This is a genomic window from Micromonospora profundi (genome assembly GCF_011927785.1).
Lineage (GTDB): Bacteria > Actinomycetota > Actinomycetes > Mycobacteriales > Micromonosporaceae > Micromonospora > Micromonospora profundi.
This window is the reverse complement of sequence record NZ_JAATJK010000001.1, coordinates 4,250,275-4,306,940: the sequence shown is the minus strand read 5'-3', so window position 1 is coordinate 4,306,940 and position 56,666 is coordinate 4,250,275. Positions and strand designations below refer to the sequence as shown.

At 72.1% G+C, this 56,666-nt stretch carries 54 protein-coding genes (2 of these 54 only partly in view); 26 read left to right on the top strand and 28 right to left on the bottom strand.

What is annotated here, in order from left to right; all coding sequences use genetic code 11:
- Nucleotides 1–1,540, bottom strand: the 5' portion of a protein-coding gene (locus tag F4558_RS18895) for a DUF6311 domain-containing protein (RefSeq protein WP_053657408.1). The gene continues 350 nt to the left of window position 1, outside the view; 1,540 of the gene's 1,890 nt are visible here — the first part of the coding sequence; its start codon is at nucleotides 1,538–1,540; its stop codon lies beyond the left edge, outside the window.
- Between the two features lie 109 nt (nucleotides 1,541–1,649).
- Between F4558_RS18895 and F4558_RS18890 the strand changes: the two genes are divergently transcribed.
- From F4558_RS18890 to F4558_RS18860, 7 genes are all read left to right on the top strand, one after another.
- Entirely contained in the window at nucleotides 1,650–2,924 is a 1,275-nt protein-coding gene (locus F4558_RS18890; protein WP_167945344.1) for an outer membrane protein assembly factor BamB family protein, read from the top strand.
- Nucleotides 2,921–4,210 carry an outer membrane protein assembly factor BamB family protein gene (locus F4558_RS18885; RefSeq protein WP_053657404.1) on the top strand — a complete coding sequence of 430 codons (1,290 nt, stop codon included), beginning with the start codon at nucleotides 2,921–2,923 and terminating at the stop codon, nucleotides 4,208–4,210. The genes F4558_RS18890 and F4558_RS18885 overlap by 4 nt, the downstream gene beginning before the upstream one ends.
- 196 nt (nucleotides 4,211–4,406) lie before the next feature.
- A complete protein-coding gene (locus F4558_RS18880; RefSeq protein WP_053657402.1) occupies nucleotides 4,407–5,687 on the top strand; it encodes an outer membrane protein assembly factor BamB family protein in 1,281 nt (426 codons plus the stop codon).
- A 124-nt stretch (nucleotides 5,688–5,811) separates the two neighbouring features.
- A complete protein-coding gene (locus F4558_RS18875) occupies nucleotides 5,812–6,480 on the top strand; it encodes a response regulator transcription factor (protein WP_053657400.1) in 669 nt (222 codons plus the stop codon).
- A gap of 46 nt (nucleotides 6,481–6,526) precedes the next feature.
- Nucleotides 6,527–7,702, top strand: a complete 1,176-nt coding sequence (locus tag F4558_RS18870; RefSeq protein WP_053657398.1) for a sensor histidine kinase — start codon at nucleotides 6,527–6,529, stop codon at nucleotides 7,700–7,702.
- 245 nt (nucleotides 7,703–7,947) lie between these two features.
- Nucleotides 7,948–8,358, top strand: coding sequence for a VOC family protein (locus F4558_RS18865; protein ID WP_053657396.1), 411 nt, complete (start codon nucleotides 7,948–7,950; stop codon nucleotides 8,356–8,358).
- A 200-nt stretch (nucleotides 8,359–8,558) separates the two neighbouring features.
- Nucleotides 8,559–9,068, top strand: coding sequence for a hypothetical protein (locus F4558_RS18860; RefSeq protein WP_053657395.1), 510 nt, complete (start codon nucleotides 8,559–8,561; stop codon nucleotides 9,066–9,068).
- 70 nt (nucleotides 9,069–9,138) lie between these two features.
- On the opposite strand, the gene F4558_RS18855 is transcribed toward F4558_RS18860, so the two are convergent.
- From F4558_RS18855 to F4558_RS18835, 5 genes are all read right to left on the bottom strand, one after another.
- On the bottom strand, nucleotides 9,139–9,975 hold the full coding sequence (locus F4558_RS18855) for a hypothetical protein (RefSeq protein ID WP_167945342.1): 837 nt from the start codon (nucleotides 9,973–9,975) through the stop codon (nucleotides 9,139–9,141).
- Nucleotides 9,976–10,066: 91 nt separating this feature from the next.
- Entirely contained in the window at nucleotides 10,067–11,116 is a 1,050-nt protein-coding gene (locus tag F4558_RS18850; protein WP_053657390.1) for a hypothetical protein, read from the bottom strand.
- Between the two features lie 163 nt (nucleotides 11,117–11,279).
- Nucleotides 11,280–13,340, bottom strand: a complete 2,061-nt coding sequence (locus tag F4558_RS18845; protein ID WP_167945340.1) for a 3-hydroxyacyl-CoA dehydrogenase NAD-binding domain-containing protein — start codon at nucleotides 13,338–13,340, stop codon at nucleotides 11,280–11,282.
- Nucleotides 13,337–14,533, bottom strand: coding sequence for a thiolase family protein (locus F4558_RS18840; protein ID WP_053657386.1), 1,197 nt, complete (start codon nucleotides 14,531–14,533; stop codon nucleotides 13,337–13,339). The genes F4558_RS18845 and F4558_RS18840 overlap by 4 nt, the downstream gene beginning before the upstream one ends.
- Nucleotides 14,534–14,732: 199 nt before the next feature.
- Nucleotides 14,733–16,052, bottom strand: a complete 1,320-nt coding sequence (locus F4558_RS18835; RefSeq protein WP_053657384.1) for a ribonuclease D — start codon at nucleotides 16,050–16,052, stop codon at nucleotides 14,733–14,735.
- Between the two features lie 210 nt (nucleotides 16,053–16,262).
- Between F4558_RS18835 and F4558_RS18830 the strand changes: the two genes are divergently transcribed.
- Together F4558_RS18830 and F4558_RS18825 are read left to right on the top strand one after the other, a co-directional pair.
- Nucleotides 16,263–17,417, top strand: a complete 1,155-nt coding sequence (locus F4558_RS18830; protein WP_376767542.1) for a trypsin-like peptidase domain-containing protein — start codon at nucleotides 16,263–16,265, stop codon at nucleotides 17,415–17,417.
- Between the two features lie 146 nt (nucleotides 17,418–17,563).
- A complete protein-coding gene (locus F4558_RS18825; RefSeq protein WP_053657380.1) occupies nucleotides 17,564–18,457 on the top strand; it encodes a hypothetical protein in 894 nt (297 codons plus the stop codon).
- Between the two features lie 46 nt (nucleotides 18,458–18,503).
- Here the strand turns inward: F4558_RS18825 and F4558_RS18820 are convergent, their stop codons facing one another.
- Nucleotides 18,504–19,076 carry a DUF3000 domain-containing protein gene (locus tag F4558_RS18820; RefSeq protein ID WP_167945337.1) on the bottom strand — a complete coding sequence of 191 codons (573 nt, stop codon included), beginning with the start codon at nucleotides 19,074–19,076 and terminating at the stop codon, nucleotides 18,504–18,506.
- Nucleotides 19,077–19,329: 253 nt separating this feature from the next.
- On the opposite strand from F4558_RS18820, the gene hemE reads away from it, so the two are divergent.
- The 3 genes from hemE to hemQ are packed head-to-tail and all read left to right on the top strand — an operon-like array spanning nucleotide 19,330 to nucleotide 22,595.
- Entirely contained in the window at nucleotides 19,330–20,481 is a 1,152-nt protein-coding gene (gene hemE, locus F4558_RS18815; protein ID WP_053657375.1) for a uroporphyrinogen decarboxylase, read from the top strand.
- A gap of 6 nt (nucleotides 20,482–20,487) precedes the next feature.
- Nucleotides 20,488–21,897 carry a protoporphyrinogen oxidase gene (gene hemG / locus F4558_RS18810; RefSeq protein ID WP_167945335.1) on the top strand — a complete coding sequence of 470 codons (1,410 nt, stop codon included), beginning with the start codon at nucleotides 20,488–20,490 and terminating at the stop codon, nucleotides 21,895–21,897.
- Nucleotides 21,894–22,595 carry a hydrogen peroxide-dependent heme synthase gene (hemQ, locus tag F4558_RS18805; protein WP_053657371.1) on the top strand — a complete coding sequence of 234 codons (702 nt, stop codon included), beginning with the start codon at nucleotides 21,894–21,896 and terminating at the stop codon, nucleotides 22,593–22,595. Before hemG ends, hemQ begins: the two co-directional genes overlap by 4 nt.
- Nucleotides 22,596–22,646: 51 nt before the next feature.
- On the opposite strand, the gene F4558_RS18800 is transcribed toward hemQ, so the two are convergent.
- From F4558_RS18800 to F4558_RS18785, 4 genes are all read right to left on the bottom strand, one after another.
- Nucleotides 22,647–23,762: a lytic polysaccharide monooxygenase auxiliary activity family 9 protein gene (locus F4558_RS18800; protein WP_167945333.1), complete on the bottom strand. Its 1,116-nt coding sequence runs from the start codon at nucleotides 23,760–23,762 to the stop codon at nucleotides 22,647–22,649.
- 122 nt (nucleotides 23,763–23,884) lie between these two features.
- A complete protein-coding gene (locus F4558_RS18795) occupies nucleotides 23,885–24,340 on the bottom strand; it encodes a GNAT family N-acetyltransferase (protein WP_053653493.1) in 456 nt (151 codons plus the stop codon).
- 34 nt (nucleotides 24,341–24,374) lie between these two features.
- Nucleotides 24,375–25,313, bottom strand: a complete 939-nt coding sequence (locus F4558_RS18790) for a DMT family transporter (RefSeq protein WP_053653494.1) — start codon at nucleotides 25,311–25,313, stop codon at nucleotides 24,375–24,377.
- Between the two features lie 213 nt (nucleotides 25,314–25,526).
- Complete coding sequence (locus tag F4558_RS18785) at nucleotides 25,527–25,787, bottom strand: metallothionein (protein ID WP_053653495.1); 261 nt, start codon at nucleotides 25,785–25,787, stop codon at nucleotides 25,527–25,529.
- 170 nt (nucleotides 25,788–25,957) lie between these two features.
- On the opposite strand from F4558_RS18785, the gene F4558_RS18780 reads away from it, so the two are divergent.
- The 3 genes from F4558_RS18780 (at nucleotide 25,958) to F4558_RS18770 (ending at nucleotide 27,760) form a co-directional block, all read left to right on the top strand.
- On the top strand, nucleotides 25,958–26,233 hold the full coding sequence (locus F4558_RS18780; protein WP_053653496.1) for an isoamylase early set domain-containing protein: 276 nt from the start codon (nucleotides 25,958–25,960) through the stop codon (nucleotides 26,231–26,233).
- Nucleotides 26,234–26,342: 109 nt separating this feature from the next.
- Entirely contained in the window at nucleotides 26,343–27,089 is a 747-nt protein-coding gene (locus tag F4558_RS18775; RefSeq protein WP_053653497.1) for a lytic polysaccharide monooxygenase, read from the top strand.
- A 62-nt stretch (nucleotides 27,090–27,151) separates the two neighbouring features.
- Nucleotides 27,152–27,760, top strand: a complete 609-nt coding sequence (locus F4558_RS18770; protein WP_167945331.1) for a DUF305 domain-containing protein — start codon at nucleotides 27,152–27,154, stop codon at nucleotides 27,758–27,760.
- On the opposite strand, the gene msrB is transcribed toward F4558_RS18770, so the two are convergent.
- Entirely contained in the window at nucleotides 27,726–28,130 is a 405-nt protein-coding gene (msrB, locus tag F4558_RS18765) for a peptide-methionine (R)-S-oxide reductase MsrB (RefSeq protein WP_053653499.1), read from the bottom strand. The two genes, F4558_RS18770 and msrB, sit on opposite strands and share 35 nt — an antisense overlap.
- Nucleotides 28,131–28,177: 47 nt before the next feature.
- Here msrB and ligD point away from each other — a divergent pair, with 47 nt between their 5' ends.
- On the top strand, nucleotides 28,178–29,212 hold the full coding sequence (gene ligD / locus F4558_RS18760; protein ID WP_167945329.1) for a non-homologous end-joining DNA ligase: 1,035 nt from the start codon (nucleotides 28,178–28,180) through the stop codon (nucleotides 29,210–29,212).
- Nucleotides 29,213–29,557: 345 nt separating this feature from the next.
- Here the strand turns inward: ligD and F4558_RS18755 are convergent, their stop codons facing one another.
- On the bottom strand, nucleotides 29,558–30,298 hold the full coding sequence (locus F4558_RS18755) for an SDR family oxidoreductase (protein WP_053653501.1): 741 nt from the start codon (nucleotides 30,296–30,298) through the stop codon (nucleotides 29,558–29,560).
- Nucleotides 30,299–30,357: 59 nt separating this feature from the next.
- On the opposite strand from F4558_RS18755, the gene F4558_RS18750 reads away from it, so the two are divergent.
- Entirely contained in the window at nucleotides 30,358–30,927 is a 570-nt protein-coding gene (locus tag F4558_RS18750; RefSeq protein WP_053653502.1) for a TetR/AcrR family transcriptional regulator, read from the top strand.
- Nucleotides 30,928–31,061: 134 nt separating this feature from the next.
- On the opposite strand, the gene F4558_RS18745 is transcribed toward F4558_RS18750, so the two are convergent.
- Nucleotides 31,062–32,144 carry a hypothetical protein gene (locus F4558_RS18745; protein WP_053653503.1) on the bottom strand — a complete coding sequence of 361 codons (1,083 nt, stop codon included), beginning with the start codon at nucleotides 32,142–32,144 and terminating at the stop codon, nucleotides 31,062–31,064.
- Nucleotides 32,144–32,707, bottom strand: coding sequence for an RNA polymerase sigma factor (locus tag F4558_RS18740; protein ID WP_053653504.1), 564 nt, complete (start codon nucleotides 32,705–32,707; stop codon nucleotides 32,144–32,146). Before F4558_RS18740 ends, F4558_RS18745 begins: the two co-directional genes overlap by 1 nt.
- A 133-nt stretch (nucleotides 32,708–32,840) precedes the next feature.
- Between F4558_RS18740 and F4558_RS18735 the strand changes: the two genes are divergently transcribed.
- The 7 genes from F4558_RS18735 (at nucleotide 32,841) to F4558_RS18705 (ending at nucleotide 41,451) form a co-directional block, all read left to right on the top strand.
- Nucleotides 32,841–33,320: a DUF2975 domain-containing protein gene (locus tag F4558_RS18735; RefSeq protein WP_167945327.1), complete on the top strand. Its 480-nt coding sequence runs from the start codon at nucleotides 32,841–32,843 to the stop codon at nucleotides 33,318–33,320.
- A complete protein-coding gene (locus F4558_RS18730) occupies nucleotides 33,320–33,526 on the top strand; it encodes a helix-turn-helix domain-containing protein (protein ID WP_053653506.1) in 207 nt (68 codons plus the stop codon). The genes F4558_RS18735 and F4558_RS18730 overlap by 1 nt, the downstream gene beginning before the upstream one ends.
- A complete protein-coding gene (locus tag F4558_RS18725) occupies nucleotides 33,523–33,699 on the top strand; it encodes a hypothetical protein (protein ID WP_167945325.1) in 177 nt (58 codons plus the stop codon). The genes F4558_RS18730 and F4558_RS18725 overlap by 4 nt, the downstream gene beginning before the upstream one ends.
- A 127-nt stretch (nucleotides 33,700–33,826) precedes the next feature.
- Nucleotides 33,827–37,012 (top strand): FtsX-like permease family protein, encoded by a 3,186-nt coding sequence (locus F4558_RS18720; RefSeq protein WP_167945323.1) that lies wholly within the window; start codon nucleotides 33,827–33,829, stop codon nucleotides 37,010–37,012.
- Nucleotides 37,009–39,717 (top strand): FtsX-like permease family protein, encoded by a 2,709-nt coding sequence (locus F4558_RS18715; RefSeq protein WP_053653509.1) that lies wholly within the window; start codon nucleotides 37,009–37,011, stop codon nucleotides 39,715–39,717. The genes F4558_RS18720 and F4558_RS18715 overlap by 4 nt, the downstream gene beginning before the upstream one ends.
- A 1-nt stretch (nucleotide 39,718) precedes the next feature.
- Nucleotides 39,719–40,714: an ABC transporter ATP-binding protein gene (locus tag F4558_RS18710; RefSeq protein ID WP_167945321.1), complete on the top strand. Its 996-nt coding sequence runs from the start codon at nucleotides 39,719–39,721 to the stop codon at nucleotides 40,712–40,714.
- A gap of 14 nt (nucleotides 40,715–40,728) precedes the next feature.
- Entirely contained in the window at nucleotides 40,729–41,451 is a 723-nt protein-coding gene (locus F4558_RS18705; RefSeq protein ID WP_157552369.1) for an ABC transporter ATP-binding protein, read from the top strand.
- Between the two features lie 27 nt (nucleotides 41,452–41,478).
- Here F4558_RS18705 and F4558_RS18700 read toward each other — a convergent pair whose 3' ends face one another.
- The 3 genes from F4558_RS18700 to F4558_RS18690 form a co-directional block, all read right to left on the bottom strand.
- A complete protein-coding gene (locus F4558_RS18700; RefSeq protein WP_053653511.1) occupies nucleotides 41,479–41,931 on the bottom strand; it encodes a GNAT family N-acetyltransferase in 453 nt (150 codons plus the stop codon).
- 22 nt (nucleotides 41,932–41,953) lie between these two features.
- On the bottom strand, nucleotides 41,954–43,480 hold the full coding sequence (locus tag F4558_RS18695; protein WP_167947557.1) for an alpha/beta hydrolase: 1,527 nt from the start codon (nucleotides 43,478–43,480) through the stop codon (nucleotides 41,954–41,956).
- Between the two features lie 103 nt (nucleotides 43,481–43,583).
- The gene (locus F4558_RS18690) at nucleotides 43,584–44,699 is read right to left on the bottom strand and encodes an ATP-dependent DNA ligase (protein ID WP_053653513.1); all 1,116 of its coding nucleotides are present in this window, start codon (nucleotides 44,697–44,699) and stop codon (nucleotides 43,584–43,586) included.
- Between the two features lie 135 nt (nucleotides 44,700–44,834).
- Between F4558_RS18690 and F4558_RS18685 the strand changes: the two genes are divergently transcribed.
- Together F4558_RS18685 and F4558_RS18680 are read left to right on the top strand one after the other, a co-directional pair.
- Nucleotides 44,835–45,047: a hypothetical protein gene (locus tag F4558_RS18685; RefSeq protein ID WP_053653514.1), complete on the top strand. Its 213-nt coding sequence runs from the start codon at nucleotides 44,835–44,837 to the stop codon at nucleotides 45,045–45,047.
- Nucleotides 45,048–45,159: 112 nt separating this feature from the next.
- The gene (locus tag F4558_RS18680; RefSeq protein ID WP_167945319.1) at nucleotides 45,160–45,582 is read left to right on the top strand and encodes an SRPBCC family protein; all 423 of its coding nucleotides are present in this window, start codon (nucleotides 45,160–45,162) and stop codon (nucleotides 45,580–45,582) included.
- A 25-nt stretch (nucleotides 45,583–45,607) separates the two neighbouring features.
- On the opposite strand, the gene F4558_RS18675 is transcribed toward F4558_RS18680, so the two are convergent.
- From F4558_RS18675 to F4558_RS18630, 10 genes are all read right to left on the bottom strand, one after another.
- Nucleotides 45,608–46,528, bottom strand: a complete 921-nt coding sequence (locus F4558_RS18675; protein WP_167945317.1) for a DNA-3-methyladenine glycosylase family protein — start codon at nucleotides 46,526–46,528, stop codon at nucleotides 45,608–45,610.
- Nucleotides 46,529–46,657: 129 nt separating this feature from the next.
- Complete coding sequence (locus F4558_RS18670) at nucleotides 46,658–47,305, bottom strand: hypothetical protein (RefSeq protein ID WP_053653517.1); 648 nt, start codon at nucleotides 47,303–47,305, stop codon at nucleotides 46,658–46,660.
- A 205-nt stretch (nucleotides 47,306–47,510) separates the two neighbouring features.
- On the bottom strand, nucleotides 47,511–48,293 hold the full coding sequence (locus F4558_RS18665; RefSeq protein WP_053653518.1) for an anti-sigma factor family protein: 783 nt from the start codon (nucleotides 48,291–48,293) through the stop codon (nucleotides 47,511–47,513).
- Complete coding sequence (locus tag F4558_RS18660) at nucleotides 48,290–48,982, bottom strand: sigma-70 family RNA polymerase sigma factor (protein ID WP_053653658.1); 693 nt, start codon at nucleotides 48,980–48,982, stop codon at nucleotides 48,290–48,292. Before F4558_RS18660 ends, F4558_RS18665 begins: the two co-directional genes overlap by 4 nt.
- Before the next feature lie 114 nt (nucleotides 48,983–49,096).
- Nucleotides 49,097–49,954, bottom strand: a complete 858-nt coding sequence (locus tag F4558_RS18655; RefSeq protein ID WP_167945315.1) for a spermidine synthase — start codon at nucleotides 49,952–49,954, stop codon at nucleotides 49,097–49,099.
- Between the two features lie 15 nt (nucleotides 49,955–49,969).
- Nucleotides 49,970–50,929 (bottom strand): hypothetical protein, encoded by a 960-nt coding sequence (locus F4558_RS18650; protein WP_053653520.1) that lies wholly within the window; start codon nucleotides 50,927–50,929, stop codon nucleotides 49,970–49,972.
- A gap of 55 nt (nucleotides 50,930–50,984) precedes the next feature.
- Nucleotides 50,985–53,459, bottom strand: a complete 2,475-nt coding sequence (locus F4558_RS18645) for an AAA family ATPase (protein WP_167945313.1) — start codon at nucleotides 53,457–53,459, stop codon at nucleotides 50,985–50,987.
- Nucleotides 53,459–54,607 (bottom strand): exonuclease SbcCD subunit D, encoded by a 1,149-nt coding sequence (locus F4558_RS18640; protein WP_053653522.1) that lies wholly within the window; start codon nucleotides 54,605–54,607, stop codon nucleotides 53,459–53,461. Before F4558_RS18640 ends, F4558_RS18645 begins: the two co-directional genes overlap by 1 nt.
- A gap of 17 nt (nucleotides 54,608–54,624) precedes the next feature.
- Entirely contained in the window at nucleotides 54,625–56,376 is a 1,752-nt protein-coding gene (locus tag F4558_RS18635; protein ID WP_053653523.1) for an ATP-binding protein, read from the bottom strand.
- Between the two features lie 164 nt (nucleotides 56,377–56,540).
- On the bottom strand, nucleotides 56,541–56,666 hold the 3' portion of the coding sequence (locus tag F4558_RS18630) for a pyrimidine reductase family protein (protein WP_167945311.1). It continues 621 nt past the right edge of the window; 126 of the gene's 747 nt are visible here — the last part of the coding sequence; its start codon lies off the right edge, out of view; it ends in the stop codon at nucleotides 56,541–56,543.

Below are 56,666 nucleotides of genomic sequence, written 5' to 3'. Positions count from 1 at the left end.
CGTTGCTCGGGATCGGCACCGGCACGAGGGTCCGGCCCTCCGGCACGTAGGGGCGCCAGCCGCCGGCGGTGATGAAGTTCGGCGGCGGGTCCACCGGCTGTGCCGGCAGCGGCCGGGGAAAGAGCGGCAGCACGGCGAGCGCGACCGCCGCGTACCCCACCGGGCGCAGCCAGCGTCGACGCGACAGCGCGGGCGTGGACGACTCGTCGGACGCCGCCGGTTCGCCGGTGCGCTGGGCCGGCACCCCGGGCCGGTCGGCCACCGGACGCCCCTGCCGGGCCGCCGCGTCCCAGGTCAGCGCCAGCAGTACGCCCAACGCGGCGGCCACCACAAGCGCCAACCGGGTCGGCATCATCATCTCGACAAGCGGCAGGTCGTCCGACACGTACGACCACGGGCCGCGCACCGTGGTCTCGACGCCGTCGAAGCGCACCCACGGCCCGATCGAGGCCACCGTGAAGACCACGACCAGCACCGCGATGATCCGGGCGGCCAACGAGCGGCGCACCAGCAGCACGAGCGCCACCACCGACAGCAGCACCAGTGGCCACCCGAACCAGGTGTTCTGCTCGGTCAGCCCGATCGTCTTCTCCACCTCCGGGTTACCGGCCCAGGTGTCCCGGGCGAAGGTGACGAACGCGACCAGGTCCTCGCCCCAGCTGTGGAAGACGCCGCCCTGCAGGCCGCGGTAGGACTGCGGGCCGTTGAACTGGAACCAGATCGGGTACGCCGTCAGCAGCAGCGCCAGGCCACCGGCGACACCGAGCCCGCCCAGGAACGGACCTGCCGCGCGACGTGCCGCCGCCGGCCGCTGCACGGCGTACGCCAGCACGACGACCAGGCAGGCCAGCGCGGTGAGGAGCAGCATCTCCTCGTTGATGAAGATCTGGTACGCCACAAGCGCACCGAGCACCAGCCCGTTGCGCCGCCACCGGCCCGGCTCGCCCAGCCGCAGCACCCGCACCACGATCAGCGGCAACAGGAAGTTGGACACGAAGTTGGGCTGGCCGTTCGCGTGGTGGACGACACCCGGCGCGAAACCGAGGAACGCGCCACCCACGAAGGCAGCAGCCCGGGACTTCACCAGGTGCCGGGAGAGCATCCAGTACGCGGTGCCCGCGGTGGCCGCCAGGGCTCCGCCCAGGTAGAGGGCGTACGTGACCTGCGGGCCGAACAGCATTGTCAGCGGCGACAGCGGCAGTGTCACACCGAGCAGCGAGGTGTTGGCCATCATGTTCACCCCGTCCGGGGCGTTCTGACGGGCCGTGAACAGCGGGTTCTCCAGGTGCCGGACCGAGTAGGCGCCGTGGGCGAACAGCCACTCGAACCAACTGTGGTCGGTCGGCAGGTGCGAGGAGACCCGGCCGGTCACGTCACCCCAGTAGTTGAGGCAGACGAAGACACCCAGCAGCACATAGGCTCCGAGGGCCAACAGGTCGGTTCGGGCCGGGCGGCGTCGAGGCCGCCGTGTCGGCTCGACCTCGGCCGGGTCGGCGTCGGTCACGGGATTCAGCGAGGGGTCTACCACCGGCACAGCCACGACGCGCCATCGTACAGGCGCGGTTGCGTCGCATTTGCCGGGCCGGTACGGCAGCGGCCGGTTTGCCGGGGAACCTGGTAGGCCGCACCCCGCCACGGAGGGACGGTCGTTGTCGATCATCGAGCTGGGCGAGGTCCGGGACGAGCCGACATCGATACCGCCGCCCCGCCGGCCGCGCGCCGCCGGCCGACCGCTGCGCAGCACCGGCGTACTGCTGCTGACCCTGCTCGTGCTCGCAGGCGGGGCACCGGTGCCCCGCCGGGCGGTGACGTCGGTGCCGACCGTGCCGGACGCTTCGGCGTACCTCACCGATGACGGCGTCGTCGTGGTCGACCCGACCACACCTGACGGCGAGCGGTACCTCACGGCGTACACACTGCCCTCGGCGACCGGCGAGCAGAGCGTGCGGCGCCGGTGGCGGGTGCCGCTGGCACGAAGCGGTGACTACCTGGCCGTGTGGGCGGAGCGCGGGTTGCTGCTGGCCGTCGGGGCCAACACCGCCGAGGTGCTGGAGACCACAGCCTTCGACGTCGCCACGGGGCAGCGGCGCTGGCACCATCCGGGGCTCGTCCAGTGGACTGTCGACGGCGGCCTGCTTCTCGTGGACGACGCGGACGACGCGCCGGGCACGGTGAGCCGGGTGGCGCCCGACACCGGCCGGGTGCTCTGGTCGGTGCCCGTCCCACCCGGCAGCCCCGACTACCACGAGCGCGACGGCCGGGTCGACCAGGTAGTGGTCGTCCAGCCGACCGGCGAACTACAGGTGTACGACGCCGGCACCGGCACCCTGCTGCGGAGCGTCGACACGCTGCCCGGTGACCGGTCGGCGTTCCAGCGGGTGCAGGTCGTAGGCGACCTGGTGTTGCTCGTCCCGCCCGGCAGCACCCGGCTTGTCGCCTACAGCCTTCCCGACATCGCACCGATGTGGACGTCCCCGGTGCCACTGGTGGCCTGGTTGGTGGCCTGCGCGGATCTGCTCTGCGCGGGCCAGCAGACCGGCGGCCTGCAGGCCATCGACGCCACCACCGGCGGCGTCCGATGGGCCTATCCCGGTCCGGACATGCTTGCCGACGTCCGGCAGGACCGGATGTTGATGATGGGGCGCGACCAGCGGTACGCGGTACGCGACGCGACGAGCGGGCAGGAGCGGACGGATCTGGGCCAGTGGGGGCTGGTGAGCCGCCTGCGCAGGGACGACGACCTGATCGGCATACGGTCGACTGTCGACGGTCGGCTCGTGGTCGCCGAACTGGACCTGGCCGCCGGCCGGGCGCGGACCCTGGACATCCTGCCGGGGGTGGCCGGCGGGTGCCAGGCGGCGCTGCCGGTGCTGCTCTGTCGGCGCCTCGACGGCTCGACGGCGCTGTGGCGGTTACACAGGTGACCGGCCCGCTGATCGACCTCGGCGAGCTGCGGCACGGGCCGGACGACGACCGGCTGCCCCGCCCGCCACTGGACAAGGGGCGACCCCTGCGCTGCGCAGTGGTCCTGCTGCTTCTGCTTGTCAGCCTGGCCGGCGCGGGGCCGCACCCCCGGCGTGAGGTGTTGGCGCTGCCGGGCCGCCTCGGCGCCGACGCCCTGGTCACCAGTGACCTCTTCGTGCTCGTCGAGCCGCTCAGCGGGCCGTCGGCGCAGCGGCGGTTGACCGCCATCCGGCTGCCCGGCGGCGAGCCGGCCTGGCAGGCTTCGCTGCCTGCGGAGGGCCGCTACTGGGGCATCGCCCAGCAGGGCGACATGCTGCTGGCCACCGGGCACGAGACCGGCCCGGACCGGCGGGGAACGCTCACCGTGGCGCTGGATCGCCGGACCGGGGCGTACCGCTGGCAGCAGCCCGGCAGCCCCAGCCTGCTCGCCGACGGCAACCTGCTGCTGCACTCCGTCGGCGACGATGGGGGCACCCTACGGGCTCTCGACCCGTGCTGCGGCACCGTGCGCTGGCAGGTGCCCATCGTCGCGGGCGGCGAGTTCAGCTTCCGCGACGGCGAGCACGGCGTGGACCGGGTGGTGCTCAGCCACGCGAACGGACCCATCGAGGTCCTCGACGGGACCACAGGCGCCGTGCTGGCCCGCACCGAGCTGGCGGCGACCGTCAGCGGGGCGCACACGGGTGTGCAGATCGTGGACGACCTGCTGCTCACCTTCGGTGGGTCCCCGACGATGATCACCGCGTACGGGCTGGACGGGCTGGACCAGCGCTGGCGCACACCCGCCGACGAGGCGCTGTACGCGTCGGACTGCGGCACCGCCGTCTGCCTCCAGAACCGCTCCGGTGGGCTGCGGGTCGTCGACGCCGCGACCGGTCGGCGGCTCTGGGGCAGCGACCGCTGGGCGTGGGTCTGGCCGTCGGCCGGCCGGTTGCTGGCCACCACTGTGAGCAGCGCCGGGCCGGGTGCGGAGCAGCTCTCAGTGCTCGACCCGCAGACCGGCCGGATGCTCGCCGATCTGGGCCGCTGGGAGCTGGCCCAGTTCCCGTGGGGCGGCCCGACCATCGGCGTACGCAGGCATCCCGACGGCGGTCTGCTCGTCGCTGACCTGGACGTCCGGGCGGGAACTGTCCGGTTGCTGGACGTACTGCCGGACACGGCCGGCGAGTGCCAGGCGGTGGTCACCGGACAGCTGCTCTGCCGTAGGCAGGATGCCTCCTTCGCGCTGTGGCGGTTGCCCGTCTGACAAGCGGCGAGCCGATCGACGGGGGACGATGGTTGTCGGCCGGCGACAGATTGCCGGCGGTCGGCGGCGAGGAGGGCGGGATGCGGTTACCGGTGGAGGACCGGCTGCCCGGCGTCGCCGGTAGTTGCCAGGCGTCCCTTCTGGCCCTGCGCTGCCGGCGACCCGACGGCTCGGCCGCGTTCTGGCGGTCTCGGCCGTGACCGGTCCGGTGATCGACCTCGGCGAGTTGCGGCACGGTCCGGACCCGGACCTGTTGCCCCGCCCACCCCGTGCCAACGACCGGCGGCTGCGCTGCGCGCTGGTCCTGTTGCTCGTGTTGGTCACCGTCGCCGCCGGTGCCGCGCTACCGCCTCGCCGGACCGTGGTGACCCTGCCGGCTCGGCTCGGCGCCGACGCGCTTGTCGACGGCGACCTCTTCCTGATCGTCGAGCCGGCAAACACATCGACGCGGCAGGGGCGGCTGGCCGCGTACCGGCTGCCCGGCGGCGCACCGGCCTGGCAGGCGCCGTTGTCGGCCGAGGCCCGGTCCTGGCGTATCACGCCGCTGGCCCGGATGCTGCTGGTCACCGGCTACGAGATCGGGCCGGTGGGCCGGGACACGCTCACCGTGGCGCTGGACCGGGCGACCGGGGCGTTCCGGTGGCAGCAGCCGGGCAGGGCCATCGCGTCGGCTGACGGCAACCTGCTGCTGCATTCCGGCGGCCAGACCGAGGTGAGCAGCCTGCGTGCTGTCGATCCCTGCTGCGGCACCGTGCGCTGGCGGTTGCCGCCCACAAGTGCCCAGATCAGCTTCCGCGACACCGGGCACGGGGTGGACCGGGTGGTGCTCAACCCGGTGAACGCGCCGGTCGAGGTACGCGAGGCGAGCACCGGCGCCGTGCTGGCCAGTGCCAGCCTGCTCCCACCCAACGATGGACCGCTCGGGCTTGAGGTGATGGAAGACCTGCTGCTGGCCGTCGACAGAGGCTCGGCCACTGTCACCGCGTACGGGCTGGACGGGCTGGACCGGCGCTGGACACGTACGACCGGCCCGGTCGAGTTCGCGGCGGACTGTGGCCCCGTTCTGTGTATACGCACAGGTGGGGGTGAACTACTGGCGATCGACCCCGAGACCGGTGGGTTGCGTTGGCGTAGCGACCGCTGGTCGTGGGGCTGGCCGTACGACGGCAGGCTGATGGTGAGCGTCAGCGGTTCCGGTCCGATGGTGCAGTACCTCGTTGTCGATGCGCTGACCGGCGAGGAGCTGGCCGACCTGGGTCGATGGGAGCTGTACCAGGTCGACGACGCCCGCCGGATGGTCGGTTTACGTGGGCATCCCGACGGCGGGCTGCTCGTCGGAGAGTTGGACGCCCGCGCCGGGGAGGTACGGGTCCTGGACGTCCTGCCGCACGCCACAGGGGAATGTCAGGCCATCACGGATCACGTGCTGTGCGCGATCGCGAACAGCTCGTACCAGTTGTGGAACCTGCCCGACTGATCACCGGTTGCCCGGGTGGGCGAGCAGCCCGTACCGCCGCAACGGTGACCGACGCGGGCGTCGAGGGACGATGGTTTGCCGGCCGGCACTAGGTTGTCGGTGGTCAGCAGCGAGGAGGCCGGGTATGCGGGTACTGGTGGTGGAGGACGAGCGCAACCTCGCCGACGCGATCGCGCGCGGGTTGCGCAAGCGGGGCATGGCGGTCGACGTGGCGTACGACGGTGACGCCGGCCAGGAGGCGGCGTTCGTGACCCGGTACGACGTGGTCGTGCTCGACCGCGACCTGCCCGGCGTGCACGGCGACCAGATCTGCGCCGAGCTGGCCGCCTCCGGCGCGCTGACCCGGGTGCTGATGCTGACGGCGAGCGGCACGGTGGCCGACCGGGTGGAGGGGTTGCAGCTCGGCGCGGACGACTACCTGCCGAAACCGTTCGCCTTCGACGAGCTGGTCGCCCGGGTGCAGGCGCTCGGCCGGCGGGCCACCCCCGCCGCGCCGCCGGTGCTCGAACTCGCCGACCTCGTGCTCGACCCGGCCCGCCGGGTCGCCACCCGGGCCGGCGTGCCGATCGACCTGACGAACAAGGAGTTCGGGGTGCTCAGCGAGCTGCTCAAGGCGCGCGGCGCGGTGGTCTCCAGCGAGGAGCTGCTGGAGCGGGTCTGGGACGCCAACACCGACCCGTTCACCACAATCGTCCGGGTCACTGTGATGACGCTGCGCAAGAAGCTCGGCGATCCGCCGCTCATCGAGACGGTCGTGGGCGCGGGTTACCGCACCTCGGAGGTGGGCGTGTGAGCGCGACGGGCGAGCCGGGTCCGCGGTCGCGGACCGAGGTCGTACGGTGAGTCGCCGGTTGCGGCCCACACTTCGGTTGCGGCTGACACTGCTCAACGGCGTGCTGCTTGTCGGCGCGGGCGCGATCCTGGTGCTGCTGGCCTGGCTGCTGGTCCGCGACGCGCTGCGACCCACCGACGAACTGCTGCCCGGCACGACTGTGCTGCTCTCCGACGGTCGGTCGATGGACGCCGCCCAGTGGCAGCGTCAACTTGTCGACGCCGCCTCGGGAGAACTGCTGGCCAAGGGCCTCGTCGCGCTGTTGGCGATCAGCGTCGTCGGGGTGGCCGGTGCGTACGCGGTGGCCGGCCGGGCTCTGCGCCCGCTGCACCAGGTCACCGCTACCGCGCAGCGGCTCGGCGAGGCCACCCTGGACCAGCGGATCGGCTACTCGGGTGCCGACGACGAGGTGGCCGAGCTGGCCAAGACCTTCGACGCCATGCTGGACCGGATCGCGTCGGCGTTCGAGGCGCAGAAGCGATTCGTGGCGAACGCCTCGCACGAGCTGCGTACCCCGCTTGCCGTCATGCGGACCGAGATCGACGTGACGCTCAGCGACGACGACGCGGACACCGCCGAATACCGCCGGATGGCGACAGTGGTGCGCGACGCCTCCGAGCGGGCCAACGGCCTTGTCGACGCGCTGCTGGTGCTGGCGCGCAGCGAGGCACAGGCCGGGCGGCGGCTCGGCCGACGCACCGAATGCGACCTCGCCACGGGCACCGCCAACGCGTTGTCCGCGGTGCGCCGTGAGGTGGAGCGGATCGGCCTGCGCGTGCAGACGTCGCTGGAGCCCGCGCCAGTGGTCGGAGACCCAGGGCTGCTCGACCGGCTCGCCGGCAACCTCATCGAGAACGCCGTCCGCTACAACCATCTGCACGGCCGGCTCTGGGTGCGTACCGGCACCGACGGCCAGCGCTCCTGGCTGGTGGTGGGCAACACCGGGTTCGAGGTGGACCAGGCCGACGTGCCGGGGCTGTTCGAGCCGTTCCGGCGCGGTGGGCGGGAACGCACCGGCGCGCGCGGCTCGGGTCTGGGACTGTCGATCGTGCGGGCGGTCTGCCAGGCGCACGGAGGCACCGTCAAGGTGATCGCCCAGCCCGGCGGCGGCCTGGAGGTGACGGTCACCCTCCCGACGGCGGACGCGCCTTCGGTGCCCTGCCCGGCACCCGGCGCTGGCTGAGCGGGGTTGCGCGGGGCGCGCGGCCGGTGCAAAGATCGCCGGGTCAGCTCGGATGCGAAGGGGGGTGCGTCGATGTCAACGAATGTCTGCTCCGCGCCCCGGGTCCGCGTCGGCTGAGGTCCCGGAGGCGGAGCGTCCCGCACTGGTCGGGCGCTGACCGCCCGTCCACACGGGGAAACCGGTTTCTGCGTGCTGCGCCGCGCCCGGAAACGGTGCCGCGCCACGCTCCACCATGGAGGACCACAGTGAGTTCGACGATCCACAACATCAGCATCGACTGTCGCGACACGTACGCCCTTGCCGGCTTCTGGTCGCAGGTCTTCGACTGCCCCCGGCAGCCGGACGACTTCCCCGGTGACCCGGAGGCGATGCTCCTGCCGCCGGGAGGCCCGGTGGTGCTGTTTCTCGCCGTACCCGAGGGCAAGACGGTGAAGAACCGGCTGCACCTTGACCTGCAACCCGCCGACCGGACCCGCGCCGAGGAGGTCGAGCGGCTGCTCGGCATCGGCGCGACGCTCGTCGACGACCAGACCCGGCCCGACGGCGCTGGGTGGGTGGTGCTCGCCGACCCGGAGGGCAACGAGTTCTGCGTGCTGCGCAGCGCGGCCGAACGGGCTGCGACATCAGCCGCACCGGGTGACACCGACACGGCATAGGCGCCGGCGGTACGGCCGCCTCGAACAGTCAAGATCCGCGCAACTACGCAGATGATGCCGCCTCCGGCTCGCTGGAGGCAGCAGCTTCGGTGAAGGTGCGCGGATCTTGCACTTCCACTCATGATCGGCAGGGGCAGCGGGATGGACTGCGGCGGTGTTAGATGAGCGGCCGTAACAGCCAGAGGAGAGGTGGGCGCCAGATGAACATCACGGGGACCGAGCAGGTGCAGGGGTACCTCACGGCGACCGGTGAACGGCTTCGGGCCGACGGCTGCGAGGTGCGGACCGAAGACTGGGGCGGCGTGGCGGTGCTGATCGGCTACCGGGCCGACTTCAAGCTGCAGTGGATGGCGACCAAACTGCACCTGTTCACGATCGCCGCGCCGGCGACGCTCGTCACTGCGGACGCCCTGCAAACGTTCACCGCCACGGCGACCGACTACGTGCTGGCCCGCAAGGGGCAGCTACGCGGCCTCCAGAACGGCGTGGCGGTGTTCCCCGCGCTGGTCGGTACCCAGATCGAGCCGGCCGCCTCGGAGTGGGCGCAGGAAGGGCAGCGCGTGAAGTTCGCGGCGGTAGCCCGACCGGTGACTGTGGATGTCGGCACCGGTACGGCAAGCGCCTACCGCGGTAATCCGATGCTCGGCTTCGTCTACGCGGCCCACCTGCGGAGCAAGCTGAACGCGTACTTCCCGGCGGTCCGGCACTGAGCCGTGCGTGCCGCACGGCACGGGGCCTCGGCTATCCCCGGGCGGCCGAGGCCCCGGTCATCGTCACGGCTCACGAACGCTGTTCGATCTGACCACGGATGCCGACGAACTCGGCGATCACCTGTTCGGCGGACCTGTAGTACATGAGCACCAGGCCCACGCTGCCCTCGTCCGCCCAGAGGCACACACCGATCGGTACGCCGTTGGTCCGGCCGTTGCCGCAGCGAGCGTCGCCGCCGAGCGGGCCGGGCTCGGTCGCCGTCAAGCCGGTGAGGGCCAGTTGGGGCAGCCAGCTCACCGCGTCGTCCAGTTTCCTCTGCGGGTCGGCCACCACCCCGGAGACAGCGGCGACCTGGATGAAATCCCGCAGGATCGGTTCGCCGTAGAATTCGCCGACCGCGCCTGTCTCGTTCTGCACCGACGGCCTGATCGAGTTGAGCGTCGCGTCGACGACGTTCCGCAGGTCCGGTTCGGTGTACCTCGGTCGTCCGGCGAGGGTGTCGGGCGCGACCACCTTGGTCCTGCTGGCCTCGACGACGTCGCCCGCGCCGTCCTTGACCACGAACCAGGTGACCGCCGCCCCGCCGAGGCAGAGCACCAGCACCGCCGCCAGCGCGATCACCGCGATCGTGCCGACGTTCGACTTCTTCGGCGGCGGGCCGACGGCCAGGTTCGGGTGGCCGTACGGCTGACCGGGCTGTGCAGGCCCGGAGCCCGGCTGCGCGGGCCCGAAGCCCTGCTGCTGCGGCGGTGGCCAGCCAGCGGGCTGCTGCGGCGGCTGGTACTGCGGCCCCGGCTGCTGCGGCGGCCCCGGCTGCTGCGGCGGCCCCGGCTGGTACTGCGGTCCCTGCGGCTGCGGCGGGGGATCGTGCGGCGGGCCGAAGGGGCTGGCCGGCGGCTGGGACATCAGTCAACTCCAGGATCGGACGGCGAGGACTCGAGCACGGCGTCGGTGGTGCCGTGTTTCGGGCAGGTTCGCCCACGCGCTGCCGTGGTGGTCAGGACTGCTGCTCGATCTCCCCCCGGATGGTGACGAACTCCGCCGCCGAGGCGGCCGCGGACGAGAAGAACATCACGATGATCCCGACGCTGCCGTGGTCGGCCCAGGCGCAGACACCCAACGACACCTCCGCGGACTTGCCGTCGCCGCACTTGGCCACCCCACCCAGTGGCCCTGGGGCGATGGTGGTCATCCCCGTCACGGCCATGCCCTTGGACATCGACCGCACCGTGTCGTCGAGCTCTTTCGTGGGGTTGAGCACGAACGTGGAGGCAGCGATCACCATGACCATGTTCCGGTCGCTGGGGCTGCCGTAGAAGGCGCCGACGACATCGTTCTCGCCGCGCACCGAGCCTCTCAGCTCTTGGACCATGTCCTCCGCCAGCTTCTTCAGCGTCGCGTCCGTGCTCTTCGGGCGCCCCGCGAGAGTCTCCGGTGTGACGACCCGGATCTGGGCAGCGGGACTGGACCCCGGCGACGGAGTGGCGGACGAGGAGGCGGTGGCGCTCGGCGTGGTGGCCGGCCCTGTGGTGGGGGCAGCGGTCGGGGTGGGTTTCGGGTCGGCACTCTGATCCCGCTCGTAGGCCACGTAGGCGACTCCGCCCCCGCCGAGGCAGAGCACCAGCAGCCCGACGATGCCCAGGATCAGGATCAGCTGCCGTGACTGCCCCTGTCCGCCGCCGGGATGGGGCGGCGGGTAGCCGGCGTACTGGCCGGCCGGATAGCCGGTCTGCGGCGTGCCGGGATATCCGACGTGCGCTGGGGTGGAGTACGGCGGGGTCGAATGCGGTGAGGTGGAGTACGGCGGGGTCGAGTGCGGCGGCGTGGAGTACGGCGGGGCGGGATAGGGCTGTGTGGGATACGGCTGCTGGGCCGCCGGTGGCGGAGCGGGCTGCGGCGCGCCGTGCCACTGGCCGTCGTACGGCGGCTGCGGCGCCCAACCCTCGGCGGGCGGCTGCTGGTAGCCCTCTGGGCGCGGCGGGTGGAAGTCGTAGCGCGCGTCGGGCTCCGTCTGCCCGGACCAGGGATCGACCGGCGGTGAGGACATTGATCAGCTCCAGGCGAGGGTGCGAACGGGTGATCGTAGCCAGCCACCAGAGGGTCCCACTGTCCCGACCCGACCGGAATCAGGCACAACGACATTCGCGGTGGCTGCCTCCATCCAAGCTGGACGGGGCAACCACCGCGAACGCAGGGTCGGTGTGCGTGGCTCAGGCGGGCAGGCTCGCCGCCCCGCGCGGCAGGAACCGCTGGCCGGTGACCCGCTCGCTGGTGCCGGTCCGGTCAAGGTACGGCGTGACGCCGCCCAGGTGGAACGGCCAGCCGGCACCGAGGATCATGCACAGGTCGATGTCCTGCGCCTCGGCGACGACACCCTCGTCCAGCATGAGCCGGATCTCCTGCGCGAGCGCGTCGAGCGCGTTCTGGCGGACCTGCTCGGCCGTCAGCGGCTGGTCGCCGACCACGAGCAGCTTCGCGACCTCGTCGTTGATCTGGTCGTCGACAACGATCGGCTGGCCGGAGTCGGCGATGCGCTTGAGGTTCTCGCTGACACCGAACCGGTCCGGGTACGCCTCGTGCAGTGTCCCGCCCACGTGGTACGCCACGGCAGGGCCGACCAGTTGGAGCAGGGCGAGCGGGCGCATCGGCAGGCCCAGTGGGTCCAGTGCACTGTTCGCCACGTCCAGCGGAGTGCCCTGGTCGACAGCGGCGAAGACGGTGCCCAGGAAGCGGGTCAGCAGCCGGTTGACAACGAACGCCGGGGCGTCCTTGACCAGCACGGAGGACTTCTTGAGCTGCTTGCTCACCGCGAACGCCGTCGCCAGGGTGGCGTCGTCGGTGCGCTCGCCCCGGACGATCTCCAGCAGCGGCAGCACCGCCACCGGGTTGAAGAAGTGGAAGCCGACCACCCGCTCCGGGTGCTCCAGCTCCGCGGCCATCTCGGTGATCGACAGCGAACTGGTGTTGGTGGCGAGCACCGCCTCCGGGGAGACGATCTTCTCCAGCTCGGCCCAGACCTGCTTCTTGACGCCCAGGTCCTCGAAGACCGCCTCGATGACGAAGTCGGCGTCGGCGAAGGCGCTCTTGTCGACTGTGCCGCTGACCAGGCCGTACAGCTTGGCGGCGGTGCCCTTGTCCATCCGGCCCTTGCTGACGGCCTTCTCGATCTGGGTGTGCACGTACCCGACGCCCTTGTCCACACGGGACTGGTCCAGGTCGGTCATCACGACCGGCACCTGGAGGCGGCGGGCGAACAGCAGCGCCAACTGGCTGGCCATCAGGCCCGCGCCGACGATGCCGACCTTGGTGACAGTGCGGGCCAGGCCCTTGTCCGGTGCGCCAGCGGGCCGCTTGGCCCGCCGCTGCACAAGGTCGAAGGCGTACAGGCCGCTGCGCAGCTCCTCGGAGAAGACAAGGTCCGCGAGGGCCTCGTCCTCGGCGGCGGTGCCGGCGGCGAAGTCGCCGTCCTTGGCCGTCTCCAGCAGGTCGAGCGCCTTGTACGCGGCCGGGACCGCGCCGTGCAGCCGCTGGTTCAGCGTCTCCCGGGCGAAGTAGAGCACGCCCCCCCACATGTCCTTGTCGACCTCGGGGCGGGTCACAGTGACCTGACCCCGGACGACGCCGGCGGCCCACTCCAGGGACCGCTCCAGGAAGTCGGCCGGCTCCAGCAGTACGTCCGCGATGCCCATCTCGGCGGCCTGCTTCGGCTTGAGCATCTTGTTCTGCATCAGCGGGTTCTGGATGATCACCTGGGTGGCGGCCGGGATGCCGATGAGGTTCGGCAGCAGCTGGGTGCCGCCCCAGCCCGGGACCAGGCCGAGGGAGACCTCGGGCAGGGCCAGCGCAGCCGCGCCACCGGACAGCGTCCGGTAGTGACAGTGCAGCGCCAGCTCCAGCCCGCCGCCCATCGCCGCGCCGTTGACGAACGCGAACGTGGGCACGGGGCTGTCCTTGAGCCGGGCGAAGACCCGGTGGCCGAGCCGGCCGATCTCCAGCGCCTGCGCGCGGTCGGCGAGCTGCGGCAGGCCGACGATGTCCGCGCCCACGCAGAAGATGTACGGCTTGCCGGTGACCGCGATGAACGCCGGATCGGCGGCCAGCGCAGCGGTGATCGCCTCGTCCAGGCTGGTCAGACCGGCCGGGCCGAAGGTGTTCGGCTTGGTGTGGTCGAAGCCGTTGTCGAGCGTGATCAGGGCGGCGGGTCGGTCCAGCCCCGGTACGGTCACCTGACGCAGCAGCGCCTTGGTGACTACCTCGTTGGGTGCCTTCACTTGTTGCCCTCCGTCCAGTGCGGGTTCTCCCAGATGACCGTGCCGCCCATGCCGATGCCGATGCACATGGCGGTCACGCCGTAACGGACCTCGGGGTGCTCGGCGAACTGGCGGGCCAGTTGGGTCATCAGCCGTACGCCGGACGAGGCGAGGGGGTGGCCGATGGCGATCGCGCCGCCCCACGGGTTGACCCGGGGGTCGTCGTCGGCGATGCCGAAGTGGTCGAGGAAGGCGAGCACCTGCACGGCGAACGCCTCGTTCAGCTCGAACAGGCCGATGTCGTCGATGCTCAGGCCGGCGATGCGCAGCGCCTTCTCGGTCGAGGGGATCGGGCCGACGCCCATCACCTCCGGCTCCACGCCGACGAAGCCGAACGACACGAGCCGCATGGCGACGGGCAGGCCCAGCTCGCGGGCGGTGGCCTCGTCGGCGATCAGGCTCGCGGTGGCGCCGTCGTTCAGGCCGGCCGCGTTACCCGCGGTGACCTTGCCGTGCGGGCGGAACGGCGTCTTCAGCGTGGCCAGCTTCTCCAGGGAGGTGTCCCGGGGAGCCTCGTCGGCGGTGGCCAGACCCCAGCCACCCTCGGCGTCGCGGATGGCCACCGGCACCAGGTCGTCCTGGAGCTTGCCGTTGGCGTACGCCTTCGCGGTCTTCTGCTGGGAGGCGAGCGCGAACGCGTCGGTGCGGGCCTTGGTGATGTGCGGGACCCGGTCGTGCAGGTTCTCGGCGGTGGCGCCCATGACCAGTGCGGACGGGTCGACAAGCTTCTCCGCGACGATCCGCGGGTTGGGGTCGACGCCCTCACCCATCGGGTGGCGGCCCATGTGCTCGACGCCGCCTGCGATGGCGATGTCGTACGCGCCCATGGCGATGCCACCGGCGACGGTGGTCACCGCGGTCATGGCGCCGGCGCACATCCGGTCGATGGCGAAGCCGGGAACGGTCTTGGGCAGCCCGGACAGCAGCGCGGCGGTGCGGCCGATGGTGAGGCCCTGGTCACCGATCTGGGTGGTGGCCGCGATGGCGACCTCCTCGACCCGCTCCGGCGGCAGCTGCGGGTTACGGCGCAGCAGTTCCCGGATACAGCGGATCACCAGGTCGTCGGCGCGGGTGTTGGCGTACATGCCACCCGCCTTGCCGAACGGGGTACGGACGCCGTCGACGAAGACGACATCTCGGACTTCACGGGGCACTTGAGCCTCCTATTCGACCATGTTCCGGCCTTGGCGCCGGCAGGCAGCACTCGGAACGAAGCAGGGTCGCCGACACGGGCACGTTTCCCCCGAATGCTACTCGTCAGTAACCAGCTCGTCCGCACGCCCCGCTGTGGCCCACCCCACACCGCCGGGCGTCGGGAAGCGGCACACCAGGGATGGGGCGGCACGCCAGCGATCAGGTCGAGGGGGACAGGGCCGCGGTCAGCTCAGCGGTCAGCAGGCCGATCTGCCACTCGCGGGCGTTGAAGCCACGCAGCGTGTCCGCCACCGTCTCCTCGGTGAGCTCCTCCGGCGGGGTCCACGCCAGCCGGCGTACCGAATCGGGGGTGATCAGATTCTCCGGGGGCAGGTTGTGCTCGCCCGCGATGCGGACCACCACCTCCCGGCAGCGGGCCAACCGGCCCGCCGCCACCGGGTCCCGTTCGGCCCACCGGTGCGGCGGAGGTGGACCCTCCACAGCAGGGGTGACCGGAAGCGCGTCGTCGGGCAGTTGACGGGCGTCGTCGAGCGCGGCCAGCCACGTGCGGGCCAGCCGGCGAACCGACCGGCCACCGAAGCCCGGCAGCGTCAACAGCGTCTTCTCGTCCTTCGGGTCCAACTCGGCGGCGGCGACGATCGCCGAGTCCGGCAGCACCCGACCGGGCGCGGCATCCCGCCGGGAAGCGATCTGGTCCCGGGCGTACCACAACGAGCGCACCCGGGCCTGAGCCCGCGCCCCCCGCACCCGGTGGATGCCGGACGTGCGTCGCCAGGGCTCCGCGCGGACCCGGGGCGGTTTGGCGCCGGTCCGCACCAGCGCGGCGAACTCCTCGGCGGCCCAGGCCGACTTCCCCTGCCGGGTCAACTCGGCGTCGAGCGCGTCCCGCAGATCGGTGAGCAGCTCCACGTCGAGGGCCGCGTAGGTCAACCACGACTCGGGCAGCGGACGACTTGACCAATCGGCTGCCGAGTGATGCTTCTCAAGGGTGAATCCGAGTAGCTGCTCGGTCAGCGCGGCCAAGCCGACCCGCTCGAACCCGGCCAGCCGAGCGGCCAGTTCCGTGTCGAAGAGCCGGCGCGGACGCAAACCGACCTCGGCCAGGCACGGCAGATCCTGACTCGCGGCATGCAGCACCCACTCGGCCTCGCCGATCACCGCGTCCAGCGTGCTGAGATCGGGCAGCGGAAGCGGGTCGATAAGCGCCGTGCCGGCACCCGCGCGGCGCAGCTGCACCAGGTAGGCGCGCTGGCTGTAGCGGTAGCCGGAGGCGCGTTCGGCGTCCAGGGCAACCGGGCCGGTGCCCGCCGCGAAGCGGGCCACGACCTCGGCAAGCTCCGCCGGGGCGGCCACCGGGTCGGGGGTGCCGTCACGCGGGGCGATCAGCGGAACTGGCCCACCGTCGGTCGGGTCGGGCCCCTCGCCTGCCTGCTGCGGCTGGGCCGACGGCGGGTGGTGGGGTGCGTGTCCCGGGAGTTCTTCGGTGGGCCGACGGCGCAGGGGTGGTTCGTCGGTCACCTGCCAACCCTAGTGCGCGCGCCGATATTGCGGGTGCAGCCGGTCCGGCGTGTGTCGATCGGCTGGCCACAAGATGTCCATTCGGATGCCGGACATCGGGGGAGACAAAGCCCGTTCACGCAGGTACGGTCCATCGAGCCGCGAGCCCGCGATCGGGTGACAATCAGATCGACGGGCGGCACAGGAAGATCACGGGAGGGCAAGGCGATCATGACGGCTGGCTTCGGCGCGCAGGACGGCCGACCGGAGGGGGCCGCGCCTCACGACATGAGCGGAGCAGGAGCCGGGCGACCGGGACCGCTGCCACCGCGCATCGAGCCGCACCCACCCGCAGGCGCCAGTTGGCCGGCGGCGCAGACCGGCGGCACAGTCCACCCGCAGGCCGTGCCGGCGCCCCGCACCGGCTGGGCACCCCCACCCAACGCCGCCCAGTGGAGTGCGGCGCCCCAGGCCAACCCGCCGGCCGCGCCGCGCGGCCCCGCACCACTTCCGTACGGCACGGCAACGCCCCAGGGTGGCCCGCCACCGACGCCGTACGGCTCGACGCCGGGCGGCCCGTACGCCCCGCCATCACCGGCCCAGCCCGGCCGTCGTCGCTTGCCGATGGTCCTCGCCACGGCACTTGTCGTGCTTCTGGCGGCCGTGACCGGAGTGCAGGCGTACCAACTCGACAGGCTCGGCGACCGGCTCGCCGCCACCGACAAGCGGCTGGCGCAGGGCCAGGAAGGCGACGCCCTCCGCCTCGACGGCCTGGAGACTCGCGCGGACGAGTTGGAGAAGCAGGCCGGCGCGGCGTTCAACCCGGAGGCGGTGGCCAGCGCCGTGCTGCCCAGCGTGTTCCGGGTGCGTGCAGGTCAGTTCACCGGCTCGGCGTTCGCGGTGGGCAAGCCGACCTCCGACGGTGGGACCAACCTGTTCACCAACTTCCACGTTGTCGAAGCGGTCTGGGAGGGCGGCGGGCGCCAGGTCTTCCTGGAACGCACCGACCAGCGCTTCCCGGCCACCATCGTCAAGGTCGACAAGACCAACGATGTGGCGCACCTGCGGACGACCAACAAGTTCACCGGCCTGGTCACCGCACCCACCGCAGTGAAATCCGGCCAGCAGATCATCGTCGTCGGCGCTCCACTCGGCCTGGAGGACAGCGTCACCACCGGCGTGGTGAGCGCCCTGCGTTCCGCCCAGGGTTCCTCCGGACCGACAATCCAGTTCGATGCCCCGATCAACCCCGGAAACTCCGGCGGGCCGGTGATCAACGGCAGCAAGCAGGTGGTCGGTATCGCCACCGCCAAGGCCCGCGACGCCGAGGGCATCGGCCTGGCCGTACCGATCAAGGTCGCCTGCGACGGCTTCAAGATCTGCTGATCGGACGGCTCCGCACGCCCGCACCATCCCCGGCCACCGCCGGCCTTTCCCCGATCCCGGCCGGGTCCTCGGACCCGCACAACCTCGCCGTACCCGGTCCGTCGCGCCTACCGGCGGACGACCCGCTCACCTGGAGGAACAACATCATGTCCCAGCCACCGTCCGGACCGGAGGGCTACCCGCCGGCCGCACCGACGCCGCCGGGCTCGCCGGCCGGACTGCCGAACCCACCGCAGCAGTACGCGCCGGGCCACGCCACGCCGCAGCAGCAGTACGCGCACGGCCAGGCCACCCCGCCGCAGCCCGGCCAGCCCACGCCGCAGCAGTACGCGTCGGGTCAGGCCGCCCCCCAGTACGGCACCGGCCAGCCGACGCCGTCGCAGTACGGCACCAGCCAGCCCACGCCGTCGCAGTACGGCACCGGCCAGCCGACGCCGGGCTACCCGGCCAGCGCCCCGCCGTACGGCGGTCAGGTCTCCGCGCCGCCGGTCTCCGGTGGGGCGTACGGGCAGCCGATGTCCGCCCCGCCGATGTCCGCGCCGCCGGTCTCCGGTCCGTCGTACGGGCAGCCGATGTCGGGCCCGCCCGGTGCGCCGCAGTACGGACCGGCCGCCGCGCAGCCGCCCCGCAAGGGTCGCGCGGTGCTGGTGCTGGCTCTGGTGGCCGGTCTGCTCTTCGTTGTCAGCGGGGTGATGACCGGGCTGTTCGTGACGAAGAACAACGAGCTGAACCGTACCGAGAAGCGCCTCACCAGCCAGGTCAGCGAGCGTGACGGCACCATCGCGGCCAACACCACCGAGATCTCCAAGCTCAAGACCGACCTGAAGACCATGCAGGACAAGCTCGACAACACCGAGCAGGACCTGACCGGCACCCGCAACGACCGCGACGAGCAGGCCCGGCAGAAGAAGGTGATCGCCAGCTGCCTGGACAAGCTGACCACCGCGCTCGGCGCGGCGGCGGCCGGCAACAGGAGCGCGTACGACGCGGCGATGAAGGGTCTCGACAAGGTCTGCGACGAGGCGGAGAACTACCTGTAAGCCCGACCGACGTCCGCCCCGACCCGTGTGAACGGGCGGGGCGGCGTCAGGCGGTGCCGGCTGCCCGGCGGTCGGAGAGGGCGGTGACCCCGGGCGGCGGGAGGCCGGCCGTGGAGGCGAGCAGCGTGCACCAGCCCAGCAGGTGCGGGGCGAGGTCGTCGGTCACCGGCGTCCAGGATGCGCGGATCTCGATGTCCCCGGCGGTCGGTGAGCCGGCCAGATCACCGAACCGGGTCGACATGGTCTGGGTGACAGTTCCGCCGATCGCGCGGTGGGCCGCCTCCTGGGTTTCCAGGGCGTCGGTCAGCCAGGTCCAGCCGACGCCGGGCAGCAGCGGGTCGGCGGCGAGGTCTACCTCCAGCTCGGCGGTCACGTAGGTGACAAGCCGCAGGGTGCCCTGCCACGCCTCGTGCCCGGCCGGGTCGTGCAGCAGGATCAGCCGCCCGGTGGCCACCTCGTCGCCGTCGCGCAGCACCGCCGCGGAGAGTGCGAACGTGTAGGGCGCCAGCCGCTGGGGGGCGCCGACCTCCTCCAGCGTGATCTCCGGCCGAGGCGCCGGCGACCGCAGTCCGGCGACCGCGCGGACGAAGGTCTCCGGGAGCGCGATCGGGGGGGCCATGTCGGCAGCCTATGCCGCCGTCGGCCCACCCGCTTCGACGGCGCGCCGAGGCCCCATCCGACGGCGCCCCGACGCCCTATCCGACGGCGGCGGCCGCGCCTGCGGGCGCGGCAGTGCATATCGCCCACCAGAGCCTGCCCGCACCGTGCTCCGATGTTAGGAGGGGGCCCCTGCTCTACCGGAGGCGTTAAGAAGGTGCCCTTCCTTTCACCCCAGGTGGGGTGGGGGTGCAGGGCGTGGAAGGATTGCGGCGATGACCACGGAAACCACGGGCACTGCCGCCCGAGACGGAGACCCGCGCCCAGGCGGCCCCGCCGACTCGCCCTTCATCAGGGCCTGCCGGCGTCGCCCTGGCCCGCACACACCGGTCTGGTTCATGCGCCAGGCCGGCCGCTCGCTCCCGGAGTACCGGGAGATCAGGGCGAGCGTGCCGATGCTGGAGTCCTGCCGCCGCGCCGATCTGGTAACCGAGATCACCCTTCAGCCGGTACGCCGGCACGGTGTCGACGCGGCCATCCTGTTCAGCGACATCGTGGTGCCCGTCGCCGCGGCCGGGATCGACCTGGACATCGTGCCGGGCACCGGCCCGGTGGTCGCCGAACCGATCCGTAGCGCCGCCGACGTGGAGCGCATCCGCCTGATCACCCGCGACGACGTCCCGTACGTCGACGAGGCCGTCCGGCAGTTGGTGGTCGAGCTGGGCGACACCCCGTTGATCGGTTTCGCGGGCGCCCCGTTCACACTTGCCAGCTACCTGGTCGAGGGCGGTCCGTCGCGGACCCACGCGAAGACCAAGGCGCTGATGTACGGCGACCCGGAGCTGTGGCACGCGCTCGCCGGCCGGCTGGCCGAGGTGACGCTCGCCTTCCTGCGGGTGCAGATCGAGGCCGGCGTGTCCGCGGTGCAGCTGTTCGACTCGTGGGCGGGCACCCTCTCCGAGGCCGACTACCGCCGCTACGTGCTGCCGCACTCGACCGCCGTGTTGAGCGGGCTGGCCGACGACTGCTCCGGGTCGGGGCGCGGCGATAGACGCGCCGAGCCGGAGCGGTCGCACGCCGGGGTACCGCGGATCCACTTCGGGGTGGGCACCGCCGAGCTGCTCGGCGCGATGGGCGAGGCCGGCGCGGACGTGGTCGGCGTGGACTGGCGTACCCCGCTGGACGTGGCCACCGGCCGCATCGGCCCGGACAAGGCGGTGCAGGGCAACCTGGACCCGTGCGTACTGCTCGCGCCGTGGCCGGTGGTGGAGGCCGAGGTGCGCCGCATCCTGGACCAGGGTCGGGCCGCACCCGGACACGTGTTCAACCTCGGTCACGGCGTGCTGCCCGAGACCGACCCGGAGGTGCTGACCCGGGTGGTCGCGCTTGTGCACGAGCTGTCCAGCCGCCGGGCTGACCAGGGCTGACACGCGATGGGGCAGCCCTGGCGGGTGGCGGTGGTCGGCGGCGGGATCGCCGGGTTGGCCGCCGCGGTCCGGTTGCGCGACCGTGCCCCGGCCGGCACCGAGATCACGGTGTACGAGCAGTCCGGTGTGCTGGGTGGCAAGCTGCGCACCGGGGAGCTTGCCGGTCAGCCGGTGGAGTTCGGGGCCGAGTCCTTCCTGCTGCGTGATCCGACCGGGGCCGAGAGCGGGGCTGTGGCGTTGGTCCGCAGGCTCGGGCTTGCCGACCAGATCGTGCACCCCACCGTCGGGCAGGCGGCCCTCGTCGTCGACGGCATGCTGCGCCCCATCCCGGGCGGCACGCTTGTGGGCGTACCCGGGGATCTGGAACGGGTGACCACCGTCGCCCGGCCGACCGCGGACGCCGACACCGACGGCGGCCGGCCGCTTGTCGAGCCCGGCATGGACGTCTCGGTGGGCGCGCTGGTTCGGGCTCGCTTCGGCGACGAGGTGGTCGACAGGCTTGTCGACCCGATGCTGGGCGGCGTGTACGCGGGCCGCGCCGACGACCTCTCCCTGGTCACCACGATGCCGGCGCTGGCGCGCACCGCCCGGGTCGAACACACGCTGGTCGGGGCGGTCCGTGCGGCGCAGGCCGCCGCGCCGCGTGCCCCCGGCGCCCCGGTCTTCGGCACCCTGGCTGGCGGGCTGAGCACTCTCGTGGACGCGGCGGCGACGGCGAGCGGCGCGACGGTACGACGTGACGCCGCCGTCCGTGAGGTGACGCCCACGGCCACGGGCTGGCGGCTCACCGTCGGCCCCACCCGGGAGCCCGAGCTGATCGACGTGGACGCCGTGGTGCTGGCGGTGCCGGCCCGGCCGGCGGCCCGACTGCTCAGCGGGCCGGCACCGGCAGCCGCCGCAGCCGTCGGAGAGCTGGACTACGCCAGCGTCGCCCTTGTCACACTGGCGCTGCCGCAACCTGAGTTGCCCGAGCTGTCCGGTTTTCTGGTGCCGAGCACCGAAGGACTGCTGATCAAGGCGTCGACGTTCTTCACCACGAAGTGGGGGCACCTGCGTCGGCCGGACGGGCTGGCGCTGGTCCGCGCGTCGGTGGGCCGGTACGGCGAGGAGGCGCAGCTCCAACGCCCGGACGAGGACCTGGCCGCGACAGTGCACCGGGAGTTGTCGGCGGTGCTCGGCGTGCCGCTTCCCGCACCTGTCGACGGGCACGTGCAGCGGTGGGGCGGTTCGCTGCCGCAGTACACCCCGGGGCACGCCGACCGGGTGGCCGCCGCGCGTACGGCGTTGCGGATCGCCCATCCCACACTGACCCTGGCCGGCGCCGGTTACGACGGTGTCGGCATTCCGGTCTGCGTCCGCTCCGGCGAGACGGCGGCCGACGAGATCATCACAGCACTGGGAGGACCGGCGAGATGACCGAGCAGACAAACGCGGCACGGCTGCGGGAGCTGAACGACAGCATCCGCTACACGATGTGGTCGGTGTTCCGGGCCAGCGCTCCGCTGCCGTCGTTGCGGGACAACGTCACAGGTGAGGTCGAGGCCCTCTTCGAGGAGCTGTCCGGCAAGGACGTGGTGATCCGGGGCGTGTACGACGTCGCCGGCCTGCGTGCCGACGCCGACGTGATGATCTGGTGGCACTCCGCGTCCAGCGACGCCCTCCAGGACGCGTACCTGCGATTCCGGCGCACCACCCTCGGGCGGGCGCTGACCCCGGTCTGGTCGCAGATGGCGCTGCACCGGCCGGCGGAGTTCAACAAGAGCCACATCCCGGCGTTCCTGGCCGGCGAGGAGGCCCGCCCGTACCTGTGCGTCTACCCGTTCGTCCGGTCCTACGAGTGGTATCTGCTGCCCGACGCCGAGCGGCGTGAGCTGCTGGCCGAGCACGGCAAGATGGCCCGTGGCTACCCGGACGTGCGGGCCAACACCGTCGCCTCGTTCGCCCTGGGCGACTACGAGTGGATGTTGGCGTTCGAGGCCGACGAGCTGCACCGCATCGTCGACCTGATGCGTGACCTGCGTGCCTCCGGCGCCCGCCGGCACGTCCGCGAGGAGGTCCCCTTCTACACGGGCCGCCGCCGGTCAGTCGCCGAGATCGTCAACTGCCTGGTCTGAGCCCCGCCGTCCGGCGCCGCACCCCCGCCCGGGTGCGGCGCCGGCCGGGGATCAACTGGTCGTCGTGCAGGAGACCAGCGGAACTGGGTTGCTGCCGTTCCACGAACCGAGGAAACCGAACGTGGCGCTCGCTCCGGCGGCAAGTGTGCCGTTGTGGTTGGCGTTACGTGCCGTTACCTGCGTGCCGCTCGTGCTGACTGTGGCGTTCCACGACGACGTGACCTGCTGGCCGTTGCCGTAGTTCCAACTCACCGACCAGCCTCGGGTCCCTGAACTGCCGGCGGTCACCTTCACCTCGCCCTGGAAGCCACCGGACCACTGGCCGGTGACCTGGTACGTCGCCGTGCAGGCTCCGGCCGGCGGAGGCGTGGTCGGCGGCGGGGTGGTCGGCGGGGGAGTGGTGGGCGGCGGGGTGGTCGGCGGCGGCGTCGTGGGGGGCGGGGTCGTGGGGGGCGGGGTGCCGTTGCCTCCGCCGAAGTCGACGTCACTGCACAGGTAGTACGACTGGTCCAGGTGGCTGGCCTGCCAGATGGTGTAGACGATGTGGCGACCCGTACGTCCCGGCGCGCTCACCGGAATCTGGATGGAGACGCCACCGGTGTCCGGATTCCACTGCGAGGCAGGGGTGTTGCCGATCTGGCCGGCCAACTCAAGGTCGCTCCAGCCGAGCGGCTGCGTGGACGAGTTGAAGCCCTGCTTGGTCACGTACACCCGGATGTAGTCGGCGCCGTGACTGGCCTGGTCGAAGAAGCGGAGCCGGAAGTTGTTCGCCACCGAGGTGGTCTTCCACGCGCCGACGGTGTCCATTGCGTTGTAGCGACCGCTCTGGGTACGCCCGCCGCTGCACAGTTGCCCGTTGGGGATGGCGCCCTGGTGGTTACCGGCCACGCCCTCGCGGAACAGGCCGTTCCAGTTCCACATGGCGTTCGGGTCGGCCTGCCAGGCCTGCCAGCACATCGGGTCCTCGGTGGCCATCCGTGGGTTCTGGAAGTCGCCGCCCCAGCGCTGCCAGCAGCTGTAGCTGCGGGAGGGCGGGTCGACGACCGAGCCGTGCGCGGAGGCGGACCGGACCAGCATCGTGGTCAGGGCGGTGGTCAACAGGAGCGTGCAGGCAGTCGCGATGGCGAACAACCAGAGCACACGTCGTGATCGGGTGAGAGTGGACATGGAGCCCCCGGGGGGATGAGGTCGGACGGACGACGACACCCGGACTGCCGGGAGTTGCCCACTCCCGTGCCTATTCGCTGGCTCCCGCGATGGCTCTACCCGGCACAATGCCAGGCAAATCGTCAGGCGTCAATGGCAGCGCGGCGCATCGGGGTGTGCGGGATGCCGTCCTCGAGGTACTCCGGGCCGTTGACCTCGAAGCCGTGCCGGGCGTAGAAACCCACAAGGTGTGACTGGGCTTCCAGCACGCACGGCTGGTTGCCCACCACCTCAAGCGCCGCGGTCATCAGCCGGCCGGCGTGCCCGCCGCCGCGCGCCGTCGGGGCCACCACCACCCGACCGATCCGCGCGAGGCCGCCCGGGTCGGCGAGGATCCGCAGGTACGCCAGGGGGGCGTCGCCGTCGGTGAGCCAGAGGTGCCGGGTGCCGGGCTCCACGTCCCGCCCGTCGATGTCCGGGTACGGGCAGTTCTGCTCCACCACGAACACGTCGACGCGGAGCTTGAGCAGGTCGTGGAGGGTCCGGGCGTCCAGGTCGGCGAAGGAGGCCGTCCGAAGTTCGGTGGTCTGCTGTGGCACGGCACCGATGGTAGGCCCTCCCGAGCCGGGCCGGTCAGCGTGTCTCCGGTGGGCGGAGGTAGGTGGCGGCCACGGCGGTGAGCAGCAGCGCGCCGCCGACGAGCACCGGCAGTGGAAGCGGCTCGTGCAGCAGCGCTACTGCCAGCGCCGCAGCGGTCAGCGGTTCGAGCAGGGTCAGCACGGCGGCGACGCTGCCGGGGGTGGTGCGCAGCCCGGCGTAGAACAGCGCGTACGCCACGGCGGTGGTGACGACGCCGAGGTGCAGCAGCAGCGCCACTGTGGAGACGCGGGCCGGTACGCCGATGCCGGCGACCAGCGCGAACGGGGCGAGGGTCAGCGCGCCGACGACTGTGGAGACGGTGGTCAGCGTCATGGGTTCGGTGTGCTGCGACACCTGCCGGCTGATCAGCGTCGTCACCGCGTACCCGAGGCCGGAGCCGGCGGCCGCGAGCAGGCCGAACAGTGGGGCCGGCGCCGCCGTCGTGGGCTGCGCGCTGGCCGTGGTGATCAGGGCGAGGCCGGCCACGGCGGCGACCAGCGTGCCGAGCCGCAGCGGGCCGGGGATCCGGCGGGCGCGCGCCGACTCCCAGGCCGCGGCGAGCACCGGGGCGAGGCCCAGGCTGACCACGGTGGCCACGCTGACCCCGGCCAGCGCCACGGCGGCGAAGTAGAGCGCCTGGTAGAGGCCGAGGCCGACGCCGGTGATCAGCAGCGGCACGGGCGCCGCGCGCAGGGCGCCCACAAGCGTGCCGAGCCGGCCGGCGGTGCACGCCAGCAGGACGAGCGCGGCGATCGCCAAGCGGTGGAAGCCGATGCTCACCGGGCTGAGGCCGGTGCTCTCGCGCAGGAGTTGAACCGCCACGCCGGTGGTGCCCCACAGCACTCCGGTGACGGTGATCTGGATCAGGCCGGTGCGGGCCGCAAGGGCGGCCGGGGCCGGGACAGCCGGCGACGCGGTACGGGACGTGGACACGGATGCGCTCCGAAAGGTGAGCCGTTGACGAGGACGACGTCGACGGAGCGCGTACGGCGAGATGGCCGAGCGGGTGGGTCACCCGGTCGGCGTGAGGCGCGGCGCTCCGTTCAGGAGCGCGGCGGGGAAAGAACGCCCAGCAAAGGCCGCATGCGACGACCGTACCGCAGCGGGCCGCGGGGCGGTCAGGGCCGTGCGGTCAGGGCCATGCGGTCAGGCTGGGCGGGCGCCGACGGCGTCGCGGATCTCGGCACCTTCGGTGCGTTCGACCGAGCGGGCGCAGTGCCCGCAGCAGAAGAACCGGCCGTTGACCTCGACGCCGTGACCGACGATCTTGATTTCGCAGTGCTCGCAGATGGGTGCCATGCGGTGGATCGCGCACTCGAACGAGTCGAAGGTGTGGACGTCGCCGCTGACGGTGCGTACCTCGAACGCCATCCAGTAGTCGTTGCCGCAGACCTCGCAGGTTGCCATTCTAAAACCCCCCGTATCAGGACATGTGTCATCAGACTGCCCTGATGCCTGGTGGCAGATGGGTCGAAATGCGGCCGGTCGACCGGTGGTGGCGGCGTGTCGGCTCCGGCGTGTCGTCCGTTATGCCGGATGAGACCGCCGTGACCCGCCGTACCGCTCGGAGGATCGCAATGATCAAGCGCAACAAGCTCTTCGGCAGCCTGACCCGGGTGACCTTCTGCCTGCCCCGGGACGTTCCGCCCGGCCCGGTCAGCGTGGTGGGCTGCTTCAACGAGTGGCAGCCCGGCCGGCACGAGTTGGTGGCCCGCCGCGACGGCACCCGGACGGTGACCATCAAGCTCGCGCCGGGGGAGTACCGCTTCCGCTACCTCGCCAGCGGCGGGGTCTGGCTCGACGACGAGTCGGCCGACCAGGTCGACGACAGCGGCGGTCTGCTCCGGCTCTGACCGAAGAATCGCCACCATCGATGGATTTATCGACAGGTCTCTTTACTGTTAACAAAGTTTAAATTACGTTGAGGGGCACCTCACCGCGCGTCACGAAGGAGCTGCCCCGATGCGTCGAAGAATCACCGTCCCGCTGGTGGCGGCGGGCGCTGTCGCCGCCACCCTCACCCTCGCCGCGCCCGCCCAGGCGCACGGCTACGTCTCCGCCCCACCGAGCCGGCAGGCGCTCTGCGCGCAGGGCCGGGTGCCCGACTGCGGGCAGATCAAGTACGAGCCGCAGAGCGTGGAGGGCCCCAAGGGCCTGCGTAGCTGCAACGCCGGGATCGCCCAGTTCGCCGTCCTCAACGACGACAACAGGGGCTGGCCGGCCACGTCGGTGGGCACCTCGCTGACCTTCACCTGGTTCAACACCGCCCGCCACTCCACAAGCAACTGGGAGTACTGGATCGGCAACAGCCGGGTCGCCGTGGTCAACGGCAACGGCCAGCAGCCCGGCGCCACCGTCTCGCACACCGTCAACCTCGGCGGATACTCGGGCCGGCAGAAGATCCTCGCGGTGTGGAACATCTCCGACACCGCAAACGCCTTCTACTCCTGCATCGACGTGCAGATCGGCGGCGGGGGAGGCGGCACCACGCCCACCCCCACTCCGACCGCCTCGCCCACGCCACGACCCACCCCCACCGCCACGCCGACGACCACGCCCGCACCGGGTGGCAGTTGGACGGCCGGACGGGCGTACCAGGTCGGCGACCAGGTCACCTACGGCGGCCGCACGTACCGCTGCCGGCAGGCGCACACGGCGATCCTCGGCTGGGAGCCGCCGAACGTACCGGCGCTCTGGCAACAGGTCTGACCGCACGGGCGCGGTCCCGGCCGCGCCCGTGTCGCCGCCCTCGCGTGATCGGAGCCCTCGCCATGCCTCGCGTGACCCCGCTGGCGTCCCTGGTCGCCGCGCTGCTGCTCGCCGCCGCCTGCGCCGGGCCGCCCGCGTCGACACCACCCGGGCCTGCGGCTGCCCCGTCCCCGGCGGGATCCTCCACCGGGGACGCCATGAGCGGCATCGACGTCGTCTTCCTGAGCACGATGATCGGGCACAGCGAACGCACCCTGCAGATCGTCAGGCTGGCCGGGAGCCGGTTGCGTGACAACTCGCTGCGTACCCTGGCCGCCGCCATCGAGGCGACCGAGGCCGACGAGTTGGCCGAGATGCGCGGCTGGCTGCCAACCGCCGGGCCGGGCGCCGGCACGGCCGGGCACGACCACGCCGGGCACGGCGACGACGACGCGCTGGACCGGCTGCGGGCCGCCACCGACGCCGACGTCGACCGGGTGCTGCGCGAGGTGCTCGCCGACCACCAGCGGGCGGCGGCCGACCTGGCCCGGGCCCAGGTCGGCGTCGGCCGCGACGAGCGGGTCCGCGACCTGGCCCGGCGCATCGAGCGGTCCCGGACCGCCGAGGTCGAGCTACTCCAGGGGTACGCGGCTCAGATCAGTTCGGCTCCAGCCGGACCGAGATCGAGTTGACGCAGTGCCTGGTGTCCTTCGGGGTGAAGCCCTCGCCGTGGAAGACGTGCCCGAGGTGGCTGTCGCAGCGGGCGCAGCGGATCTCCGTACGGGCCATGCCGAGGCTGCGGTCCTCGATCTCCTTGACCCGGCCCGGGATGGCGTCGTCGAAGCTCGGCCACCCGCAGTGCGAGTCGAACTTCGTGTCGCTGGAGAACAGTTCCAACCCGCAGGCGCGGCAGTGGTAGACGCCCTGGGTCTTCGTGTCCACGTACTCGCCGGTCCACGGGCGTTCGGTGCCGGCCTCCCGCAGGACGTGGAACTCCTCGGGGGTCAACCGGACGCGCCACTCGTCCTCGGTCTGGGGCAGCTCGTTGTCGTCAAGACTCACCCCTCAACGGTACGTCGAACGTCGGGGGTGTGGCATAAGGTCGCGGGATGGGTGGCACCAAGGCAGCGGTCACCGAGGTCGAGGTGGCCGGGCACAGCGTACGGCTGAGCAGTCCGGACCGGGTGATCTTCCCGCAGCGGGGTTTCACAAAGGCGGACGTCTTCCACTACTACCTCGCGGTCGGCGACGGCATCATGCGCGCCCTGCGGGACCGGCCCACCACGCTGCAACGCTTCCCCGAGGGCATCGAGGGTGAGGCGTTCTTCCAGAAGCGGGTGCCCACCCGGGGCGTCCCACCGTGGGTGACGACCGCGCAGATCACCTTTCCGAGCGGCCGGAGCGCGGCCGAGCTCTGCCCGGTCGACCTGGCGCACGTGGCCTGGGCCGCGCAGATGGGCACCATCGTGTTCCACCCGTGGCCGGTGCGCGCCGCCGACACCGACAGCCCCGACGAGCTGCGCATCGACCTGGACCCACAGCCCGGCACCGACTTCGCCGACGCGGCCCGCGCCGCCGGGGAGGTCCGCGCGGTCCTTGACGAACTGGGCGCCACCGGCTGGCCGAAAACCTCCGGTGGCCGGGGCGTGCACGTCTACCTGCGCATCCAGCCCCGGTGGACCTTCACCGAGGTACGCCGGGCCACCATCGCGCTGGCCCGGGAGGTGGAACGCCGTCAGCCCGACCTGATCACCACCGCCTGGTGGAAGGAAGAGCGCGGCAGCCGCGTCTTCGTCGACTACAACCAGATGGCGCGCGACCGGACGATCGCCTGCGCGTACTCGCTGCGAGCCACCGCACGGGCCACCGTCTCCACCCCGGTCACCTGGGACGAGCTGCCCGACGTCGACCCGGACGACTTCGACCTGCGCAGCGTCCCCGCCCGGTTGGCCGAGCGCGGCGACCCACACGCCGAAATCGACGACTCCCCGTACGACATCACCCCGCTACTAGAGTGGGCCGAACGAGACGCCGCCGCCGGCCAGGGCGACCTGCCGTACCCCCCGGACCACCCCAAGATGCCCGGCGAGCCCAAGCGGGTCCAGCCCAGCCGCGCCAAGCGCTCCCCGGAAGACGACGCCTGACCTGGCCTTGCCGTAAGCGGACGGCGCGCGTAACCCAGGCACCCGGTGGGTGAAGGCCTCGCGCTGCCCGCTCCGATCCGCGCCGTGGGCGTCAACGCGATGCGCAACGCCGAGGGCGTCGCGAGGATTGCTCGGTGGCCTCAGTGGCTTGGTGTGCGGGCAGTTGGCCGGGGCGCTCAGTGGCTCAACGGATCGATTGGTGTTAGGCCCCGTGGCGCGGCAGCGCCAGCGAGCCGGAGACATCCGGGGCCGCCGCGCCAGTTGGGCTACGACCGCTTCGATGGCTGCTTGGCAGTGTCTACCTCAATCCATCACCTGGCCGTTCCACAGTGGATTGTGTTTCGTTCAGCCCTGGCGAGTTGGTCGGATGGTCAGGTCTCCGATCTCGACGTCGTCGGGTTGATCGATCACGAAGGCGATCGCGCGGGCGACCGCTACGGGGTCGATGCCGAGATCGCTCATGTTCTGCCTGGCCTGCTCGCGTACGGCGGGATCGTCGACTGCGTTGTCGATGAGTTCGGTCTTGACGTAGCCGGGGGAGATCGACGTCGTCCGCAGAGCCCCGGTGGTGCTCTCCTGCCGCAGTCCCTCCAGCAGGGTGCGGACCGCGTTCTTCGTGCCGGCGTACACCGCCTGGGTGGGGACGATCTTCAGGCCGGAGGTCGAGACGACCGTGACGAGGTGACCGCTGCCCTGGCGGTTGAACACGGGCAGCGCGGCGGCGATCCCGTGCAGGATGCCCTTGAGGTTCACGTCGACCATCGCCGACCAGCCCTCGACGTCCAAGTCGGCCATCAGGCTGATCCTGCTGACCCCGGCGTTGCCCACCAGGACGTCCAGGCGACCGAAGCGTTCGACGGCGAGGGCGACCAGCGACTGCAGGTCCTCGGGCGTCGTGACGTCCACCCGGGTGGCGGCCGCCGTACCGCCGGTGCTTTCGATCTCGGCGACCAGGCGGTCGAGCCGGTCGGTTCGACGGGCGCCGAGGACGACGGACGCCCCGAGTGAAGCGAGGTGACGAGCTGTTGCCGCACCGATTCCGCTGCTGGCACCGGTGATCGCGACGACCTTGCCGTGGATGGTCATGGGGATCCTCACGCTAGACTGGACACATGTCCGGTTACGGTGGCGATGATAGCGGACACGTGTCCGCTTCTGTCAAAGGTGTCGGGGCGCCACGTGCCGACGCACGGCGCAACCGCGAACGGATCCTCCGCGCGGCCCGCGAGTTGGTGCACGAGCCGGGTGAGCTGAGGCTCAACGCCGTCGCGAAGGCGTGCGGCATCGGGCAGGGCACGCTGTACCGGCACTTCCCGACCCGGGAGGACCTTCTCGCCGAGGTGTACCGCCGCGAGGTGGACGACCTGGTCGCCGCGGCCCCCGATCTGTTGGCGGCCCGCCCGCCGCTGGAGGCGTTGGCGGCATGGTTCGACCGGGTGGCCGCCTACGCCCGCGTCAAACGCGACGTGTTCGCCGCGGTCGAGGCGGCGACATGGCGTGACCTCGCCGCCCACAGTCTCGGCCCGATCGGTGAGGCGGTGGAAGTGCTGCTGGCAGCCGGCCGCTCCGACGGCAGCATCCGCGTCGATGCCGAAGCCCGCGACGTCATCGTGCTCATCAGTTGGCTGTCGCGACTGGACGACACCGAACTTGACGCCCGAGGACCGCGACTACTGTCGATCATCGTCGACGGTCTGCGCGTCAACCGCCCCTGACGCTGGCGATGGTCAGGGGCGGCTGGCGCGCTGGTTGGTCCGCCGTTGCGGTCGGCGTGGATCGGTATGGGCGCGTCGGCCACCCGCGAACCAGCCGGCAGCCGAATGCCGAACCGAGAAGGGCGGTGTCAGCCCTACTCGCAGCCGAGCGATTCCCGGTACCTGGGCGGCGGGTTGCCGGCGACCACCTTGTCGGCGGTCTCCCAGAACACCTCCGACCAGTCGCCCTCTTTGCTCATCTCCTGGAGCACCGGCCACCTGTGGCTGCTGCGCAGCGCGTCGCTTGCCCGCTGGAGAGCGGCATCGTCGCCTGCCTTCTTGGCCCGCAGCCACTCGCTGATCCAGGCGCAGCCGACGCGACTCGTCACGCGGGCGCCGAACTGGTACGCGTCGTTGGGGCCCAGATCGGTAAGTGCGGTGACGTCGAAGCCCGGGGGGAGCGGCACGTCGGTGAGTATCTTGGCGGCCTGCTCCTTCGCCCGTTCCGGCTTGACGATCTCAGCCGGCAGCGCGGCCAGCCAGGTGCGGGCGTCGACGCGGACCACACGGGTGAGGATCTTGTCGAACGCCGAGCGCGTCCACGCGCCTCCCGTCCGGAGTTCCACGAAGGAACCTTCGCGGGGCGCGAGCATGACCGCGAAGTCGCCCGCGTTGTACGTGAACAGCTCGGCCGGCCAGCCGTCGACCTTCACCGGTTCCGGCTTGCTGACGCTGAGCCGGTCCTCGTGGAAGCTGCCGTACACGTTGGCCGGATACCAGTTCATCTCCAGTTCCTGGTCGCCCTTGCTGAAGCTGATCGTGCCCGAATCCTCCAGGAAGCCGTAGACGGTGGTCGCCTTCCAGCCGGGCTGGTCGATCAGCAGTCGCGGGTTTTCCTCGGCGGCCTTGAGCACCATCGCCCAGTCGGTGATCGGCTTGTTTCCCGCTGGGGTGTCCGCCGGGGCGGATTCGCGGTCCTGCGATCCACCCACGTTCATGGCCGAGCCTGTGAAGATCACGGCGAGGACGGCTGCGGCGACACCCGCGCTGGCGAGGCCGCTGAGCAGCGTACGGCGGGTCCGTGGGCGTTTGGCCGGCGGTTCGGCGACCGGTTCGAGGGTCGGCGTGGACATGATCTCCTCCAGGAGGTGCTGCGCGGCCCCGTCGAGGTGCTGAACGGCGTGGGGTCGGTACGGGTCGGCGTCTCGGACCATCCGGTCGAGGTGCTCGTCAGTCATCAGCCCTCCTTCGGTGCGCGTACGGCCAGGACGTCGAATACATGTCCGGGTGGACCGGAGTCGTCACCGACGAGGTGTCGCAGCCGGCCCCGTGCGCGCGACAGCCGGGTGCGGACAGCGGCCGGGCTGATGCCCAGAACCTCGGCGGCCTCGCGCGGCTCCAGACCCTCCCAGAAGGTCAGCATCAACAGCTCCCGGTCCTGGTCGCTGAGTCGGGCCAGCGCGGCCCGGACAGTGAGCCGTTCGGGCACCTCGTTGCCGGGGTCGGCGACGATGACGGCCCTGAGTCGTTGGCGCAGCCGGTCGCCGAGTCGCCCCCGGCGCAGTCCGCTGCGGTGGTGGTTGGCGAGCACCCGTCGGGCGACGCCGTACAGCCACGGACGTACCTCCGTGTCGGGCGGCATCTGGTGACTGCGCCGCCAGGCGACGAGGAAGGTTTCGGCCACCACGTCGGCCGCGTCCTCGGGTTGCTCGACACGTCGCACGGCGTACGCCAGCAGCGGCGCGAAGTTGGCCGCGTAGACACGCCGGAATCGATCCTCGTGCTCGGTCGTGGAGCTCACGTCTACTCCATGTCCGGTTCGGCGGCGGGCGTGACGGGTTCGGAGCGGAAAAAACCACGCTAGCGGGCGGGGCGGGCTGCCGGAGATGCGACAACCGATTGACATTCGATAGGTAGCAAGCGAGGATCGATACATGGTTGTCGAGTATCGAGCGGTAGCCGCTCTCCGCGTGTTCCTCGTGCTGCTGTTTCTGGTCCTGATTCCGTTCGAGACGCTCTCCCTGCCGGGGCAGTTCGCGCACATGGCGCAGGAATCGCCGCAGGACGCGTACCTCCGCTGGCCGGCCACGGCCGTGGCCGTCTTCTGGGTGGTGTGCGTCCAGGTGGTGATCGTGTGCACCTGGCAGTTGCTCAACCTGGTCAAGAAGGACCGCATCTTCACCGAGGCGTCCCTGAAGTGGGTGGACACCATCGTCTGGGCCGTCGCCGCCGCCTGGGCGGTGCTGGTCGCCGTCTTCGTCTACGTCGTGTTGAACGCGGACGATCCCGGGCTGCCGGTCCTGCTGTTCCTGCTGACAGTGGGGGTCACAGTGGCCGGGCTCCTGATGGTCGTGCTGCGTGCGCTGCTGCGGCAGGCCACCACGCTGCGGACCGACATGGAAGCGGTGATCTGATGCCCATCATCGTCCGCATCGACGTCGAGTTGGCCAAGCGCAAGATGAGCGTCGGCGAGTTCGCCGAACGGGTCGGGCTCACCCCGGCGAACGTGGCGGTGCTGAAGAACGGCCGCGCCAAGGCCGTCCGTTTCAGCACATTGGAAGCGATGTGCCGGGTGCTCGACTGCCAGCCCGGCGACCTCCTCGAATGGGTCGACGAATGACGTACCTCATTGCTCTCCTGGCCGCAGCCCTCGGCGTCGCCGGCATCGTGCACGGCGAGGCCGACGACTCTCCCGGCCTGCAACTCCTGGGTGCCGCGCTCGTCGTGGGCGCTGTCGTCTTCGGGGTACGGATGATCCGGCACGGAAGGCGCAGGCTCGGGCGCGACAGTTAGCCCACGGCCGAGCCGCACGAGTCGAACCGGCTTCCCGGAGTAACGATCATGTAACGGGCGCGAACCTTTCCCGGTGGATGACCTGTCTTGAAGGTCGTCGGCCCGCCAGGGCCAGGGGAGGCGTCGGATGAAGCTGGTGTGGAGGCGGGCCCGCGAGGCGCGAGGTCTGCTGGTTGCCGCGGTGATCGCCGCCCTGGTCGCCGTCGCGTTGGTCACCGGACTGTCCGACTACAACCGCCGCGCGGTGGACGCCGGGCAGCGGGCGCTGGTGAAGGCCGCGCCGGCCGAGGAACGCGGCCTGCTGGTCGGCGGCTCCGGCGGGCGCGACGCCGCCGAGTTCGCCACCCGCGACCAGGCGGTGCGTGCCGAGTTCGTCGACGGGCTCGCCGGCGTGCCGGTCACCGTCTCCGCCGCCCGGTACGGCACGGGCCGGGAGCTGACAGGCGACCTCGGGTCCGTGCCCCGCGCCGGCGACGAGCCGATCTTCGCGAACCTGGCCACCCTCGACGACCTGGCCGGGCACGCCGAGCTGACAAGCGGAGCGTGGCCCCGTGCCGGCGCGACGCCGGTCCAGGTCAGCCTGCCGGAACGGGTCGCCACCGCACTGGGCCTGGCAGTCGGGGAGCGGATCCCGCTGCGCGACCGTGCCACCGAGCGGGCCAGCCAACTGGTACTCGCCGGCACCTGGCGGCCCCGCGACCCCACCGAGGCGTACTGGCTGCTGGCCCCCGGTGTGGGCGCGGGCAGCGCCGGCTCGGGCACCTCGTACGGGCCGTTCGCGCTGGACCCGGCCGACTTCGCGGCCACCTTCCCGGGCTCGGTGTCGGCGGCCTGGCTGGCCGAACCGGACCTCGGCGGCATCGACGCCGCTGACCTGCCGGCGGTGCGGGCGGCCATGACGGAGGCCGTGACTGCGGTGCCCGAGGCGGCGCAGTTGGGCACGTCGGCGCAGTCGTTGACCAAGATGGATCAGCTGCTGGACCGGATCGCCCGTGCCGACCTGGTCGGCCGGTCCGCGCTGGCCACCCCGCTGCTGCTCATCCTGGTGCTCGGCGGGTACGCGCTGGTGCTTGTCGCCGCCCTGCTGCACGAGGACCGCCGCCCGCAGACCGCGCTGCTGCGCGCCCGTGGCGCCGCACGCCGGCAACTGGCAGGCCTTGCCGCCCGGGAGGCGACCCTGGTGATCGCCCCGGCGGCCCTGCTCGGGCCGGTGATCGCCGGGGAGGCGCTGCGCTTCGTCAAACCCGGCGGGGCAGCCGAACTGTCCTCTGCCGGCGGAAACACCACACTGATCTGGGCGGCTGCCGCGGCGACCGCCGCCGGCTGCCTGGTGGCAATGGTCGCGCCCACGCTGCGCGGCGCCGGCACCTACGTGGCCGACATGGCCGCCAGGTCCCGACCGAACCGGGCGGCGAGCGTCCAGCGGGCAAGCGTCGACCTGGTACTGGTGGCGCTCGCCCTGCTGGCCTGGGTGCAGCTGCGCCAGTACGCGTCACCACTGGCCGGCTCGGGCGCCAGCCTCGGGCTCGATCCACTGCTGGTGGCCGCGCCCACGCTCGGCGTGCTGGCCGGCGCCGTGCTGGCGCTGCGGGTGCTCCCACCGGTCACCCGGTTCGCCGAGCGGTTCGTCGACCCGCGGCCCTGGACGGCCACCATGCTCGGCATGTGGCAGGCCGGCCGGCGTCCACACGCCGGACCGGTGCTGCTCCTCGCCCTCGCCGTCGGCGGCAGCACCCTCGCCTGGTCCCTGGTCAGCACCGGTGAGCGGTCCCAGGTCGAGCAGGCCAGCCACACCGTCGGCGCGGACCTGCGGGTGACCGAGCGGACCGGTTCCGCCCCGCCCACCCGGGCCGGCGAACTCGCCGCGCTGCCCGGCGTGGCCCAGGCGCTGCCGGCGTGGCGCGACGAGGTGCGGGTCGGAAGGCAGAACCTGCCCACCACGGTGATCGGCATCGACCCCGCCGGGGCGCCCGGCGTCGTCCTGCTCGCCGACCGCCTCACCGACGGGTCGGCGTCGGAGAGCTACAAGCGGATGCTCCAGGCACGCGGCGCTCCCGTCGGGATCGAACTGCCCGCCGGCACCCGCGCGGTCACCGGTACGGTCCGCACCCCCGTCGAAAGGGCCTTCCGACCCCATCGGATCGCGGTGGCGCTGCTGTTCACAAGCGCCGACGGGCTGGCCCTGCGACTGCCGGCGGTCGAGGCCACGAGTGACGGGCGGTCCGCCACGTTCACAGTGACACTGCCCGACGTCGGAGGGGCACCGCTGAGGCTGGCCGGCTTCGAGGCCGACGGAGGACGGGCGGCCGGCGACTCGTACCGGCTCGACGTGGAAGGGTTGGCCCTCGTCGGCGCGGACGGCACCGCCCGGCCGGCCAACCTGACCGGCAACTGGATGGCGACGACGGGGGACGGGCCGGGCCACCGGGCGACGTCCACCGGCACCCGTGTCCTCGCCGACCGCCCGGTGGACGTGATCCCCGGAGGGCAGTTCGCGTACCAACCGTCCACCCGCTTCGCCATCGTGCCCGCCGGGGTGGCCGAGCCCGTGCCGGTCCTGATGACCGCCGGAGTACGCGACGCGCTGAGCCTGCGCACCGGCGACACCGTCACCCTTGCCCTCTCCGGCGTGTCCGTGCTGACGCGGCTGGTCGGCGAACTGGAATCCGTGCCCACCACCACCGGCGAGGGCGTGCTGCTCGACCTGCCCGCCGCGGTGAACGCCCTGATCCGTGACGGCGGAACGATCCGGTCGGTGCCGGAGTGGTGGCTCGGCACCGACGACGCGTCGGCTGCCGCCAGCGCCGCCGCCGACCTGCCCGGGGTGACAGTCCTGGAACGCCGGACAGTGGCCGAGGCCGCTGCCGACGACCCGTACTGGCGGGGGTCACGCACGGGAATGCTCGCCGCCGCGCTCGGTGCGGTGCTGCTCGCCCTTGTCGGTCTCATGGTCGACGTGTGGGCCACCGCCAGACGCCGGCTCGGCGAGTTCGCGGTGCTGCACACCCTCGGTGCGACACCTCGGCTGCTGGCCCGGGCGATGCTTGCCGAACAGACATTCCTCGCCGGCATCGGCGTGGGGGTCGGGCTGCTGCTCGGTGCCGTGGTGGGGGCCACCATGGCTCCCCTTGTCATCCTCACCCCGGCCGCCGGCCGACCGGTGCCTTCGGCGGCGTTCGTGCTGCCCTGGGTGCCGGTCGGGTTGACCGCGGCCGGACTGCTGCTGGCGGCGCTCGCCTTCAGCGCGTTCATCGCCACCGGCATCCGCAAGCGGGTGGCGGCGGTGCAGCTGCGAATCGGGGGAGAACGATGAGCATCGGCGCGGTCGTCCGCCGGGTCCGGGCGTACGGCGGGCAGTTCCTGCTCCTGGCGGTGCTGACCCTGGTGGTCACGCTGCTTGTCAGCGGAGTTCCCCGGCTCGTCAACCGGCTCGCCGAACAGGGCCTACGGGCGCAACTGAACAGTGAGCCGGCCGCCCGCCGGGATCTCTCGTACGCCACCGGCGAGGCGCCTTTCACCTCGGTCAAGACCGCTACGGGAGCCGCCCGTGAGCGGTTCGACGCCTTGGCGAAGGAGATGCCGCCGCAGGTGCGCTCGGTGGTGACCGAGCGGTGGCACAGCGTGGAGACGATGCCGGGCCGGGTCACCGGCCCGGACCTCGCGGCCCGCAAGCTGCTTGTCGACCTGGGTCTGCGGGTCATGCCCGACGTCCAGGACAACAGCACTCTCGTCGACGGGGCGTGGCCGAGCGAAACCTACATTCCGGAGCGGCCGATCGAAGTGGCGCTCGACGCCGACGTGGCCGGCAAGCTCAACCTGCGGCCCGGCAGCCAACTGCGCATCGGCAACGTCGACGACAAGGGCGCAATGATCGACCCCGTCCCGGTGGCGGTGTCCGGGCTGTTCCGCCCCACCGACCGGGCGAGCGGCATGTGGGACGGACTGCCGCCGGCGCTGCGAATCACCGAACCGCTCGGCGACGGTCAGCCGCTGATCGTCGTCGGCGTGGTCGCCCAGTCCACATTCAACAAGCGGGCCGCGGAGGGCTGGCCGATCCGGTCCGACTGGCGCTACCGGCTGGGCGTCAACTCCATCGACGCACGCAACCTGGACCAGTTGATCGACGGCCTACAGACGATGCAGCGCAGCACTCCGCCGGACCTCACACTGACCCAGGGGGTCGACGTTCCGCTGCGGGCGTTCGCCGCCCAGTTGAACGCCGCCCGGACCCTGCTCGCGGTGATCGCGGCGGGCGTGCTTGCCACCCTGGCCGGGCTGATCGTGCTCGCGGCCACCCTCGCCACCAGGCGGCGTCGCGCGGAGTACGTGCTGCTGCGCGCCCGAGGAGGTGCGGCCACCGCCGGCGCCCGGCGCAGCCTCGCCGAGTCACTGCTTGTGGTGCCGGTCGCCGCGGCGCTGGGCTGGTGGCTGGGCACCCTGTTCCCCGGCGCACCGGACCCGACCGCGCCGTACGCCGCCGCTGTGACGGTGCTGGTCACCCTCGCGCTGCCGTTGGCGACGCTTGCGGTGCCGACCGGTGGGGCGGCCCGCCGCGACCTGGTCCGGCTCCGCCCCTCGGCACGCCGACTCACAATCGAGGTCTCCCTGCTGCTGCTTGCCGGGCTCGCGGCGGTGCTGCTGCGTCGACGCGGCCTCACCCTCGGCGAGGTGGACCCGCTGCTGGTGTCGGTGCCGGTGCTGCTCGCTGTCGCCGCGGCGGTGCTGGCGCTGCGCGCGTACCCCTGGCCCTTGCGGTTGGTGAGCCGGCTCGCCGCGCGGACCAGGGGCAGCGTGACGTTCCTCGGCACCGCGCGGGCCGGCCGCTCCGCTGTCGCCGCCCCCCTTGTGGTCGTGGTACTGGCGATCGGCACCGCGGCGTTCTGCGCTGTCGTCGCCGCCGGTGTCGACGCCAGCAGGGATCGGGCCGTCGAGCGGACAGTCCCGGCCGACGCGATTGTCCGCGGCGAACGTCTCGCCCCGGACACCCTCGACGCGGTGAGTCAGCTGCCCGGCGTCAGCGCCGTCACCCGGGTGGCGGACGAGCCGGACCAGCGATTGGCCGCCGACGCCCTCGGCACCGACGCGCGGGTCGGGCCGGTGCAGGTGCTGCTTGTGGACGGTTCGGGCCTGAGCACGGTCAGCCGGGAGTCCGGTGTGGTCGTGCCGCTACCGGCCGTGCTGCGCAGCGCCGAGCAGGCGTCCGGGCCACTGCCGGCCATCGTCTCCCCGGCGGTCGCCGCCGACCTGACCCGGGTGGGTCTGGACCGTTCGGCGTTCGTCTCGGTGCAGGGCGAGCGGTACGAGTTCCGTATCGCCGGTTCGCAGGACACCTTCCCGCTGCTGTCGGAGGGTGCCGGCCGGTTCGTGATCCTGCCCTGGCAGGCGCTGCCGGCCCGCACCACCGAGCCGGTGCCCACAAGCCTGCTGGTCGCCGGGGACCGGCTGGACGCAGAGGCGTTGCGCCAGGCCGGCGACCAGGGGCAGGAGCGCTACCTGCGCGACGGAACGGTGACTGGCCGGGAACGGTTCCTCGGGGCGACTGTCGACACCCGCGACGGTGTCCGGCGGGATCTTGGCGACGGTGGCGCGAACGGCGTGCTGGCCTTCGGATTCGTCGCCGGCGCGGTCGGCGGCACCGTGCTCGGGCTGCTCGCCATCGCGTTCACAGTGCTGGCCGGCGCGCGAGACCGGGGTCAGGTGCTGTCCCGGCTGCGCACCCTCGGCCTGTCCCGCAGGCAGTGGCGAGGACTGCTGCTTGTCGAGTTGACCCCGCTGGTCGGCACGTCGGTGCTGACCGGCGCGCTCGTCGGGGCGCTACTGCCCCTGCTGCTCAACCCGGTGCTCGGCCTGTCCGCGTTCACCGGTGGCGTACCTGTCCGGGTGGCCTTCGAGCCCGGCCTCGTCGCCGCTGTGTTCGCGCTCGGGGCGGTCGCCCTCGGCTTCGCGGTCACCGTCGAAGCGCTTAACAACCGCCGGTTGCGCCTCGGTGAGGTGCTCCGGCTCGGAGAGGAGAGCTGAGATGACCGCTACCGCACAGACCGAACCCATGCCGGACCTGGCCGCCCTTCAGCGGCGGGCCGCGCAACGTGCCGCCGAACGGGCCGGTGGCGAGGACCGGCTGCGCGGCCACATCGTCTGCGACGGCCTGGTGCGCATCTTCAAGACCGAGGGGGTGGAGGTCGTCGCCCTCCAGGGTCTCGACCTGGTGATCGACAGGGGTGAACTGCTGGCGATCGTTGGCGCGTCCGGCTCGGGCAAGTCCACTCTGCTCAACATCCTCTCCGGCCTGGACACGCCCACCGCAGGCATCGCCCGGGTGGCCGACTACGACCTGCTCTCGCTGTCGGCCAAGCGGCGGTTGAGTTACCGGCGCGAGCTTGTCGGGTTCGTCTGGCAGCAGACCGGCCGCAACCTGCTGCCGTACCTGACCGCCCTGGAGAACGTCGAGCTGCCGATGCAGTTGGCCGGCAAGCGGTCCCGCAAGGCCCGCCGGGCACGGGCTCGGGAACTGCTCGACATGGTCGGCGTGGGCTACTGCGCCGACCGGCGGCCCGGTCAGCTCAGCGGCGGCGAGCAGCAGCGGTGCGCAGTTGCCGTGGCGGTTGCCAACGACCCCGAGGTGCTCTTCGCCGACGAACCCACAGGTGAGCTGGACGAGGCGACCGGCGCTGAGGTCTTCGCGGCGTTGCGCACCATCAACGCCGAGCTGGGCGTCACCATCGTCGTCGTCACCCACGACCACGCCGTGGCCAGCCAGGTCCGCCGGACCGTCGCGATCCGCGACGGTCGAACCGCCTCCGAGGTACGCCGGACCGCGCGTGTCGGCGCGGACGGCAACACCGAGCTGGTCAGCGAGGAGTACGCGGTGCTGGACCGCAACGGCCGGATGCAGTTGCCCGCGGCGTTCGTCGACGCGCTGTCGCTGAAGGAGCGGGTCCGGCTCGATCTGGAGCCCGACCATGTGCAGGTACGGCCCGGTGACCGGGCGTCGGAGGAACGGGAGGCACGGGCGTGAGCCGTCGGGACATGATGGTGACGGGAGCGGCCCCGCTCGGCGGTGCGCCCGGGGGGCACTCTGACGAACTGGTCCGGGTCAGCGGTGTGAGCCGGACCTTCGGTCGCGGTGAGCACGCCGTGCACGCGGTGCGGGACGTCTCGTTCCGCGCCAACCGTGGCGAGTTGGTAGCCATTCGCGGCCGATCCGGCGCGGGCAAGACGACGCTGCTGAACATCATCGGCGGGCTGGACCAGCCGGACAGCGGTCAGGTGGTGGTGGCCGGGCACGAGGTGAGCGCGGCCGGCGAGGCGGAGCTGCTACGGCTGCGCCGGGGCACCGTCGGGTTCGTGTTCCAGACCTTCGGGTTGGTGCCGATCCTCTCCGCAGCCGAGAACGTCGGCGTGCCGCTGCGGCTCGCGCAGGTGCCGGCCGCCGAACGGGAGCAGCGGGTCGCGGTGCTGCTGGAACTTGTCGGCCTGGGCGGGCACGCGGCGCAGCGCCCCTACGAACTCTCCGGAGGGCAGCAGCAGCGGGTGGCGGTCGCCCGCGCCCTCGCCAACGAGCCGGACCTGCTCATCGCCGACGAACCCACCGGCCAGCTGGACTCGGAGACCGGACGGTCCATCATGGACCTCCTGCGCGCCGTCGTACACGCCAGGGGGATGACGGCACTGGTTGCCACGCACGACCCGGCCCTGATCGACCTCGCCGACCGCGTACTCGTCTTGCGGGATGGTCGCCTGGTGGACAGCTGACCCGCGTACGGCGGCCGGCCACGTGGGTCAGAGCGCGAGCTTCATGCCCTCGTGGCTGGCCACGAAACCGAGGCCCAGGTAGAAGCGGTGCGCGTCGGCGCGGGTCTTGTCGGCGGTGAGCTGCACCAGCGCGCAGCCGCGCTGCCGGGCCTGGCCGATCGCCCAGGTCATCAGGTCCCGGCCCAGCCCTTGCCCACGCCGGTCGGAGCGGACCCGGACCGACTCGATCAGGGACCGCTCGGCACCGTGCCGGCTGAGGCCTGGGATATAGGTGATCTGGAGGCAGCCGACCAGGTCACCGTCCTGCTCCGCGACGATCAGCTGGTTGCGCGGGTCCGCGTCGATGGCCGCGAACGCCCTCTCGTACGCCTCGTCGACAGCGGTGAAGTCGCGGGCCCTGCCCAGGACGTCGTCGGCGAGCAGTGCGATGACGGCGGGCAGGTCGGCCCGGGTCGCCTCCCGGAAGATCATGTCGCTCATGCCGGTGAGCCTGCCACACCATTCAGCGCGCCGGGCAGCGCAGGCCCTCCCGCGGGACGGTCAGGTCGAGCAGGTACGCGTCCACCGCGTCGGTGATGCAGGCGGTCTGCGGGTAGGCGGTGTGCCCCTCGCCCTCCCAGGTGAGGACCCGGCCCACGCCAAGCATCGACGCGAGGCGCGGGGTTTGCTCGTAGGGCGTCGCCGGGTCGCCGGTGGTGCCGACCACCACGATCGGTGGTGCGCCGTCGGCCTTCCCGGTCGGGTACGGGTCACGCCCGCCCGGCCACTCCACGCAACTCAACATGCCCACCGCGAGCGCAGGACCGAACAGCGGATACTTCGTGCGCCACTGCGACTGCAACTGGCGGATCTCGTCGCGGCTCGGCTTCTCGGTCTCGTCGGCGCAGTTGATCGCGAGGTTGGCGTCGAACAGGTTCGAGTAGTGCCCGTCGCTCTCCCGGCCGGCGTACGAGTCGGCGAGCCGGAACACGTCCTTCGGGTCGCCCTCGGCCAGCCGGTCGATGGCCTGGGCCAACTGCTGCCAGCCCGACTCGGTGTAGAGCGACGAGATGACCGCGTAGAACACCCAGCCGGCGGTGGCCTCGCGCCCGTCGTCGCCGCGTACCGGGGAGACCTTGGCCTTGTCGATGGCCGAGGTGACAGCGGCGCGGGCGTCCGGGGCGATCGGGCAGCGGGCGGCGTTCGCGGCGCACCAACGGGCGAAGTTGTCGAAGGCCCGCTCGAAGCCGCGGGCCTGGCTCTCCGAGCCGGCAATCAGCCGCTGCTGCGGGTCGACAGCGCCGTCGAGCACAAGCGCGCGCACCCGCTGCGGGTAGAGCTGGGCGTAGATGGCGCCGAGCAGGGTGCCGTAGGAGTAGCCCAGGTAGGTGAGCTTGTCGTCGCCAACTGCCGCGCGGACCGCGTCCATGTCCCGGGCGGCCTGCTCGCTGCCGTACAGCGGCAACTGGTCGCCGTAGCGGTCGCCGCAGCCGCGCCCGATCCGCTGGCTCAGCCCGATGAAGCCGTCGAACGACGCCTGGCTCGCCGGATCGGGGTCGTAGCCGAAGCTGGCGTCCAGGTCGGCGTCGGAGATGCACTTCACCGGGCTGGACCGGGCCACCCCGCGCGGGTCGAAACCGACAATGTCGAAGCGTTCGGTGATCGAGCTGGGCAGCCCACCGAACTGGGTGCCGAAGGAGAGGTAGACGGCGGTGTCCACACCGGACCCACCCGGCCCGCCGGGGTTGACGACGAGTGAGCCGATCCGGTCGCGCTGCTTGCTGGACCGTGCCCGCAACAGGGCGACCTCGAAGGTCTCGCCGGCGCCCGGCCCAGCGGTCGCTCCGGTGCCGTTGCCCCAGTCCCGGGGGACCGCGATCCGGGCGCACTCGTAGCGCATGTCCGGCGCGCCCCGGCCGACCAGATCCTCGGCCACCTCCGGGCAGGGCCGCCAGGTCGCCGAACTGCCGGCCGGTGCCGCCTCGCCCGCCACGTCGGTGCGCGGCGCGAACGCCGGCAATGTGCAGCCGGCGGTCAGCAGGGCAGCCACGACGAAAACGGCAAGACAGCGACGGACCCGGCGGTTGGTCGCCCTCCACGGCTGGTCGGCGGTGCGGGTCACGTGATCCTCCGGTGTCGAGTCGACGGCCAGGCTACGCCGGGCCGGTGGCGGCCCTGTCCACGGTGGCGGTCGGGTCGCCGCGCAGCACCTCGTCCACGTCGTAGCGGATCGGGCGGTCGAGCTGGTCGTACCGGCAGGAGCGGGGATCGCGGTCCGGACGCCAGCGGACGAACCGGGCGGTGTGCCGGAAACGGTCACCTTCCATCGCGTCGTATGCCACCTCGACCACCAGCTCCGGACGGAGCGGCTCCCACTCAAGGTTCTTCGTGCCGGTCCACCGGCTCACCCCGCCCGGGATGCGCTGGCCGCGCTCGTGGTCGCCGTGCACCCACGGATGCTCGCCGCCGGTGTCCCGGTAGGGCGCCAACTCGTCGAGCAACTCGGCACGGCGGGCCATGCTGAACGACGCGCTCACGCCGACATGGTGCAGGACGCCCGCGTCGTCGTAGAGGCCGAGCAGCAGCGAGCCCACCACCGGGCCGGACTTGTGCCAGCGGAAGCCGGCCACCACAGCGTCCGCCGTGCGGGCGTGTTTGACCTTGAACATCAACCGCTTGCCCGGCTCGTACGGCAGGTCGGCCGGCTTGACGATCAGGCCGTCCAGACCGGCGCCCTCGAAGACGTCGAACCAGCGCTGCGCGGTCTCCGGATCGGTGGTGACCTGGGTGACGTGCACCGGCGGGCGTACGCCTGCCAACGCCTCGACCAGCCGCTCCCTGCGGCGCGGGTAGGGCTGGTCCAGCAGGGCCTCGTCACCGATCGCCAGCAGGTCGAACGCCACGAAGTCGGCGGGAGTGGTCTCGGCCAGCATCTTCACCCGGGACGCCGCCGGATGGACGCGCTGGGCCAGCAGCTCGAAATCCAACCGGGGCTGGCCGCCCGGCCCGTCGCGCCGGATCACGATCAGCTCCCCGTCGACGGCGCACCGCTGCGGCAACTGTCGGCGGGCCTGCTCGACCACCTCGGGGAAGTAACGGGTCATCGACTTGCCACCCCGGCTGGACAGCTCGACTTCGTCGCCGTCGCGGAACACGATGCACCGGAACCCGTCCCACTTGGGCTCGTAGGTCAGCCCGGCGGTGGTGGGCAGCTTGGGAACGCTCTTGGCCAGCATCGGCTCGACCGGCGGGTTGATCGGCAGGTCCACGGCGACCAGTCAATCAGACGGTGCCGACAGTCGTGAGGCACATCACGGTGGAGGCGAGGGCGGCGTGTCCGTCCGAGCGCCGCTCGTCCCGACCGGGCGAATCAGATAACCGCAGGTCAGAGCTACTTTCGCGAGATGTCCGAGTGGGTCTGTGACTGCTGCGGGCGGTGGCGGGTGAGCGTCGAGCTGATCCGGGGCCGCTACCGGTACCGGCTGACCCGCCGATACCCGGAGCGGTTCGGCGGTGGCCGCAACGTGCTGGGCGAGGTCGGATCGGTACCGGAGCTTGAGGAGTTGCTCGCCCGGCGTACCCCGCTGAGCCTTGCCGATCTGCGCGAGGCCGCCTGACCGACGCCGCGCGCCCTGGCCGGGCGTCGGACGCCCGCGTCACGATTCGCCGCGTCGGCTCGTCCCCCTCGCGCAGCGGCGCCGGGCGGCGCCGCGCGGGGGAGGACGAGAGATGCGGTTCGAAGCGGGTACGGACATCGCCGCCGACGCCAAGCGGGTCTGGGAGGTGCTTGTCGACGTGCAGCGGTGGCCAGAGTGGACGGCCTCGGCCAGCCGCGTCGAGCGGGGCGAGCAGGGGCCGCTCGCCGTCGGCGCGACAGCCCGGCTGACCCAGCCGAAGCTCCGGCCGGCGGTGTGGCGGGTCACCGAGCTGACCGAGGGGCGGAGCTTCACCTGGGTCTCCGACACCCCAGGTGTGCACACCAGTGGGGAACACCTGCTGTCGCCGCTGCCGGGCGGCGGCACCCGGGTCGAGCTGGCCATCGTCCAGTCCGGGCCGCTGGCCGGGCCGGTGGGCTTGCTGTACGGCGGTCTGCTCCGGCGCTACCTGCGGCTGGAGACCGAGGGCCTCAAGCGTCGAAGCGAGCAGGGCTGACGCTGAGCGGGCTGCGACGGCGTGGTCAGAACCGGGCGAACGAGCGGATCGGGGCGCGCGGGCCGTACTTCGGCGCCTGGATGCCGGCGGCCTCCAGCAGCACGCAGACCCGACCCCGGTGGCCCCGGAACGGCTCCAGCAGGGCAAGCATCCGGGCATCGTCGCCGCGCGCCTCCCCGGCGAGCGCCCAGGCCACAGTGTTCGGGATGTGGTAGTCGCCGACGCTCACCGCGTCCGGGTCGCCGTAGGCGATCCGGACCACCTCGGCGGCGGTCCACGGGCCGATACCGGGAATGGCGGTCAGCCGGAGGGTCGCCTCGGTGGTGTCGGCGCAGCGCTCCAACCTGTCGGCCAGCGCGGCGGCGCGACGCAGCGTGTCGGCGCGGCGCTGCTCGACGCCGAACGGGTGGAACACCCAGTACGGGGTGGCGGCCACCGCTGCGGCCTCCGGCGGGAGCAGTAGCGGTTGCAGTGGGCCGGGCGCCGGCTCACGGAAGTGCCGCACCGTCGCCGAGTACGCCCGGTAGGCCTCCTTGCCGGTGACCTTCTGCTCGAACACGGCGCGCAGCAGCCGGGGAAAGACCTGCCCGGTGGTGGGCATCCGCAGGCCCCGGTGCTCCCGGGCCAGCCGGGTGACGAGCGGGTGCGCCGCCGCCAGTTCGGCGAAGCCGGTCAGGTCGTCGCGTAGCCCGGCGATCGCGTCGGCGCGAGCCACCACCTGCTCGGCGCCCGGCCCGTAGCCCTCGGCGATCAGGTCACCACCGGCCGGGCGCAGGGCGAGCGTGGCCGGGCCGTCCGAGGTGCGGGTGGCCCACCAGAAGGTGCCCGCCGCGATGCGCGCGCACGGGTCGTACGGGCTGAAGGTCAGGGCGCGGACCGACGCGGTCAGCCGGTAGCCGACCGGCGGGTGCAGCACCCGGGTCGCGGCGGGCTCGGTCTCGGTCACCCCGCCACTCTGCCAGGTGGGGCTCCGGCCCGGGTCACCGCCGCTCCCAGCGGACCCCGCGCACACGACGATGGTCGGTCGCGCCCTCCCCGGCGACGACCGACCATCGAGCCCTTCATGCGTACGGGATCAGTACGTGCTGCCGCCACCGGAGTCGCTCGCTCCGCTGTCCGCCGGCGGGGCGACAGCCTTCGGCGTGGAGGTGGGCAGGCAGCTCAGGTTCTTCTTGCCGTCCGGCTGGACCACGAACCAGGTGCCGCCGACGGCCTGGCCCTTCCACTGGCCGGGCTTCTTGTCGCCGATGTAGCGGTAGACCGGCCAGCCGGCGATGGTGAGCTGACGGGTGCCGTCCTGCCGGGTCACGCTGCCCACCTTGTCGTCGGAGACCCCGGTGAGCTCCGGGTTTCCGTCGGTCAGGGCCGGCGGCCAGACCTGCGCGCACTTGTCGACGCAGTTCGACGCGGGCGGGTCGGCGGTGTCCTTGTCGAAGCGGTACAGGATCCAGCCGTCCTGGTCGGTGACGACGCTGCCCATCCGGGCGACCTTCTTACCGATCAACTTCTCGGTCAGGTCCACGTCCGCGGGCGGCGGCGCATCGGCGACTGGCGCGTCCGGGGTTGCCGACGCCTCGGGTTCAGCCGCCGCGGTGGGCTCGGCCGCGGCGACGGCGACCGGCTCGGCCGCGCTCGTGTTCGCCCCGTCGTAACCCGCGGGAGCGCAGGCCGTTAGTGCGACCATCGCGCTCACCAGGATGACGGTCCGCTTCATCTGTGCCACGTGCCCTCCTCATTCTTGGCAGTTCACCCATAGGTACGGAGTGCGGGCTGTCAAGGTTGAAGTAGTAACAGTGGTCAATTTCACTCAAATTGGTTGAACCGAATGGGACGGTCATCCGTACGCCCCTACGCGGGACCTCTCCGCCACCACAAACAGATCGGCGCCGGTCATTGGAAAATGACCGGCGCCGACAGGGTACGCGACCTTACATGGGCACCGTGACCAGCGGGCTTGCCACACCATGACTGTCGACCGACTGCACCTGGAGCTGCTTGATCTCGCTCGACCGCGCCGACGTCGAAGCGCTCAGTTCGAGACCCTGCGGACGATTGTTGGTGCCATATCCGCCCTCGGGAACCGACCACGTCGAGATCACCTCGGTGGTGGAGTTTTTACGCACCACCACCAACCGGCAGGTACGCGGCCCAGGCAGTTTCCGCAGACTGAAGTTGATGCGGGTGCCGTACTCCCGATCCACAAGGAACATCGTCGTCTGCACGCCCGTCGTCGGATCGGTGGCGTCGACCTGATCGCCCTCCTCCTCGGTGCCGCCGACGCCGGGGCCACTCGGCGGTGCCGTCGGCGCGCTCGTCGGGGGATCGTTCACCACCGGGCTCGGCGCCGGCTCCGCGACGATCCCCGGAGAGTCGTCCCCGGCCACGCTCACGAAGCCGTACCCGGTCAGGCCGCCGAACACCACCACCGCCGCCGCAGTGGCGAGCAACTGACGAAACCGCGTACGCCGACGGTCGGTCCGGACTGCCACCAACGTCCGATCCAACAGGGCCGGATCGGTGGCGGTCTGCTCCATCGCCATCATCGTCTCGCCGTCGATGTCGGAGAGCAGGCCCACCACCGGCACCATCGTCTCCAACTCGGCCGCGCACGCCCAGCACGCGGCGAGATGTTCCTCGAACCGCTCGGTGTCCTGCTCGTCGAGCACGCCGAGCGCGTACGCCGCGACGTCCATGTGATCCGGTCGGCTCATTCTGTCACCCCCCGCTCCTGCAGAGCCGTGCGCAGCGCGCGCAGCGCGTAGTAGACCCGCGACTTGGCGGTGCCCAACGGAAGCCCCAACTCCTCGGCGGCCTCCGGCACCGTCCGCCCCCTGAAGTACGTCGAGATCAGGATCTCCCGGTGCGACTGACTGAGCGTACGCAGTGCGTCCGCCACAGTCATCGTGCGTAGCACCCGGTCGGTGCTGTCCGCCTCGGCGAACGCCGTCAGGTCCCGGTCGTACGTCTCCGGCGGCCGGGCCTCCTGGCTGCGATGCTCGTCGATGGCGATCCGGCGTGCCACAGTGACCAGCCAGGGCCGCAACGACCCCTGCCCCTGCGTGCCGAGGCGATGCGCGTTGCGCCAGGCCCGCAGCAGCGTCTCCTGCACGATGTCCTCCGCGCGCTGCCGGTCCCCCCCGGTGAGCCGCATGACGAACATCAGCAACGGGCCAGCGTGTTCCGCGTACAGCAGCCGGATCAACTGGTCAGAGTGGCTGGCCTCGGAGGTCGTCGCCTGGTGGCGCCCGGGCGCCGATCGGGGCGTCACCGGACCATTCTGGCGAGACGACGCCCGGGCGTCGACCCCACGGGCAGACGAAGTCGGCCTCGACGACGACCGCGCCGACAACCAGTCAGCGCGAACCGCGTCCCCATGCCAACCGGCCGCCACCGCATGCATGCAGACCTCCGGGATGTCCGTTACCACCGCCGCCCCCACAAGGCGAGCCGCTCGGTGGTACGCACCGGGGAGGCGAGCGGATCAACAATCCGGGGAAAAAGTTCTGCGGCGACGTCAGCGACGGACGGAGAACAGGCCCGGCGGCGGCGGATCCGAGCCTGTCGCGTCGGCATCACGCACCACCTGTGCGCCACCGACGAAACGGTCCAGGTCGTCGCCGGCCACCACCCGACCGGGAAACCAGTCACCCGCCGCCCGCCGGGTCAACTCGGGCACCGGGGGAGTGGACCGGCCCGCCACCAGCACCAGATTGCCGTACCGGCGGCCACGCAGCACCGCCGCGTCCCCGACCAGGCACGCCTGCGGCAGCACCGCGCGGACCGTGGCGACCTGACCACGGGCGTGCCGCAGCGGCGGGCCGTCGGCAAGGTTCGCCAGATACCATCCCGCCGGGCTGAGCACACGGGCCACCTCGGCGGCGTACTCCACAGAGGTGAGATGCGCCGGGGTACGGGCACCGGCGAAGACGTCGGCGACCACCACGTCGTAGCTGGCGTCCCGCGTCGAGGCCAACACGGCCCGCGCATCCTCCACGCGCACCCGCAGCCGGGCATCGGCCGGCCAGGGCAACGCTCGACGCACCAACTCCACGAGCGCACCGTCCACCTCGGACACCCGCTGCGTGGATTTCGGTCGGGTCGCGGCGACATACCGGGGCAGGGTCAACGCACCGCCACCGAGGTGCAGCACCCGCAGCGGCTGGCCGGCAGGCGCGATCAGGTCCAGTGCGGCGGCCAGCCGCCGGACGTACTCGAACTCCAGATGTGTGGGGTCGGTCAGATCGACGTGCGACTGCGGCGCGCCGTCCAGCAGCAGCGTCCACGAACCCGCCCGATCCGGGTCCGGAACAAGCTCCGCCTGCCCGGTGTCCACCTGCTCCACCAGCCGGTCAGTCGCCCGCTTACGCCCCACAGTGACCAGACCCGATCAACGGCCGACGCGGGCCGCGGCGGTCAACGCGCGGTGCAGCAGCCGGGAATCACCGAGCAGCGCCCGCAGGCGGCGCTCCAGCCCGGCGATCGGGACCAGGTTCTGCGGGGCCCGCGGATCCTTGTACGGCGTGGACGCGAACCGGGGCAGGGTGACAAGCGACAGGTCGGCCAGCTCGATCGCCGCCTCCACGGGAAGGTCGGCCGAACACTCCACCCGCACGATGCCCGCCCACGGCGCCCCGAGCGCCACCGGCAGCCGCAAATACCACGACCAGCCACCCCAGGCCGTGCCGAGCCGGAACACCGGCGAACGCTCACCCGACGCCAGACCGGTCACCACCGCCGTCAACCGGGCATCCAGGTACTGGCTGTGCTGGGTCTTGATGTAACCCAACGTGCGCGGCAACTGCCGGCGGCTCCGCAGCGGGCCGTCCACCACCAGCAGGTCCCCGTCGACCCGGGCGGCGTCGGACACCGCCACCTCCAGCGCCGTCAACGGGCCCTGCACGGCCGCAGGCAGCTTCGCCAGCTCACCAGTGCCACCCACCCGGTGCACCGGATAGCGGATCGCCCCCGCCACCACGTCCTGCGCCGACGGGCTCGCCGTGAACAAACCCCGACCGACCCGGGTCCCGGCCAGCTGCGCCGCACCCCGACCCAGATCGCAGCGGACCACCCCCGCCGCGTACGAGGCGGCCAACCCCGGGAACGACCCCCCGTCGGCCTCGGCCGTCCAGATGCTCGCGTCGATCCGACGGACCCCGTCGACAAGCAGCACCACATCCGGCGACCGCACGCCGGCGCGTACCCCGATCGCCCGCCAGTCCACGGCGGGCAACTCCACGTCCGCGTCTACCTGCGCGCTGCTCGGCGCGGCCGGCCCCGACGCGGACGCCTCGAACGACGCGCCGTAGGCCGGATCCCACGAGTCGACGAAGAAAGCCGCGTCGCTCACCGGGCCAGCCTTTCGTTTGCGACTGCGGGGCTCCGCTGCGCTGCGCTCCTCGCGCTCACCGGCCCGTCCGCTCGACCCGCGCCGAACGGGCATCCTTGCGCACCTCGAAGCGGACCGGGATGCGTTCGGCAAGCGCCGGGACGTGCGTGACCACGCCGACCATCCGGTCACCCCGGGCGGCCAGGTTTTCCAGGGTCGCGGCCACCGTGTCCAAAGTGGCAGCGTCCAAGGTGCCGAAACCCTCGTCCAGGACGATCGACTCCAGGCTCGCCGCTGTCGTCGACATGCCGGCCAACTGCTCGGAGAGCGCGAGGGCCAACGCCAGCGACGCCTGGAACGTCTCACCGCCGGACAGGGTGCGCACACCGCGACGCAGTCCGGCGTCGTGCTGGTCGACCACGAAGAACTCGCCCTTGTCGTGCACCAGCTCGTACTGGCCGGAGGACAACTCCCGCAGGATGCCCGACGCGCCGTCGACAAGCAGATCCAACGCCTCGGCCAGCAGCCACCGCTCGAAGTTGTTGGCCCGCAGGTGCCCGGCGAGCGCGCGCGCCACCTGAGCCTCCCGCTCGTGACCGGCCCGCTGCTCCCGCAGCGCCCCGGCCTGCTCGCGCCGCTCGGCCAGCCGACGCCTGTCACCCTCGGCCCGCTCCACCGCAACCGTCGCCGCACGCACCGGATCGTCGGCGACCGGCACGTCGGCCGCGGCGAAGATGGCGGCGATGCCCTGCTGCACCGCGTCGGCAGCCGCCTCGGCCTCCGCGACGACACCGGCCCGAGCCGCCCGGTCGGCACGTCGGCGCTCCACCTCGGTGCTCGCCCAACCCGTCAGCGCCGTCCACGCGGCGGCCACGTCGTCCCTGTCGGTGGCGGGCGGTCCGAACCGGGCCAGCCCGTCGCGGGCGGCGTCGAAGGCCCGCCAGGAAGCGCGCAACCGCTCCTCGGCGGCGTCCACCCCGGCACGGGCCTGGCGGGCGCTGTCCCGGCCGGCCCGCACGGCGGTCGCCGCCTCGTCCAGGGCGCGCCGCAGCCGGGCGTGCTCGGCCAACTCCCGGTGCAGCACCGCCGGCTCGGCCGCGCCGGCGAGTTGCCCGTCGAGGTCGGCCAGCCGGGCGTCCACCTGCTCCTGCCGGGCACGGGCCTGCACCAACAACCGCTCCAGGTCGCGCGCCGCCGCGTCCCTCTGCTGCACAGTCGCCTGGGCGGCCTTGGTGGCGGCCCGCGCCGCTTTGCCCGCCGCCGTAGCGGCGGCCACCGCCGAGTCGGCCGGCACCGCAGGCACCTGCGCCACCGGCTGCTCGCAGACCGGGCACGGCGCGCCCGGATGCAGGTGCGTGCGCAGGCTCACCGCCAGGTCGGTGGCCTTCGCCTCCTCGTGCGCCCGGAACGCCGCCTCCAACTCGGCGTCGGCCCGTTCGGCGTCCACGCGGGCGGCGGCCAGCGCGGCCACCGCCGCCGTGTGCTCGTCGTGCGCCGCGCGCACCGTCGCCCGGACCGTCTCGGCCTCGCCGGTCAGTCGGTCCCGATCGTCGTACGCCCGCAGCAGCATTCGCAGCGCGCTCTCGTCCCCGGCGCGGGCCAACTCGCCGCGCAGTTTCTCCTCGCGCTCCTCGGCAAGCGACACGGCGGTGGCAGCAGCCTCGGCCTCGGCCCGCGCCGCACTCACCGCGCGGGCGACCTCGGCCACCCCACGCGGTGCCTTGATCCCGGTCAGCACTGTCAGCTCGTCGTCAAGCGCGGTCAGGGCTGCCGCCGCCTCCTGAGCCCTCGCCCGGGCCGCCGCCAACTCCGGCACCGCTGCGGTCACCGCGCCTGCCAACTCGACCATGCGGTCGACCCGGGCGTCGGCCTCGGCCAACGCCTCGTCGTCCACACCCGTCAGGCCGGCGAGCAACTGGTCGACCGCGTCCAGCCGGGCCTCCGCCTGCGCGGCACGCGCCGAAGCCCTCTTCTGGACGTCCTCGTAGACGCCCAGGCCGAGCAGGTTGACCAGGATCTGCTGCCGGGTCGCCGGCTTGGCGTGCAGGAAATCGGCGAACTGGCCCTGCGGCAGCACCACGCAGCTGGTGAACTGCTCGTACGGCAGCCCCACCGCCTCCAGCACCGCCTGCTCCATCTCGGCTGGCGTACCGGCCACCACCTCGCCGAGGTCGTCCGGGCTCAAGCCGGTGTCCAGCTTCGTCACGTCGAACCCGGCCGGCATCAGCTGCAATCCGGCGTTCGCGGTCTTGACGTTGCCCCGACCGTCCCGGCGCACCACCCGGGTCGCCACGTAGCGGGCGCCGCCGGACTCGAACACCAGCCGCACCCGGGCCTCGGCGGCCGACGGCGCGAGCGCGTTGGCAAGCCCTCGCGGGCCACCCCAGCGGGGCACCATGCCGTAGAGGGCGAAGCAGATGGCATCGAGCACAGTGGACTTACCCGAGCCGGTCGGGCCGATCAGGGCGAAGAAATCGGCATCGGTGAAGTCGACTGTCGTCTCGTCCCGGAAGACCGTGAAACCGGCCATGTCCAACCGCATCGGACGCATCAGTGCTCGACCTCCTCGAAGAGTTCGTCGAAGAGTTCCCGGACGCCCTCGTCGGAGTGCCCCCGGCTGTCCAGGTAGTCGGCGAACAACTCCCGTGGCGAGCGCCCCGAGCGCTGCGCGATGCGGGCGCCACTGCCCGGCGTGGCGAGCATCTCCGGATCGATCCGGATCTCCAACGCCCGGGGGAGCAACTCCTGGATCTCCTCGCGCAGGCCGGCGCGGGGCTGCTCCCGCACGAACACGCGCAGCCATGCGTCGGGCGCCTCGATCTCGGCGAGCTGGGCCAGGGTGCCCCGCACGGTGCGCAGCGCGCTCGCCGCCGTCACCGGCACCTCCCGGATCCGGGCGGCGGTGGTGGCGCTGACGTCGACCAACGTCACCGAGGGGACATTCTCCTGCTCGCCGAAGTCGACAGCGAGCGGGCTGCCGCTGTAGCGCACCGGGCAGGGACCCTCGACGCGCTGCGCCCGGTGCAGATGGCCCAGCGCCACATAGTGCGCGTTGGCCGGAAAGACGGTCGCCGGCACCGCGTAGCCGAGCACCGTGTGCGCGTCCCGCTCGCCGCCACCGGCAGCCGCCCCGGTCACCGTCACGTGCGCCGTGACCAGGTGCACCCGGTCCGGCTCGGTGAAACCCTCGGTGAGTCGGGCCAACACCCGACCCAGGTGGTCGGCGTACGTCTGGTTGGCCTCCGCGGCGGTCAGCTCGTACATCTCCAGCGCGCGGATCGCGTACCGCTGGGACAGGAACGGCAGCGCGGCGAGCTGCCACCGCTCCCCGTCGGCGGTGGTGCCGTCGATCACGTGCTCGTCCGGATTTTCCCGTACGCCGCCACGGAGCGTGATGCCGGCGGCCTCGGCCCATGGCCGCAGCGCGTCCAGCGCCGGACCGTTGTCGTGGTTGCCGCCGATCGCCACCACGTCCGCGCCGGTACGCCGCAGCGCCGTCAACGCCCGGGTGACCAGGCGGGTCGCCTCCGAGGTGGGCGCGGCCGTGTCGTAGAGGTCACCGGCGACGATCACCAGGTCCGGCTGCTCGGCACGGGCGATGTCGATCACCCCGGCCAGCACGGCCTTGTGCTCCTCGGCCCGGGACTGCCCCTTGAGCACCTTTCCCACGTGCCAGTCGGAGGTGTGCAGGATCTTCACAGTTGCACCGGCCCTACCTAGAACGGGATGTCGTCGTCGGTGCCGCCGCCGGAGCCCACCACGGCGAACGGGTCGGCGGACTGGGTGATCGAACGCAACGTCTCCGATGGTGCCCGGCCCGCCTCGGAGACCCGGGTCGCCCATGCCGGGAACGGGAACTCGAGGCACAGCGGCACCGGGATGTCCGGCTGGTTGACGAACATGGTGCCCGGCTTGGCCAGCAACGCCCGCTGCCGCTGGGCGGGCGGGAGGAACCCGTACTCCGGGCGGGACGCCTCGGCCGGGTCGAGCCGGCCGACCACCCGGATCGCCGAGTTGGTGACGATGCGCCGCTCCACCTCGCTCGCCGTCTGCTGCGCGCCGATCAGAATCACCCCGAGGGAGCGGCCCCGCTCGGCGATGTCGAGCAGCACCTCCTTGATGGGGGAGGAGCCTTCCCTGGGGGCGTACTTGTTGAGCTCGTCCAGGACGACGAAGAGCAACGGCTTGGCGGTGCCCGACTTCTCCTTGCGCTCGAACTCGCTCTTGAGCGTCACACCGACCACGAAACGCTGCGCGCGGTCCGGCAGGTTGTGCAGGTCGACAACTGTGACCTGCGCCGACTCGCTCGTGTTGATCGAGTGCGGGCGGCGCGTGGCCAGGTCGCCGCGGATCAGCCGGGCCAGGTCCTTCTTACTGCCGATCAACCGCCGGGCGAATGCGTTGACGGTGCCCAGGCCGACCGCGCTGCCCGCCCAGTCGGAGCGGGTCTCGTCGTCGTTGAGCTGGTCGACGATGTGGTCGACCAGATCGCCGTAGGAGCCGAGCCGCACGCCGTCGATGCTCACCCCGCCGTCGGCCGGCTGCGCGTAGCGGGCCAGGTGCGCGGTGACCGAGTGGACCACCATCGTGTACTGCTGGCGTTCGTCGTCGGCGTCGGCGAACACGTACGGCAGGAGGCGGTCGGCGCAGAACTCGCTGAGCGTCCAGTAGAAGCTGTCGACGCCGGTGAGCCGGCTGCTCACGTCGGGGGTGCCCGACGAGTCGCCGGGGCGCGGCGGGGCGTAGACCCGGACGTCGGGGAACGCGCCGGCGCTCAACCCCAGCTTCGCGTACGCCGCGCGGGTCGGCTCGTCCAGGCGGGTGTTGGGGTGGTCCAGGAAGAGCAGGTCCTCGCCCTTGACGTTGAAGATCAGCGCTTTGGCGTTGACCGCGTCGCCGCCCAGCACCCCGGAGCGGAACACCGAGTAGAGCAGGAAGGTGGCGAAGCTGGTCTTGGTGGCCACCCCGGAGATGCCGGAGATCGAGACGTGCGCGCCGCGGCTGCCGTCGAGGAAGTCGGCGTTGAGGTAGACCGGCACACCGTCGCGGCCCATGCCCATCGGGATGCGCCGTTCCATCCGGTCGAAGTGCAGCGCGCGGGCGCGGGCGTCGCCCTCGGCCCGGTGCACCACAGCGCCAGGGGTCGGCGGCACGTAGAGCTCGGGGTCGACACGGGTGGTGGTGACCTCGGCCGCCTCCTGCACCTGCGCCGGCAGCGTGCCGTCGGCGATGGCGAACACGTCCGAGTCGAACTGGGCGCCCTCGTGGCGGGCGCGGACCTGGGTGACCACCCCGGCGATCGTCACCGGCTCCCGGTTGGGCAGCTCGCGCCGGGTGACCACCACGTCGTCGAGCTGGAGGTAACTGCCGGGCGCCACGGCCGTCCAGAACTGCAACGGGGTGGCGTCGGCGGTGCCCAGCACCCGGCCGACCGCCTCGCCCGGACTGTCGAGGTCGCGGTCGGTCATCGGGCGAGGTGGGTCGGTCGGGCAACACGGTCGGCGCGCATGACGTGCATCCTGCCCGAGGAGTACGACAGGTCGCCACGCGACGCGGCGGACGACACGATGCCCCGTCACACTCATGACAGGGGGTGTGCAGCCGGCGACAACCCGTGCCCGCTGCTCCGTTCCTACGGGCGGGCGTGGCGGAGCATGAGGACGCCGTCGTCGGCGGCGAGCACGTGCCGCAGCGGCAGGTGCCGGGGCGCGCTGGCGTCGCCGGCGGTGATCCGGCCGGCGCCGGGGCCGGCGAGCAG

Bases quoted from the DNA above. Each gene is read 5' to 3' on its own strand.
- F4558_RS18730 (WP_053653506.1), top strand. From the start codon at position 33,320: ATGCCCATCATCGTCCGCATCGACGTCGAGTTGGCCAAGCGCAAGATG.
- hemE (WP_053657375.1), top strand. From the start codon at position 19,330: ATGACCACGGAAACCACGGGCACTGCCGCCCGAGACGGAGACCCGCGC.
- F4558_RS18700 (WP_053653511.1), bottom strand. From the start codon at position 41,931: ATGAGCGACATGATCTTCCGGGAGGCGACCCGGGCCGACCTGCCCGCC.
- F4558_RS18770 (WP_167945331.1), top strand. From the start codon at position 27,152: ATGCCTCGCGTGACCCCGCTGGCGTCCCTGGTCGCCGCGCTGCTGCTC.
- F4558_RS18850 (WP_053657390.1), bottom strand. From the start codon at position 11,116: ATGTCCTCACCGCCGGTCGATCCCTGGTCCGGGCAGACGGAGCCCGAC.
- F4558_RS18635 (WP_053653523.1), bottom strand. From the start codon at position 56,376: ATGACCGACCGCGACCTCGACAGTCCGGGCGAGGCGGTCGGCCGGGTG.
- F4558_RS18875 (WP_053657400.1), top strand. From the start codon at position 5,812: ATGCGGGTACTGGTGGTGGAGGACGAGCGCAACCTCGCCGACGCGATC.
- F4558_RS18745 (WP_053653503.1), bottom strand. From the start codon at position 32,144: ATGACTGACGAGCACCTCGACCGGATGGTCCGAGACGCCGACCCGTAC.
- hemG (WP_167945335.1), top strand. From the start codon at position 20,488: ATGGGGCAGCCCTGGCGGGTGGCGGTGGTCGGCGGCGGGATCGCCGGG.
- F4558_RS18705 (WP_157552369.1), top strand. From the start codon at position 40,729: ATGGTGACGGGAGCGGCCCCGCTCGGCGGTGCGCCCGGGGGGCACTCT.
- F4558_RS18660 (WP_053653658.1), bottom strand. From the start codon at position 48,982: ATGCATGCGGTGGCGGCCGGTTGGCATGGGGACGCGGTTCGCGCTGAC.
- F4558_RS18820 (WP_167945337.1), bottom strand. From the start codon at position 19,076: ATGGCCCCCCCGATCGCGCTCCCGGAGACCTTCGTCCGCGCGGTCGCC.
- F4558_RS18735 (WP_167945327.1), top strand. From the start codon at position 32,841: ATGGTTGTCGAGTATCGAGCGGTAGCCGCTCTCCGCGTGTTCCTCGTG.
- F4558_RS18800 (WP_167945333.1), bottom strand. From the start codon at position 23,762: ATGTCCACTCTCACCCGATCACGACGTGTGCTCTGGTTGTTCGCCATC.
- F4558_RS18710 (WP_167945321.1), top strand. From the start codon at position 39,719: ATGACCGCTACCGCACAGACCGAACCCATGCCGGACCTGGCCGCCCTT.
- F4558_RS18855 (WP_167945342.1), bottom strand. From the start codon at position 9,975: ATGTCCCAGCCGCCGGCCAGCCCCTTCGGCCCGCCGCACGATCCCCCG.
- F4558_RS18725 (WP_167945325.1), top strand. From the start codon at position 33,523: ATGACGTACCTCATTGCTCTCCTGGCCGCAGCCCTCGGCGTCGCCGGC.
- F4558_RS18755 (WP_053653501.1), bottom strand. From the start codon at position 30,298: ATGACCATCCACGGCAAGGTCGTCGCGATCACCGGTGCCAGCAGCGGA.
- F4558_RS18720 (WP_167945323.1), top strand. From the start codon at position 33,827: ATGAAGCTGGTGTGGAGGCGGGCCCGCGAGGCGCGAGGTCTGCTGGTT.
- F4558_RS18645 (WP_167945313.1), bottom strand. From the start codon at position 53,459: ATGCGTCCGATGCGGTTGGACATGGCCGGTTTCACGGTCTTCCGGGAC.
- F4558_RS18680 (WP_167945319.1), top strand. From the start codon at position 45,160: ATGCGGTTCGAAGCGGGTACGGACATCGCCGCCGACGCCAAGCGGGTC.
- F4558_RS18780 (WP_053653496.1), top strand. From the start codon at position 25,958: ATGATCAAGCGCAACAAGCTCTTCGGCAGCCTGACCCGGGTGACCTTC.
- ligD (WP_167945329.1), top strand. From the start codon at position 28,178: ATGGGTGGCACCAAGGCAGCGGTCACCGAGGTCGAGGTGGCCGGGCAC.
- hemQ (WP_053657371.1), top strand. From the start codon at position 21,894: ATGACCGAGCAGACAAACGCGGCACGGCTGCGGGAGCTGAACGACAGC.
- F4558_RS18715 (WP_053653509.1), top strand. From the start codon at position 37,009: ATGAGCATCGGCGCGGTCGTCCGCCGGGTCCGGGCGTACGGCGGGCAG.
- F4558_RS18825 (WP_053657380.1), top strand. From the start codon at position 17,564: ATGTCCCAGCCACCGTCCGGACCGGAGGGCTACCCGCCGGCCGCACCG.
- F4558_RS18785 (WP_053653495.1), bottom strand. From the start codon at position 25,787: ATGGCAACCTGCGAGGTCTGCGGCAACGACTACTGGATGGCGTTCGAG.
- F4558_RS18665 (WP_053653518.1), bottom strand. From the start codon at position 48,293: ATGAGCCGACCGGATCACATGGACGTCGCGGCGTACGCGCTCGGCGTG.
- F4558_RS18775 (WP_053653497.1), top strand. From the start codon at position 26,343: ATGCGTCGAAGAATCACCGTCCCGCTGGTGGCGGCGGGCGCTGTCGCC.
- F4558_RS18860 (WP_053657395.1), top strand. From the start codon at position 8,559: ATGAACATCACGGGGACCGAGCAGGTGCAGGGGTACCTCACGGCGACC.
- F4558_RS18685 (WP_053653514.1), top strand. From the start codon at position 44,835: ATGTCCGAGTGGGTCTGTGACTGCTGCGGGCGGTGGCGGGTGAGCGTC.
- F4558_RS18830 (WP_376767542.1), top strand. From the start codon at position 16,263: ATGACGGCTGGCTTCGGCGCGCAGGACGGCCGACCGGAGGGGGCCGCG.